Consider the following 57,671-nt stretch of genomic DNA (forward strand, 5'->3'; position numbering starts at 1 on the left):
GCCAGCGCGAGCCGGGCGAGGCCCTCTTCGAGCGCGCGCTGCGCATCGGTCTTGCTCGACTCGGGGTCGCTGACGTTGAAGGGGCTACCGCCGACGACCGCGCCGCGCCAGCGCGCCGCGAAGTCGGCCGGCAGCGGGTCGCTGACGAGGTCCCACCGCTCGAGACCGCTCTCGTCGAGGCGCATCGCCGTGCGGAACGACTCGTACTCGGCGGCGGCCGCGCCCTGCTGCGGGCGGGCGCACAGGTACACGAGCGGGGCCATGCCGACGAGTCTAAAGCTGCGACACGCACACGTGCCTATCGTGCGGCGCGGGAAGTCACCCGGGTCGCCGCTCAGCGCGACGAGTTGGCGGTGCGCCCGCGCACGATGCCGATGAATGCCTCGACGAGCGGCGGCGTCTCGCCCTCGGGCCAGGCGAGCGCGACCGGTGACACGGGCCCGTCTGTGAGTAGGCGCGAGGTGATGTCTTTGCGGTGGTGCAGGCGGGCGAGCGACATCGGCACGATGACGACCCCCACGCCCGCCGCCACGGTCTCGATCGCCTGACCCACGGTGGCGGGCGGAGCGAAGCGCGGCGGCACGGCGCCGGCGACCGCGACGTCGAGCGGCGGATGCTCCGGCACGATCACGACCTCGCCGGCCAGGTCGGCGAGCGTGAGTTCGTCGGCGGAGGTCAGATGCGAGTCGGCGGCGCAGACGACCACCGGCACCTCGTCGTAGAGCGCGATCGCCTGCAGGCCGGTGCGGTCGGTCGGCAGCCGCACGAGGGCAGCGTCGACAGCGCCGTCGGTCAGGGCTGCGCGCTGGTCGCCGAGGTCGAGGGCGACGAGTTCGAGGGGGATGCCTGGCATCCGTTCTTTCCAGACGTCGATCCACTTGCCGGGCGTCGCACCCTCGATCGCGCCGAGTCGGAACGGGCCCGCGGGCAGTGCCGTGCGTGGGGCCGCGGCTGCGGCGGGAGCGGTCTTCTTCGCTCCGCCGGTGCCGGCCGCGGCGTGCTTGCCGCTTTTCGTGCCGGGGTTCTTGCCGCGCGATGCGCCGGCTTTGGATGCCGCGGACTTGGATGCCCCGCCGGATCGGCCTTTCGGTGCGCCGGCTCCCCGCTGCGGCTTCTTGCCGCCGCGGCCGTCACGCGCGCCGGATGCTGCCATGGGGCCAGCGTAGCCGCGATGCCGCGGCGCGAAGGCCTGGCACCGCGCTCCGAGCTGCACAGCTCGCGCACGAGCGCGCGACGCCTGCGCGAGAGTCAGGCCGCGAGGCGCAGGCCGCGCTGGTCGGTCGCGACCTTCTCGCCGTCGGCGATCTGGGTGTCGTCGCCGATCAGCGAACCGCCGGCGACGTGAGCGTGCGCCCCGACCACGGCGCGCACGCCGATCTTGGCCGAGGGGCCGATCGCGGCGCCCGATCCGATGTGGGCGTGCGGTGCGATCTCGGCGTTCGGGCCGATGACGGCGTCGGGTTCGACCCACACACCGCGGCCGATGTGTGCGCCCGCGGCGATCTGGGCGCCCGGTTCGATGTACGCACCCGCTTCGACGAGCGCGCTCGCGTGCACCTTGGCGCCGTTGGCGATGAGGCCCCGTCCGTTGACGTGCTTGCGATAGCGCAACGTGCGGCCCTGATCGTCTTCGATGTCGACGTAGTTCTTGCCCACAGAGATCCTCCTGCAGACTGCAACGGCGGTGCGGCCGGGATCATTCCCGCGCATGCGTGCGAGACCGCAGGGTCGCCGGCACCGGGGCGAAGACGACGGCACGCTGCACCGAGAAGCTGACTGCGAACAGGGTCAGATCGGTGACGATCTTCGCGGGCAGAGTGGCGAAACCCGCGTCGGTCAGGGCCGTCAGCATGCCGAAGCTCGCCGTCAGCAGCAGGGCGGCGAGCGAGAAGTAGCGCGCTGCGGCGGTGCGCAGCGGCACCTCGCGCCCCGCCCCGAAGACGAGGCCGCGGTTGATCGCGAAGTTCATGCCCGAGCTCGCCACCCGCGCGAGCACGATCGACAGCAGCAGCCAGCCGGTCACCGCCTGCAGCACGACGAGCAGCACCGTGTCGACGAGGAAGGCGAGCAGGGCCGACGCCGAGAACCGCAGCAGCGGCGCGTAGATGCGCGCCGAATCGGCGAGGGGGCGGAAATGACTCGAGGAGTTCTCGTCGAGATAGATGGTCGAGATCGGCACCTCGACGAGGTCGATGCCGGCGCCCGGGGCGGCCAGCAGCATCCGGAACTCGTACTCGAAACGGTCGCCCGGCAGCGAACGCAGCCACGGGAGCACTCGGGCGGGGAACCCGCGCAGCCCGGTCTGGGTGTCGCGCACGTCGCGCCCGGTCGCGAGACAGAACACCCGCCGCGTGAACGCGTTGCCGGCGCGGCTGCGCAGCGGCACCGGCCCCGTGAAGCTGCGCACGCCCAGCACGATCGCCGGCGCGGCCGGCGCGGGCGATGCGAAGGAGACAGGGGATGCCACGGCGGTGCCGCTGCCCGCGCGCGATCCCGATCCCGGGCCCGCGCCCGGGCCCGCACTCACGGCCCCCGCGGCGACCAGCGCCGGGGCGGGTCGCGCCGCCTCGAGCGCCTCGGCGACGCGGGCGATGTCGGCGGGCGTGTGCTGCCCGTCGGCGTCGGCGGTCACGACGTCTTCGCCCGCCAGATCGCGCTCAGCGATGCTGAAGCCCGTGCGCAGGGCCGCGCCCTTGCCGCGGTTGTGCGTGTGGTGCACGACCCGCGCGCCCGCCCGGGCGCACTCCGAGAAGACGGCGGCGTAGTCAGGGCCCGAGCCGTCGTCGACGACGAGAACCGGGTACTGCGGCAGGAGCGATGTGACCAGGGCGACGAGCCGGTCGTCGGGTTCGTAGGCGGGGATCAGGACGAGAGACATCGGGATCACTCCGCCGCGATGTAGAGGATGTCGCTCGTGGCGCGCTCGCCGCCGTTCGAGGGCTGGTTGACGACGACGCCGTTGAACCACAGCTCGCTCGAGCCGCCGCCGTCGAGGTTGTAGGCCGTCGTCGCGCCGAGCGAGATCATGATGTCGGCGAGTTCCGGCAGCGTCGCTCCGCGACTGTAGCCGGGGTCCCGGCCGTCGACGACGACGAGCAGAATGTGGCCGTCGGCGGTGACGCCGATCGCGGTGCGGGGCTGCTCGCCTTGGATCGAGTGGTTGCCGACGTACGTGTCGACCTCGACCTGGTCGATGCCCGACACCGCTGCGCCGCTCTCGACGATCGCGGGCCCGAAGCTGAGGGTGTTCCACACCCCGTCGGCGACGAGTTGCGCGGCGGTGGTCTGTGTCTCGTCGTAGACCTTGACTGTGCCGTCGCGGTACATCGCGAGGCCCTCGCGTGCCCCCGAATCGCGGAAGACGACGCCGTTGCGGATCACGATGCCGCTGTCGCGGAACCCGTAGTAGTCGCCGTTCACGGCGAGGATCGCATTGTTCGCCGCCGCCGTCTCGCTGACCAGGGCAGTGATGTTCTCGCCGAACTGGTTGTTCGCGAACGCGCCGCGCAGGCTCGTCGCGTCACTCAGCGTCAGGTCGGCGACGTAGTAGGTGATCGTGTCATCGCCGGTGCCCTGCGTGTAGGTGGTGATCGAGATCGACGTGTCGTCGGAGGTGTAGCTCGTCGCGGTCGTGACAGGTGTGGATGCCGTGGCATCCGTCGCCTCATCGGTCGCCGTGGCGCTCGGGGTCGCGGTCGCCGCCGCGGTGGCGTTCTGCGCGGCCTCGTAGGCCGCGACGTCGGAGACGACGACGTGGGGGACCACGAATCGGTCGAGGGCCCAGGCGGTACCGCCGGTCACGGTGAGAGCCAGCACGACCGACCCGGCGATGATGCTGCGCTTGAGTCGTCTGTTCATGCCCCCCAGTGTTCGCCGTGTTCTCAGGCGGGATCGAAGCACAGGCTATGCGAGGCCTATGCAGTGCGGCGCGGGCGGTGCGCCGCGCGCGGGCGCGGCTTGGGATGATGGATGCCGTGACCGACGCCTCCCCACCCGACCCGACGACCGCGCCGTCGCTGGTCTTCGACGACCGCGCGAACGCGCACTCGGTGGCAGAGGACGTGCTCGGGATTGCGACCGGCACCTTCCTCGCCTCGCTCGGGCTGCACCTGCTACACGCGGCGCACGCCGTCACCGGAGGCACCGCGGGCCTGTCGCTGCTACTCGGCTATGCGACCGGTTGGCCATTCTGGGCGCTGTTCACCCTCATCAACGTGCCGTTCGCCCTGCTCGCGGTGTGGCGGCGCGGGTGGAGCTTCACGATCCGCACGGTGATCTCGATCGTGCTCGTCTCGGTGTGGGCGCCCGTGCACGACGCGCTGTTCCCGATCGGGTGGATCGAACCCTGGTACGGCACGCTCGCCGGCAACCTGCTCGCCGGCGTCGGCGTGCTGATCCTGTTCCGCCACCGCTCGAGCATCGGCGGCATCAACATCATCGGCCTCGAAGTGCAGGACCGCACCGGCTTTCGCGCCGGCTGGACGATGATGATCTTCGACCTCGTGATCATCCTGTGCGCGCTGTGGGTCATTCCGTGGCCGAACGTCGTGATGAGCGCGGCCGGCGCGGTGCTGCTGAACCTCGTGCTCGCCCTCAACCACCGGCCGGGGCGGTACCTCGGGCACTGACCGCGCCGTCAGGTCTGGCACACGGGGCACCAGAACACGATGCGCTCGCTCGTCTCGGTCGCACCGAGTTCGGTGCGGCGGATGAGGGTGCCGCAGCGCCGGCACGGGCGGCGCTCGCGGCGGTAGACCCAGTTCTGCTGGCCGGGTCGCGTGTTCCCCGTGAAGGTGCGCCCGTTGCGGTCGCGGTTCGCGCGGATCATGCGGGCGGCCGTGTCGACGAGGCCCGCGACGACCGGGGCATCCAGCTCGCTCGCCGGCCGCATGGGCAGCAGGCCGCGCACGAACAGCAGCTCGTTGGCGTACTCGTTGCCGAGCCCGGCGAGGTTGCGTTGGTCGAGGATCGCCACGTGCACGGGCCTGGGGTCGGATGCCACGCGCCGCGCTGCCTCGGCGGCGTCCCAATCGGGGCCCAGCAGGTCGGGGCCGAGGTGGCCGACGAGCGAGTCTTCGTCGGCGGTGCGCACGAGATCGACCATCGCGATCTCGAATCCGACGGCGACCGCGTGCTCGGTGCCGACGATCGCGCGCGCCTGGAAGGCGGGGGATCGCCAGCGCTCGCCCGGCGCGAAGACGAGCCAGCGGCCCTCCATCTTGAGGTGCGAGTGCAGCGTGTAGTCACCGATGCGCATCAGCAGGTGCTTGCCGCGCGGCACCACGGCCTGCACCGTCTCGCCGGTGAGGTCGGCGGTCGCGTGCGCCGGTACGCGGATGTCGAAGCGCGTGACCTCGTGGCCTGCGAGCGCCTCGTCGAGGCGGCGCGCGGCGCGGAAGACGGTGTCACCCTCGGGCACGGGTGCCCCGTTCCCCGGCCCGGGCCGTCATCGCGCGCGCCGCAGCGTCAGCCCGCGGCTCGACTCGACGAAGCCCGCCGCGAGCAGCGCGCGCCCGACCGGGGTGCCGTAGACGAACGCGCCCGACACCTGTTCGACGGTGAGGGTGTCGAGCCGGTGGGCGCGCGACGTCTCGACGAGCGAGCGCGCCGCGGCGGCGAGCACCTCTTCGTTCTCGCTGAACGCGAGCGCCGACCGGCCGCCGCGCTCGAGGTAGAGCACGAGCGCGCCGTCGACGAGCGTCACGAGGCCGCCCGCCTTGCGCCCCGGGCGGTGCCCGACGCCGTCGAGGGCCGGCCAGGCCAGCGCGGCGCCGTAAGGGTTGGCCGGATCGGTCGCGGCGAGGGTCAGAGCGCCGAGCGGCGCAGGGTCGGGTAGCGCGGCGAACTCGCGCAGCCGGTCGACCGTGGCCGAGGCCGCGAACTGCGCCGCGCCGAGCTGCTCGATGAAGTAGCCGCGACGGGTGTGACCCGAGTCTTCGAACCCGGCGAGAATCCGGTACGCCTGCGCGAAACCGCCCGGCATCCCCTCGGCCTGCACGCTGCCGCGGGTGACGACCCCGTAGCGGTCGAGCAGCAGGCTGGCGGCGGCCGTGGCCCGCAGCACGTCGTCGCCGCTCGGTGCGGGCAGGATCGACCACCGGCCGCCGATCAAGGGAGGCCGCTGCGGGGCAGCTGTGGCCCCGGCCGGGCGGGTGGGCAGCGGCATCCCTCGGAACATCCGCGCGCGCGGCGTGCGCCGCACGGTGCGGTGCGCCTGCGATCCGCCGCCGAGCAGGGCGCGCACGGGGGCGAAGGTGTCGTTGGTGACGCGGCCCGTCCAGGTGAGGTTCCAGAGGGCGTCGATGACGGACTGCTCGTTCTCGGCGCCCGCCGCCGCGGCGAGCTGCCCCGCGAAGTACGCGCCGCCGTTCGTGAGCTGGTCGAGCACGCGCTGCTCGAGGTCGGTCGGCGGCTCGGGGTCGTCGGGCGGGGTCAGGGTGAGGGCCACGGTGTCGGCCGGGTGCAGGGCGATCCAGCCGTCGCGGCCGGGCAGCGAGCCGTGACCCGACCAGACCACCTCGCCGGTCGCCGTCAGCTCGTCGAGCATGGTCGAGCGGTAGTCCGACACCCGCGCGGGCAGGATCAGCGACTCCCACGCGCTCGCGGGCAGCGGCACTCCGGCCAGCTGCTCGATCGCGGCGAGCACGCCGTCGATGCCCTCGAGCGGCCGCCCGCCCGCCGACCCCGCAACGTGCTGCCACGAAGGGAGGAAGCGGGCGAACGCCTGCGGCGGCACGGGCTCGACGGTGCCGCGGATGGCCGCGAGCGAGCGCAGCCGCAATCGGCGCAGCACCTCGGCGTCGCACCACTCGAGGTCGTCTCCCGCGCTTGCACCGCCCGTTGCGCCCGCGCCGGGGCTGGGGAGGAAGAATCCGCTCGCAAGACGGCCCTGCGACTCGAGCCGTTGCAGCGTCTGGCGGGCGACGGCCGTGCCGAGGCCGAAGCGCGCGGCGACGTCTGCCGTGCGGAACGGTCCGTGGGTGCGCGCGAAGCGCGCGACGAGGTCGGCGAGCGGATCGACGACCGGCTCGAGGAACGCGTTCGGGATGCCGACGGGCAGCGCCGCCCCGAGGGCGTCACGGAGCCTCCCGGCGTCTTCGATCTGCGCCACCCGCTGCGCGCCCGCGATCGCCACGGGGATCGCGCGGCGCGCGGTCACCAGCTCGTCGAGGTACGCGGCCGCGGTGCGTTCGTCGGCCGGCGGGGGGGCGGCGGCCTCGGCATCCGTCTTCTCGCCCTGCCGTTCGCCCTGCTTGTCGGCTTGCAGACGCAGCGCGACCTCGTCGGCGCTGAGCGGTCCGAGCAGGCGAAGCAGGTCGGCGATGCCTTCCACGCCGCGCACGCGCCGGTCGGGGGCGAGGCGCTGCGCCTCGGCTTCGAACTGCGCGATGACGCCCGGGTCGAGCAGTTCGCGCATCTCGACCTTGCCGAGCAGCTCACTGAGCAGAGCCGGGTCGACCGACAGCGCGGCCGCGCGACGCTCGGCGAGCGGCGAGTCGCCCTCGTACATGAACGCGCCGACATATCCGAACAGCAGGTCGCGTGCGAAGGGCGACGGCTGTGACGTGGTCGTCTCGACGAGACGGATGCGGCGGTCGCCGATCGATCGCGCGATGCGCAGCAGCGACGGCAGGTCGTAGACGTCTTGCAGCACCTCGCGCAGCGTCTCGAGGATGATCGGGAACGTCGGGTGGTTCTTCGCCACCTCGAGCAGTTGCGCCGACTTCTGGCGCTGCTGCCACAGGGGCGAGCGCTTGTTCGGATTCAGCCGCGGCAGCAGCAGGGCGCGCGCCGCGCACTCGCGGAAGCGAGAGGCGAACAGGGCAGAGCCCCCGACCTCGTCGGTCACGATCTGCTCGAGCTCGTCGGGCTCGAACACGAACAGCTCGGCACCCGGTGGCTCGCTTTCGGCGTCGGGCACCCGCACGATGATGCCGTCGTCGCTCGCGACCGCCGATCCATCGACGCCGAGTCGCTCACGGATGCGCGCGTTCACGGCAAGGGCCCACGGCCCGTGCACATGCATGCCGTACGGGGAATGCAAGATGATGCGCCAGTCGCCGACCTCGTCGCGTGAGCGCTCGACGGTCAGCGTGCGGTCGGTCGGCAGCGTGCCCGTCGCCTCTTTCTGCTCGGAGAGGTAGGCGAGCAGATTGCCGATCGCGTTGTCGTCGAGCCCCGATTCGCGCAGCCTCGCGGTGGCCTTCTCGGGGGCCGAGCCCGCGACCTCGCGCGAGAACTGGCCGAGCGCCTCGCCCAGTTCGGCGGGCCGGCCGAGCCCGTCGCCGTGCCAGAACGGCAGCTTTCCGGGCTGGCCGAACGCGGGCAGCACGTTGACGCGGTCGTGGGTGATCTCGACGATCCGCCAACTCGTCGTGCCGAGGGTGAACACATCGTTCACGCGCGACTCGTAGACCATCTCTTCGTCGAGCTCGCCCACGCGGGCGTTCCGGGTCTCACCCGCGACGAAGACGCCGAACAGGCCGCGGTCGGGGATGGTGCCGCCGCTCGTCACCGCGACGCGCTGCGCGCCGGGGCGGCCGGTGAGCGTGCCGTGATCGCGATCCCACACGACGCGCGGCCGCAGCTCGGCGAACTCGTCGGACGGGTACTTGCCGGCGAGCAGGTCGAGCGTCGCCTCGTAGGCCGAGCGCGGCAGCGTGCGGAAGGGCGCCGAGCGGCGGACAGTCTCGAACCATTCCTCGACGTCGATCGCGCCCGTCGCGCACGCCGCGATCGTCTGCTGCGCGAGGATGTCGAGCGGATTCGCGGGCACCGCGATCGCCTCGATCTGACCGGCGAGCATCCGCTCGGTGACGACGGCGGTGTGCAGCACATCGCCGCGGTGCTTGGGAAAGAGCGCCGCGCGACTGATCTCGCCGACCTGGTGGCCCGCGCGCCCGACGCGCTGCAGGCCTGATGCCGCGGACGGCGGCGCCTCGACCTGGATGACGAGGTCGACCGCCCCCATGTCGATGCCGAGTTCGAGCGAGCTCGTCGCGACGACGCAGCGCAGCACGCCGCTCTTCAGCTCGTCTTCGACCTGCGCACGCTGCTCTTTCGACACCGACCCGTGGTGCGCCTTCGCGAGCACGGGCTCGGCGCCCGCCGACGCTCCAGCCTGCGCCATCATGGCGGCGGGGACCGCCGGCTCGGGTGTCTCGAGCCCGAGCCGTTCGGCGTAGATCTCGTTGAGGCGCCCGGTGAGGCGCTCGGCGAGGCGTCGCGAGTTGGCGAACACGATCGTGGAGCGGTGCGCGAGCACGCGGTCGACGATCGCCTCTTCGACGTGCGGCCACACCGACCCGGTGACCTCCGACGGCTGCGACGGTGCGGAGAACCAGTCGCCGTCGCCGCTGTCGCCGGCGCCTGCCGTGGCATCCGTCTCGGCCTCATCATCGGCCTCGACGTCGGCACTCGGCGGGGGCGGCGGGTGGAGCATGTCGTCGATCGGCACGACGACGGTGAGATCGAAGGCCTTGGTCGCCCGCGGGGCGACGATCTCGACCGGCGCCGATCCGCCGAGAAAGCGCGCGACCTCGTCGATCGGTCGCACCGTCGCCGAGAGCCCGATGCGCTGCGCGGGCTGCTCGAGCAGCGCGTCGAGCCGTTCGAGGCTCACCGCCAGGTGCGCGCCGCGCTTGGTGGCCGCGACCGCGTGCACCTCGTCGACGATGACGGTGTGCACGCCGCGAAGGGTCTCGGATGCCTGGCTCGTGAGCATCAGGTACAGCGATTCGGGCGTCGTGATGAGGATGTCGGGCGGTTCGGCGATGAGCTTGCGGCGATCGGCCGACGGGGTGTCGCCCGAGCGCACCCCGACCGTCACGTCGGGCACCGCGATGCCGAGTCGCCGCGCCGACTGGCCGATGCCGACGAGCGGTGAGCGCAGGTTCCGCTCGACGTCGACGCCGAGCGCCTTGAGGGGCGAGACGTAGAGGATGCTCGTACGCGCGGCATCCGCCTTGGGCTTCTTCGTGCGCTTCGCGCCCGGCTTCGCGGCGGGGTCCGCGGGCATCGCGTCGTCGACCGGGGGCGCCGGCGGCCGCTCGCGGAACACCCGGTCGATCGCCCACAGGAACGCCGACAGCGTCTTGCCCGAGCCCGTCGGCGCGACGACGAGGGCGTGCCGACCGTGCGAGATCGCCTCCCACGCGCCGGCCTGCGCCGCCGTCGGCTGCGCGAAGGCGCCACGGAACCAGTCCTGGGTCGCAGGACCGAATCGCTCGAGCACGTCGCTCATCGATCCATCTTCGCGCGCCCCTCCGACATCGGCGCGGGTGTTCGCCGACAGCGCCCGCGCCCGCCGGCTCAGCGGGCCCGGGTGGTATGCGCGCCGTCGGCCGCCCACGCCGCCCCCAGTGCGAACAGCGTCGACACCCCGTAGTGGCTCATGGCCGCGGCGATCCGCCGCCGCCCCGTGCGCGGATTGACGCCGATCTGGCGCGATGCCGCGTCGAGCGTGAGCCCCCGACGCATGAGGAGGAGCAGCCCCGTCCACGGTTCGGAGGAGGTCGTCGCCGGCGTCGCCGTGCGCCAGAGCGAGCTGAAATAGGCCGAGAGCATTCCCGCCAGGGCGCCGCTGCGCACGCTCACGACGCTCGTCGGCCGATGCTCGCCCCACTCGTAGGGGATCGCGATCTGGTCGCCGTCGATCCAGAACCAGCTCGGCGGGTCGTCGAGAAACCGGTACTCCATGCCGGCGGCCGTGAAGGCGGTGAGCAGGGCGGCCATGCGGGGGTCGTCGGCGACCGCCGTCGGAAGGATGACGCGTACGGCGTCTTTGGCGCGGAACGCCGCCGAGAACCGGGCGACCCGCTCGTCGGGGCTCGTCAGAAAGCGGTCGATGTCGGGCAGCACGGCATCGAGCGTGCCGACGTCGCGGCGCCCGAACTCGAACCAGACGTCTTCTGACGCACGCGGCCCGTGGCGGGTGACGACCGGCATCGGATCGGCCGTCGTCTGGCCGATCGACCAGTGCCCGATCATGCCGGGGAGCTCCGTCACGACCCGCTCGATCTCGCCGAGCAGGTCGCGTGCGGTCTCGCGCAGTTCCGCCGCGCGCGCGGCAACCGACTCCGCCGCCCAGTCGGCCGGATTCGCGTAGACGAGGTCGTCGCCCTGCCCGCCGAGCCGTCCGCGATCGCGCAGCCGCGCCACCGCGTCGTGGATGCCTGTGACCGGAAGCTGGGCGAGGGTCGCCAGCTCGGCGACCGTCGCGGGGCGGCCGCGGTAGGCGAGGGCCAGGAGAGAAGCGTCATCCATCGCCCCAGAGTGTCCTGTAGCGGACACGTCCGCAAGAGGTTCTTGTCAGCCGTATGGACGGATCAGGACACTGATCTCATGGTGGATTGTCTCCCCGCGCCCGGCGGCGGCCTCGCGATCCCCGTCATCGCGCTGGCGCTGGGCCTGAACGCCGGCTACATCATGCTCGGCCGCATCGCGGAGATCGCCGCGGATGCCCCTTACGAAGAGCTCGTCCGCACGCGGTTCATCGAACCGCTCGGGCTGACGCACACCTACCTCGACGGTGAGGGGTCGGGCCAGGACGCCGTGAACGGCTTCGTGCTCACGTGCGCCGGGGGTGAGGGCGCCGCGTGCGCCGGCAAGAACGGCACCGTCGAGGCGCAGGAACCCTCGCCGCAGTAGCCGGGGGCGTGGGCGGCGGGCAGCATGGTGAGCTCTGCCGCCGACCAGGCGGTCTGGATCCGCGCGCTCGTCGGCGGCAACGTCGTCGATGCCGCGCACCTCGACGAGATGCTGACGATCACGCCGCTGTCGTCGGAGTTCTACTCCGCGGCCTACGACGCATCAGGTGTGCCGCACGTGCAGCTCGGCGAGGGCGCGGGCCTCGCGACCTGGCAGGTGCCCGGCGTCGGCACCTGTCACGGTCACGCGGGCGCGATCCCGGCTCGAACGGGATCGCGGCGTACTGCCCCGACAAGAAGCTCGCGATCGTGATCTTGAACGCCACCGAACCGGCGGGCCTCACGCCCGGCTACCCCGGACTCACGCCGCTCACCTCGGGCACGCTGTGGGCCGCGAGCGCCGGCGACTGACCTCTGCGGCGGGGGTCGGGCGGGGGCTGGGCGGAGGTCGGGGCGGGCCCGCGTACGGTATTCAGTCTGCGCGCGGGCGCGGCGGCGATGCGGCCGCGGGATTGTGCGGCCGCGCTCGCCGGGCCCGCGCGCTGAGACTGAATACGGTACGTCGCGCCGCTCAGCCGGCGCGCTCGCCGCCGAGCTGTACCTCGGCCAGGCGGCCCTCGCGCAGCTCGAGCACGAGGCTTGGGTCGAGGCGCGCGAGGAATGCGTCGTCGTGGCTCACCACGAGCACGCCCCCCCGGTAGGCGGCGAGGGCGCCGACGAGCTGGTCGACGGTGTCGAGGTCGAGGTTGTTCGTCGGCTCGTCGAGCACGAGCAGCTGCGGCGGCGGGTCGGCCATGAGCACGCACGCGAGCGCCAGCCGGAACCGCTCGCCGCCCGACAGCGCCGCGACGGGGCGCAGCACCGTGTCGCCGCGCAACAGGAACCGGGCGAGCCGGTTCCGCAGCTCGACGTCGCCCACGCCCGGCGCCGCGCGCCGCAGGTTCTCGAGCGGCGAGGCCGCGTCGTCGAGCCCGTCGACCCGCTGCGACAGGTAGCCGACGCGATCGGTGTGGGCCTCGATCCGGGGCAACAGCAGGGCGAACCGGTCACCGGGCGCCTCGGCGGGCCCCGAAAGGTCGATTCGCCCTGCTGATGCCACCCTCGAAGCCCCCGAGCCTGCGGCCACCAGCCGCCGCAGCAGCGTGGTCTTGCCCGCGCCGTTCGGGCCCACGAGGGCGACACGCTCGGGCCCCTGCAGCACCCACGCGCGCTCCTCCGAGGCGAGCGTCGCGAGCCGCCGGCCCGCGCCGACGCCGGGATCGGGCAGGTCGATGCGCACGGTGTCGTCGTCGCGCACGCGCCGCTCCGCGAGGTCGAGCGCGGCGCGCGCGTCGGCCTCCTTGCCGGATGCCTCGACGCGCAGCCTCCCCGCCGATTCCTGCGCCGCGCGCCTGCGCGCGTTCGCGACGATGCCCGGCACCCGTTTCTCGACGGCGGCCTTGCGCCCCATCGCGGCGCGCGACGAGATGACCTGCTCCTGGTGGATGCGGTCGCGCTTCTCGCGCCGCACCGCCTGCCGCGCCGCGCTCTCGGCCTGACGGGCCGCAGCCTGCTCGGCATCCATCGCGTCGCGCCACTGCGAGTAGGGGCCGCCGAAGGTCGACAGCGTGCCGCCGTACAGCTCGGCGGTCTCGTCCATCAGCTCGAGCAGCGCGAGGTCGTGGCTGACGACGATGAGGGCGCCGCGCCAGTGTCGCACGAGGTCGTAGACGCGCGCCCGCGCGCTCCGGTCGAGGTTGTTCGTGGGCTCGTCGAGCAGGGCGATCGGCCGCCCGCGCAGGCGCACGCCGACGAGCGCGACGAGTACCGCTTCGCCGCCCGACAGCTCGCCGATGCGGCGGTCGAGGGCGCCGGCGGGAAGGCCCGCCTCGTCGAGTGCGGCGGTCGCGCGCGCCTCGACGTCCCAGTCGTCGCCGATCGTGTCGAAGTGCCGGGCGTCGACGTCGCCGGCGGTGATGGCGCGTACGGCGTCGAGGGAGTCGCCGACGCCGAGCACGTCGGCGACGCGGCGATCGGTCTGCAGGGTGAGGCGCTGCGGCAGCAGGTCGACGTCTCCCGCGACCGCGAGGGTGCCGGATGCCGGGGTGTGCACCCCGGCGATGAGCGAGAGCAGGGTCGATTTGCCCGAGCCGTTGCGCCCGATGAGACCGGTGCGGCTCGCGCCGAACGCTCCCGAGAGCTGCTGCAGGGCAGGGGTGCCGTCGGGCCAGGTGAAGGTGACGCGGTCGAGGGCGACCGATGGGGTGGTGGGATGTGCGGGCATGGTGTCCTCCGGAGTGTCGGGGCGCGAGGCGCGGCGACACCGGGCGGCTCCGAGGCGGCGGGGGCTTCGCAGAGCGAGCGCGCGGCGCGGGAGGCGGAGGGTCGACGGCCGGCGCGGGGGTGGGTGCGCAGGCGCGTCGATGACCCGGAAAAGCGGGTGTCCGTGGGAGTGAACGGAGGGTCGACGGCTCAGCGCGAGATCACAGCGCGGCGTCGAAACCCTTCAACGGTCTTCCTCACACTCGGGACGGGGAACGCGGAACAGCCTAACGGATGCCTCGCACCCGCGACAGACCGCCGCCTCGCGCCCTCTGCGCGCGAGCCGGTCCCCGGCCTCGCGCGCTCAGCGCGCGTCGAGCCGTGTGCCGAGGAACGCGACGACGTCGGCGAGCTCTTCTTCGGACACGCTGTGGGTGAGGCCGGGGTAGACCCGCCCGCTCAGCTCGACGTGGCGGGGCAGCCACTCGATCGTGTGGGCGACCCGGTCGGCGGGGATCACTTCGTCGCGCGCTCCGCGCCCCCAGAACACGGGCGGTCGGCGCTCGGCGAGGGCCGCGTCGGTCGGCAGGTCGCCGTCGGCGACGAAGCCGGCGAGGTTCACGACGAACGAGAAGCGGTCGGGGTGAAGCCGCAACGCCTGCAGGGCGATGACCGAGCCCTGCGAGAACCCGAGTAGGCCCACCGGCGTCTCGGCATCCGTCGCCCGCGACACCCAGTCGGCGAACGCGACGGCTGCCGCGGTCGCAGCGGCCGGGTCGCTCGCGTGCAGACCCTCGATCGGAAACCACGACCAGCCCGGCGCCGGGAAGGGCGGCGAGAGCGGCGCGCGCACCGCGGCGTAGACGAACTCCTGCGGCAGGTGGGGCACGAGCCCGAACAGGTCCCGCTCGTTCGAGCCGTAGCCGTGCAGCAGCACCAGCAGCGGCCTGCCCGCGCGCTCTTCGGGCGGCGCCGACCACAGCACGGCGGCGTCGTCGAGCTGCGGCGCGTCGGCGGCCGGGTCGGCGCCCAGGCCGCCCGCCGTGCCGATGTCGTGGGGTGCATCGCTCATGCCGACATCCTGACAGCAGGGTGCGACGTCGTGCACCGAAGTCCCGCACGGATGTCCCGCACAGGTCGGGCTTCGGGGTATACAGGAGGCATGGCCGTCCGCACCCCCGACCCCGATCCGAACGAGCGCGACGACGACGGGAACCCCCGCGATCCGCTGCGCGGACTCGGCGGCGGAGGCTTCGGCGGTGGGGGCGCGGGCTCTCCGGGGCATCCGCTCGGCGACGGCTCGTTCGGCTCGCCCGCTCCCGGCAACGCCGCGAACCCCGGCTGGCTCACCGAGGTCGAGCTGGCCGAGGCGCGCCGGCGCCTGCCGATCCTCTACGTCGAGGCGATCCCCGTGCGCACCGACGGCATGGGCCAGGTGACGCAGGTGGGCGTGCTGCTGCGGGCGACCCCGCTCGGCGAGATCACCCGCTCGATCGTGTCGGGCCGGGTGCGCTACGGCGAGACCGTGCGCGACGCGCTGTTCCGCCACCTCGAGAACGACCTGGGCCCGATGGCCTTCCCGCTGCTGCCGCCGCAGCCGGTGCCGTTCACGGTCGCCGAGTACTTTCCGCTGCCGGGCATGACCGCGTTCCACGACGACCGTCAGCACGCGGTGTCGCTCGCGTTCGTGGTGCCCGTCACCGGCACGTGCGAGCCGCGCCAAGACGCGCTCGAAGTGACCTGGATGTCTCCCGAAGAGGCGTCGTCCGAATCCCTCGCCTCTGAGATGGAGGGCGGTCGCTCGATCCTCGTGCGCCAGGCGCTCGCGTCGGTCGGCGCGCTGCGCTGATGGGGCGCAGTGACGCGCTGATCGAGTTCGGCATCGCCCTGCCGATCGCGCTGCTCTTCGCGACGGGCATCGCGTGGGTTGTGCAGCGCGTGTTCCGCCGGCGGCTGTCGCTGCCGCTGTCGGTCATGATCCTCGTGTCGATCCTGGGGCTCAGCGCGGGCATGCTGCTGGCGGGCAGCCTGTTTTCGGGTCTGCGGCTGTGGATGCCGACGACGATCGTGCTCGCGTTCGCGTGCAGCGCGGGGCTGTCGTTCCTCGCGGCGGGAATCGCCGCCGTGATCACCGGGGGATCGGGGAACGCCGATGTGCCCGCGATGCTCGCGGCGGGCGAGAGCGACCGGGTCGAGTTCAAAGAGACGGCCCGCTGGAATGTGCGCGAAGTGAAGAAAGACGCGCGCATGGAGCAGGTGGTCGCCAAGACCGTCGCCGCCTTCCTCAACAGTGCGGGCGGCACGCTCGTGATCGGCGTCGACGACGCGGGCACGCCGATCGGGCTCGACCGTGACTACGCGACGCTGCGGACGCCCGACGCCGACCGGTTCGAGCTGTGGCTGCGCGACATGCTGGCCTCGTCGCTCGGCAAGAACGCCGCCGCGCTGCCGCGTGTGCGCTTCGCGCGGGTCGACGGGGCCGAGATCTGCATCGTGCGGTGCCCGCGCGCGGCCGAACCGGTCTTCGTGAGCGCGGGCGGCAGCACCGAACTGTGGGTGCGCGTGGGCAACTCGACACGGGCGTTCGGGGTCGACGAGGCGGTCTCGTACGTGGCCCGCCGGTTCAAGCCGAGCGTGACCGAGATGATTCTGCGGCGTCGCTGACCCACTCGCCTCGCTGGCGGCCGGCCGGCCGCGCGCCGTGGCGGTGTCGGGCCCGGCGCGTAGGCTCGCACGCATGACTTCTCCCGCGCCGATCGCCTATCCGACCGACCTCGACGGGTGGCTCGCGTTCGTCGCCGAACGGCCCGCCGCGGCGGTCGAGCTGGTCGCCGCCGTCGACGAGCGCCTGACGCGCACCGGCGATGACGACATGGATGCCGCGGCGCGCCTCGACCTCTGGAACGACGCCGATCTGGCCCTCCGCCAAGCGACGAGCGAGGTGTACCTGCTGAGCGAGTCCCACCCGGATGCCGCGGTGCGCGCCGTCGCCGAAGAGCGTGTGCAGCAGCTCGAGACCCTGTCGGCGGGCCGTCTGCTCGAACCCGCCCTGTTCGCGGCGTTCGCCGCCGTCGACACCGACGAGGCGCGCGCAGACCTCGACGCGGAGCAGCGGCGCCTGCTCGACGAGGTGCTGCGCGACTTCCGCCGCGGCGGCGTCGATCTGCCCGAGGCCGAACGCGCTCGCGTGCGCGCCCTCACCGAGCGAGAGACCGAGTTGAGCCTCGAGTTCTCGCGCAATCTGCGCGAGAGTCGCCGCGAGATCCGCGTCGCACCCGAGGCGCTCGTGGGGCTTCCGCAAGACTTCCTCGACGAGCACCCCGCCGGCGACGACGGGCTCGTCGTGCTCACGACCGACTACCCCGACTTCATGCCGGTGCGCGAGTACGCCGTCGATCGGGCGACCCGCACGGCGATCGTGGCCGCGTACAACGACCTCGCCTGGCCCGAGAACGACGCCGTGCTCGCCGAGCTCCTCGCGGTGCGCGCCGAGCTCGCGCAGCTTCTCGGTTACGGCTCGTGGGCCGACTACGAGACCGAGACGCGCATGATCGGGCGCGGCGCGGGCACCGGTGGCGGCGGGAGCGCGGGCCCCGGCGGCGGAGCGGCGATCGCCGACTTCTTGGCGCGGCTCGACGAGGCATCCGCCGCCGCAGCCGCCGCGGAATACCCCGTGTTGCTCGAGCGGCTGCGCGAAGACGACCCCGAGGCATCCGAAGTCACCATCGCCGACTTCTTCTACCTGCTCGGGGCTCTCCGTCGCGAGCGGCACGACGTCGACGCGCAGCTCGTGCGCTCGTATTTCCCTTTCGACAGGGTGCTGCCGGGGGTGCTCGCCATCACGGGGCGGCTGTTCGACATCGAATACGTGCCGGTCGATGTGCCCACCTGGCACGCCGATGTGCACTCGTACGACGTCGTGCGCGACGGCGAGTTGCTGGGCCGCATCCACCTCGACCTGCACCCGCGCGAGGGAAAGTACAACCACGCGGCGTGCTTCGGCATCGCGCCCGGGATCACCGGCCGCGTCGTTCCCGAGGCGGCGCTTCTGTGCAACTTCTCGCGCGGGCTCATGACCCACGACGAGGTCACGACGTTCTTCCACGAGTTCGGGCACCTCGTGCACGACATCCTCGGCGGCGCGCAGCGCTTCGCCCGGTTCTCGGGGGTGGCCACCGAATGGGACTTCGTCGAGGCGCCCAGCCAACTGCTCGAGGAGTGGGCGTGGGATGCCGAGGTGCTCGCGACCTTCACCGCGAACGCGGCGGGTGAGCCGATCCCCGCCGAGCTCGTCGAGAAGATGGTCGTCGCCGATCGCTTCGGGCGCGCCCTCGAGGTGCGCCGTCAGCTCGGCCACGCGAACGTGTCGTACCACTTGCACGTCGACCGCCCCGCCGATCTGCAGGCCGCGACCGAGCACTGGTACCGGGTGACCTCGCCCGTGCAGCCGCTCCCCGGGCTGCATTCCTACGCCGGGTTCGGGCACCTGACCGGTTACGGCGCCTGCTACTACACGTACCAGTGGAGCCTCGTGATCGCCCGCGACCTGCTGTCGGGCTTCGGCGGCGACCTGCTGAACGCCGAGGCCGGGGAGCGCTACCGCCGCGAGATCCTCGAGCCCGGCGGCAGCCGCGACGCCGCCGATCTCGTCGAGCGGTTCCTCGGCCGACCCTTCGCGTTCGACGCGTATCGGGAGTGGCTCGCCGGGGCGTGACTTCGGCGTGACCGGGGCCCGCCCATTCACTGCGCGAGGCCGCGGAAAGACGGCGTCGTTCGGGTACGATTCGTGTGTCGGCCTACCCGAGCCGCCATCCCCCACCCCGGCGCCTGCGGCGCCTGCCTCGAAGCGGAGTTCCCGTGTCCGACCTGCCTGAAAACACCGAGAACCCCGCCGCGCGCGCCGCCGGCACGAGCGATTCGTCGGTGTCGCCGTTCGACGAGCTGATGGCCGGCGCGACCGCGGGGTCTGCGGGGTCGGCCCCGGCGCGGGCAGGTCAGAGCGGGCAGGGCGGCCAGGCCGAGTTCACGACGACGTTCCGTGGCTACGACAAGGCCGAGGTCGACGCCGCGATCGCCGAGCTCACCCGCCGGCACAGCGGCAGCTCCGAAGAGCTCGCCCAGCTGAAGGACAAGTACCGTCGCGCCGCCCTCACGGTCAAGACCCACCTCTCGACCATCGAAGAACTCGAGGCGAAGCTGTCGAGCCTCGAGGCCGATCTCGCGGTCGAGCAGGCGCGCGCCACCAACGCCGAAGACAAGGTGCAGACCCTCTCCGACGAGCTCGTCAACGCCGCCGACGAATCGACCAAGGGCCGGGAACGGTTCGAAGAGGTGCTGCGGGTCGCCGAAGACCAGGCATCCGTCATCATCAAGAACGCCAGCGTGCAGGCCGACCGCCTGCTCGAGGCCGCCCGCGACGAGATCGCGGCGCAGCGCGCCGCCGCGCAGGCCGACGCCGACACGCTCCGCTCGCAGGCCGAGACCGACGCCGCGCAGGCGCGGCTGCGCATCGAGACCGAGCTGACCGCCCACAGCGCCCAGCTCGAGCGCGAAGCGGCGCACGCCGCCGAGAAGGTGGCTCAGGCCGATCAAGAGGCCGCCGCGATCCGCACCGAAGCCGAGAAGGGTGCCGCGGCCCTGCGGTCGCTCGTCGCCCGCGAGAGCGAGCAGTCGCGCGCCGAGGCCGACGAGGCCGTGCGCGAGCAGCGCATGCGCGCCCTCGAATTCGAAGAGGCGCTGACCCGCCGGCAAGACGACGCGCAGCAGGAGTTCCTCGTGCTGCACAACCAGGCCGTCGCGCACGCCGAGCGCATCACCGCCGACGCGAACGACCAGGTCACGGCGTCGATCGAGCACGCTCAGCGCATCACGGCGAAGGCCGACGATTTCGACAAGCTCATGCGCGCGCAGTCGCAGCAGCTCGAGGCCGACGCCAAGCTGCGCTCGCGCGAGATCCTCGACCGCGCCAGCACCAAGGCGCAGAAGATCATCGACACGGTCACCCAGCACTCGCAGTCGGTGCTGCGCGACGCCGAAGACCGCACCCGCAGCCTGCGCTGGCAGCAGCAGCAGCTGACGAGCTTCATGGCCGAGGTCAAGGAGCTCATGCGCTCCGAGGGCGCCGGCGACGCGGCATCCGCCGTGCTCGAGGCCGCCGCCGAGCCGCCGCTCGCCGACTCGGGCCTCGACGAGACCACCGAGGCCTGACGCCTCCGGGCGATGCCAGGTTCGGGCGGCGCCCACGTCACCATCCGTCGGAGCCGTGGGGCTGGTGTCGTCTGCTGTGCCCCACTCGGTGACATCCGCACCACCGATCCGACGATCCGTGAGGCGGACGGGAGTCGCTCGCGGGGAGCGTGACGGTGAGTCCGCTAGCTGACGGTAGGTCAGCGAAAGGCCGCTGGTCCGCGCCACCTGCCCCTGACGAGACGAAAAGGACGACGATGACGAGCGCATTGGTGGAGCGATGGGTGACGGGGTGGTGTCTTTCCCGGCAGATGTCGTGGAGTCGGGACGGTGAGAGCTGGCTCGTCGACGTTGCGGCAGAGACTCGTTCTCAGGAGCGCATCGCTACGAACCCGTCGCTTGCGGAAGCCCACCGCCTTGTCGAGGCGACGACCGCCTCCGACGTGTGGCTGACGTTCATCGGCGAGATTCATGCGTCCGTAGGTGCCGCTGTGGGTTCTCTCGACCGCGTGTCCGGGAGTGAATGCATGATGACCGCACGTGTGGAGCCGGGCAGCGTTCCCGCTGGTGTCGTGATCGAGCATGACGGTCCGGTCGCCCATGCGCGAATCGATATCGACGGGGAGCTGGCTGCGCGCGGCCAAGTGGCTGTGCAGGCGGATCACGCGGTGTTCGATCGCATCGAGACCATGCCCGCGTTCCGCCGCCGTGGCCTCGGACGCCAGGTCATGACAGGCCTCGCCGCCTGGACAGCGGACCATCACGCGACGACGGGCGTCCTCACGGCGAGCGTCAGCGGACGCAAGCTCTACGAGACCCTCGGGTGGTCTACGTTCGGCCCCGTCTCCACGTTCCGAGGCCGTGCCGAGTAACGGTTCGAACGAGGCGGGCGCGGCCGCAGACCCCGCGAAGGCCTCAGGTGAGCCGGGCGAGCTCTGCGACGAACGCGTCGACGTCGTCTTCGGTCGTGTCGAACGAGCACATCCAGCGCACCTCGTTCTTCGACGCGTCCCAGTCGTAGAAGCGGAACGCCTTGCGCAGCTCGTCGGCGACGCCCACCGGCAGGGTCGCGAACACGCCGTTCGACTGTGTGGGCTGGCTGAAGGCGACGCCCGCGATCGAGCCGTCGGCGATCCCCGCCTCGACCCCGGCGCGCAGCCGCGCCGCCATCGCGTTCGCGTGCCGGGCGTTCCGCAGATACAGCTCGCCGGCGGGATCGGTCGAGGGCTCGAGCAGGGCAATCAGCTGCGCCGAGATGAACCGCATCTTCGAGGCGAGCTGCATGTTGAGCTTGCGCAGGAACAGCAGGCCGTCGGATGCCTCGGGGTCGAGCACCACGACGGCTTCGCCGCCGAGTGCGCCGTTCTTCGTGCCGCCGAAGCTCAGCACGTCGACGCCGGCGTCGGTCGTGAACGCGCGCAGCGGCAGGTCGAGGGCCGCCGCGGCGTTCGAGATGCGCGCGCCGTCGAGGTGCAGGCGCATGCCGCGCTCGTGCGCGTGGTCGGCGAGAGCCTTGATCTCGCCGGGAGTGTAGAGCGTGCCGAGCTCGGTCGACTGCGTGATCGACACGACGAGCGGCTGGGCGCGGTGCTCGTCGCCCCACCCCCACGCCTCGCGGTCGACGAGTTCGGGCGTCAGCTTTCCGTCGTCGGTCGGGACGTTCAGGATCTTGATGCCGGCCACGCGTTCGGGCGCCCCGCCCTCGTCGACGTTGATGTGCGCGGTCGACGCGGCGATCACGGCGCCCCACCGCGGCAGCATCGACTGCAGCCCCGTGACGTTCGCGCCCGTGCCGTTGAAGACGGGGAAGGCCTCTACGCCCTCGCCGAAGTGGTGGGCGAACACCTCCTGCAGACGGGCGGTGTAGGCGTCTTCGCCGTAGGCGATCTGGTGCCCGTCGTTGGCGGCGGCGATCGCCGCGAGTACCTCGGGGTGCACGCCGGAGTAGTTGTCACTGGCGAAGCCGCGGACGGCGGTGTCATGCAGGGTGGTCACGGGTATCCAGCCTAGTTCGGGCGTCCGGGCTCTGTCCGACGCCAGGGGTGTCCGATGTCGGAGGGCGGCGCTACCGTGTTGGCATGTCCGAGGAGCCGGGGGAGAGCGTGCCGGAGGCGTCGGCGGCGGCCGCGCGCACGGTGCCGCCGAACGGCATGCGCACGTTCCTGCACGTGCTCGTCAACACCGCCGCCGCGAACATCACGACGAGCTACCTGTGGTTCGCGCTGACCTTCTGGGTCTACCTCGAGACCGGATCGGTGCTCGCGACGGGCATCATCGGCGGGGCCTACATGCTCCTGCTGGCGGTCTTCGGCATGGTGTTCGGCACGCTCGTCGACCGGCATCGCAAGCATCGGGTGATGGTCGTCTCGGCGCTCTTCTCGCTCGTCGCGTTCGCCGCCGCGGGCGGTCTGTACCTGTCGCATTCCGAGGCGGAGCTACTCGACCTCGGTGCGCCGTGGTTCTGGCTGTTCAGCGGCATCATCCTCGCCGGCGCCGTCGTCGAGAACCTCCGCAACATCGCGCTGTCGACGACCGTGACCCTGCTCGTCCCGACCGAGCGGCACGCGAACGCCAACGGACTCGTCGGCACCGTGGGCGGCCTCGCGTTCCTCGTCACGAGCGTGCTCTCCGGCTTCTCCGTCGGCCTCCTCGGCATGGGATGGACGCTCGCGATCGCGATCGGATTGACCGTCGTCGCGCTCGCGCACCTGCTCGCGCTGCGCATCCCCGAGAAGGACCCGGAGCGAACGGAGAAGGCGGCGTTCGTCGACGTCCGCGGCGCGGTCGCGGCGATCCGCGCCGTTCCCGGACTGTTCGCCCTCATCATCTTCTCGACGTTCAACAACCTCATCGGCGGCGTGTACATGGCCCTCATGGACCCGTACGGGCTGGAGCTGTTCCCCGTCGAGATCTGGGGCGTCGTCCTCGCCGTGTCGTCGACCGGCTTCATCATCGGCGGCGCCGTCGTCGCCGCGAAGGGACTCGGCCGCAATCCCATCCGCACTCTGCTGCTCGCGGTCGCGCTGATGGGCGTGCTCGGCGCCGTCTTCACACTGCGCGACTGGTGGTGGCTCTACGCCGGCGGCATCTGGCTCTACATGATGCTCATCCCGGTCGTCGAGTCGGCCGAGCAGACGGTCATCCAGAAGGTCGTGCCGTTCGAGAAGCAGGGGCGCGTGTTCGGCGCCGCGACCGCGCTCGAGGTCTCGGCAGCGCCCATCACCTCGTTCCTCATCGCCCCGATCGCGCAGTTCTGGATCATCCCGTACCTCGAGACCGACGCGGGCCGGCAGGCCTGGGGCTGGCTGCTCGGCGACGGCGAGGCGCGCGGCATCGCCCTCGTGTTCGTCTTCGCGGGCATCGCGATGGTTATCGCCGCGATCCTCGCCTCGACGACCCGCGTCTACCGCACGCTGTCGGCGGAGTACGCCGTTGCTCCCGAGACGGTCGCCGGGCCGGAGGGCTCCGACGCAGAGGGGTTGGATGCCTCGGATGCGCCGGGCAGCGCCGAGCCGCCCGCACGCCCACCCGGTCCCGCGTCCGCGGCGCAGGCGCGCGGGGGCGTGTCGAGTCAGGAGTGATCCGGATCAGTCCCCGAGCGGGATCACGGTGTCGTTGATCTCGTCCGCCGCCGCATCCCACAGACGCACGACCCGCGCCGCGAGATCGTCTTCGAGGCCGGCGAGCGCCCGCACGCGGAACACGACCGCCGCCGCCCGCAGCGGGTCCCCGGCCTCGCGCGCCGCCTTCGCGAAACCCTGCGCCATCGCGCGCACCCACGTCTCCTCCGCCGCCTTCACGGCGGCGTAGTTCGCGCCGCCGGCCAGCGGGCGCGCCACGGCCGTCGACGACACGATCGAGACCCGCGCCGCGGGAGAGGCGACGAGGTCGTCCCAGAAAGCCCGCGTGACGTGGCGGAGCGCGGTCAGCCCCGCCTCGAGCGCGCGATAGTCCGCGTCGGTCTGTCCGGTCAGACCGCCCCCGCCGCGCCACCCGCCGACGAGGTGCACGATCCCGTCGAGGCGCACGCCCTCGGCATCCACCTGTTCTGCGAACGCCTCCACGGAGGCGGCGTCGGCGAGGTCCAGAGCGGCGGTGCGCGCGCCGAGCGCCCCCAGCGGCGCGAGTCGGGCCTCGTCGCGGCCGGCCGCGATCACCGTCGCGCCGGCCGCGATGAGCGCGCCCGTGGCGGCGTGGCCGCTGGCGCTCGTGGCCCCCGCCACGAGCACCGTGCGGCCCCGCACGCCGGCCTGCGCCTCAGGCATCCCGCCCCGTGATCCCCGCCGTGGAGGCGATGACGCCCTGCATCTTCTTGTCGAGCGCCTCGAAGAACATCGACAGCGGGAACTCGTCGTCGAGCACGGCGTCGGTGTAGCCCTTCGGCGCTCCCGCGAGAACGTCGTCGGGCAGGCCGCGCGCCCACTGAGAGGCGGGGTGCGGCGTCACGACCGAACGCACGAGGTCGTATGCTGCGAGCCAGTGCGCCACCTTCGGGCGGTCGATCGATTCCCAGTAGAGGCGGTCGATGGCATCCGACAGCGCGATGACGGCGGCGGGCACCTCGTTCCAGTCGAACGCGAGCTGCGTGTCGGTCCAGTGCAGCACGCCGTGCTGATGCAGCCACGCGAACAGCAGCTGCCCGCCGAGACCGTCGTAGTTGCGCACGCGCGAGCCGGTGATCGCGAAGCGGAAGATCCGGTCGAAGATCACGGCCTGCTGCACGAGCCGGGCGCGATCGGCGATCTCACCCTCGCCCTCGCCGAGCGCGACGCACGCGCGGAACGCCGTCAGGTCGCAGCGCAGCTCTTCGAGCGAATACAGGAAGAACGGCATCCGCTGCTTGATCATGAACGGGTCGAACGGCAGGTCGCCGCGCATGTGCGAGCGGTCGTGGATGAGGTCCCACATGACGAACGTCTCCTCGGCGAGGTGCTGGTCGGCGAGGAGGCGCGCCGTGCCCTCGGGTACGTCGAGCTTCGTGACCTCGGCCGCCGCGCCGACGACGCGGCGGAAGCGCGCGGCCTCGCGGTCCTGGAAGATCGCGCCCCAGGTGAACGCGGGGATCTCGCGGATCGCGACGGTCTCGGGGAAGAGCACCGCCGAGTTCGTGTCGTAGCCCGGCGTGAAGTCGATCAGCCGCAGGCTCACGAACAGGCCGTTCGTGTAGGTCTGCTCGATGTCGGCGATCAGCTCGGGCCAGATGACCTCGCAGAGCACCGCCTCGACGAACCGATTGCGCGAGCCGTTCTGCGTGTACATCGGGAAGACCACGAGGTGCGCCAGCCCGTCGACCCGGTGCTGCTGCGGCTGGAACGCGACGAGCGAGTCGAGGAAGTCGGGCACGCCGAAGCCGCCGTCCGCCCAGCGGTCGACATCGACGACGGATGCCGCGAGGTAGGCCTCGTCGTGCGGGAAGAGCGGTGCGAGCGCGCCAATCGCCGCGGTGATCGTCGCCGCGAGCGCGCGTGCGCGCTCGTGGTCGCCTCCGTCGGGGATCGATCCGTCCTGCGCCTGCAGGTCGTGCAGCGACGTGGCGGCCGTCTTCAGCGCGAGCCACGCGGGCTGCTGGTCGAGGGATCGGCCGTCCTCGACGACCTCGGGTTCTCCGATGATGGACGTCGCGGACGAAGTGGCGAGCGACATGTGAACCTCCGATCGACGATGTGCAGGAATATTTCCTGCGAGAGCGTAAGAATGCCGTTAGTATTTCATGTATGGAAGACGCTGTCGACACCAGAATCGTCGCCGAGCTGTCCCGCGACGGTCGGGCGACGCTCGCCGACCTGTCCGCCGCGGTCGGCCTGTCGGTGTCGGCGGTGCAGGCACGCCTGAAGCGTCTCGAGGCCCGCGGCGTGATCACCGGCTACCGCGCCACGGTCGACGCCGAGGCGGTCGGTCGTCCGCTCGCCGCCTTCATCGAGATCACGCCGCTCGACCCCGCCCAGCCCGACAATGCGCCGGAGCTCCTCGAGCACCTCGGCGCCATCGAGGCCTGCCACTCCATCGCCGGCGACGCCGCCTACATGCTGTTCGCGCGCGTCGCCTCGCCGCGCGCCCTCGAAGACCTCGTGCGCGACATCCGCCACGCGGCGGGCGTGCGCACCCGCACCACCGTCGTGCTGCAGACCTTCTACGAGCACCGGCCGCTCGTGCCCGCCGCGGGCGCCTGATCCGCGGAGCCGCCCGCCACGACCGCCGGCAGCCCCAGCGCCAGCCTCAGCCCGCGCGCCCGCGCCCGCCGCACGCGGTCCGCGCGACGGCGGATACATCCCGCGGCGGATGCCGCGCCGCGCCCGCTCGCGTAGCGTCGAAGCGTGTTCCGCCCGCTCATCCGCACGCAGCAGCGCGTCGACATCGTCGTCGCCGCCCTGTTCGGGCTGTTCGCGCTCGCCGCGACGCTGATCCTGTGGACATCCTCGGGCGTGAGGTGGGGCGTCGTCGACGAGCGGGTGGCGGCCGTCGTGGCGGTGCTGCTGACGGCGGTCTCTGCGGTCGCGCTGGCGCTGCGACGCCGCTCGCCGGCCCTCGCCCTCGCGATCTCGTGGGGCGCGGCGCTCGTGCAGATGGCCACCGGGCTGCCGCCGCTGCCGGCGAACCTCGCGATCTTCGCCGTGCTCTACACCACCGCCGCCTACGGCACCCGACGGGTGTTCTGGGCGGGCTTCGCCTCGGCGCTCGGCGGCGCCGCCGCGATGACGCTGTACCTCATCGTCCCGGGCTTCGTGCAGGTCGCCGGCGACCGCGAACCCTCCTCGGTCGCGACGCTCGTCTTCGCCTTCGTGATGACCTTCGTCGCGTCGGCACTCGCGCTGCTGCTCGCCTGGACCATCGGGGCGCTCGTCCGCACCGGCATCCGTGCCCGCGAGAACTGGCACGCGCAGCAGCTCGCCGAGGCCGAGGCCGCCGCCGAGGCGCAGCGCACGCGCATCGCCCGCGACATGCACGACGTCGTGGCCCATTCGCTCGCGGTCGTCATCGCGCAGGCCGACGGCGCGCGCTACGCGGCGGCCGCCGATCCCGACGCCGCCGCGAGCGCGCTCGGGACCATCTCGCAGACCGCGCGCGCTGCGCTGGCCGATGTGCGCATGCTCCTCACGCAGCTCCGCCACACGCAGGCCGACGGGCCGCAGCCGAGCCTCGCCGACCTCGAACAGCTCTACGCGCAGGTGCGTGCGGCGGGCGTCGACCTCGCCGTCGAGGTCGACCCGATGCCGCGTGGCGAGACCGCGGCATCCCTGCAGCTGGCGGTCTACCGCATCCTGCAGGAGGCGCTCACCAACGCCCTCCGCCACGGCGCCGTGGGCGACCGGGGAGCCCGCGGCGGCCGTGTCGACGTGCGGTTCTCGTGGCACGATGAGCGGGTGGAGGTCGTCGTGACCAACCCGATCGGTGCGGCGGCCGCGCCCGACGGCGCCGCGCGCGGGCACGGGCTCATCGGCATGCGCGAGCGCGCGCAGCTCGTAGGCGGCACCCTCGAAGCCGGCCCCGACGGTGCGGGCCGCTTCGTCGTGCGCGCCGCGCTTCCCCGGGAGGGCGGCGCATGACCGAACCGATCCGCGTCGTGCTCGTCGACGACCAGGCGCTCTTCCGCGCCGGCATCCGCATGGTGATCGATTCGCAGCCCGACCTCGAAGTCGTCGGCGAGGCGGGCGACGGGGCCGAAGGCGTGCGCGTCGTGCGCGCCGCGCGGCCGGACGTGGTGCTGATGGACATCCGGATGCCCGTGATCGACGGCCTCGCCGCGACCGCCGAGCTGCTCGCCGACGGGGCGCCGGGCGCCGCGCCGCCCCGCATCGTCATGCTGACGACGTTCGACCTCGACGAGGCGGCCGCCCGCGCCATCCAGCAGGGGGCGAGCGGGTTCCTGCTGAAAGACGCCGACCCCGAGTTCCTCCTCGCCGCGATCCGCACCGTGCACGCCGGGTCGGCCGTCATCGCCGCATCGGCCACGCGCGACCTGTTCGCCCACTTTGCCGACCCCGCGACCGCGGAGGTGCCGCCCTCCTACGCCGAGCTGACCGAGCGCGAGCGCGAGATCTTCGCGCTCGCCGCCCGCGGACTCTCCAACGCCGAGATCGCCCAGCGCGAATTCCTCTCCGAGGCGACGGTGAAGACGCACATCAGCCGCATCCTCGCCAAGCTCGGTCTGCGCGACCGCGTGCAGCTGGTCGTCTTCGCCTTCGAGCACGGCCTCGCCTGACCCCGCGCCCGCCCCGCCTCGCCCCCGCCGCCCGCGAAGTGGTTTCTCAGGGCGTGGCGAGATCATCCTCGAGATGTACGGGAGTGCGACCCGCAGACCGACGCGCGCGATGCCGCCGTGTTCGTAGCGTCGAAGGCATGGAGATCACGACCACTCAGCTCGGGCTCGCGGCCCGCGTGCAGAACCTCAGCAAGACCTACGGCGCGGGTGAGACCTCGGTCGCGGCCCTCGACGACGTCACCGTGGGCATCCGTCGCGGCGAGTTCACCGCCATCATGGGGCCCTCCGGCTCGGGCAAGTCGACGCTCATGCACATCATGGCGGGGTTGGATGCCCCGACATCCGGACGTGCCTGGATCGGCGACAGCGAGATCACGGGCCTGTCCGACCTCGAACTGACGCTGCTGCGCCGCCGGCGGGTCGGCTTCGTCTTCCAGGCGTTCAACCTCGTCCCGACCCTCGACGCGATCGGCAACATCCTGCTGCCGTTCGACCTCGACGGGCGTCGCCCGACCGCGCTCGAGCGCGCACGGATCGACGGTCTCGTCGACACGCTCGGGCTCGGCGGCCGGCTGAACCACCGCCCGCACCAGCTGTCCGGCGGTCAGCAGCAGCGCGTCGCGATCGCCCGGGCCCTCGCGACCGCGCCCGACCTCGTCTTCGCCGACGAGCCGACCGGCAACCTCGACTCGCGCGCCGGGCGCGAGGTGCTGACGCTCCTCGCCGCGGCCAGCCGCGAGCACGGTCAGTCGATCGCGATGGTCACCCACGACGCCGTCGCCGCCTCGCACGCCGACCGGGTGCTCTTCCTCGGCGACGGCCGCGTCGTCGCCGACAAGCCGCGCCAGAGCGCCGAGCAGATCGCGGCGTTCATGCTCGCGGCCGAGGTGTCGGCGTGAGCGCCCCCGTGACGCGGCGGGCGCCCGCCGCGCCGCGAACCTCAGCATCCCCCGACGTGGGATCCCGCAGCGCGGCGCCCCGCGGGGCCGGCTCGGGGGCGTGGCTGCGCGAGCGCGGCATGGGCGCCACGGTGCTCGTCGCGGCGATCTCGACGGCGTTCGGCGTGCTGCTCGTGAGCGCGACGGGCTACATCGGCGCCTGGCTCGCGGCCGACCCGACGCTCGGCGGCAGCGACACCGTGACGGCGATCATCGGGGTGCTGAGCGTCCTGCTCGTCGGCGTCGCGGTCTACGTCGCGTCGATCGTGACGGCGAACACGTTCGCGACGATCATCGCCGGACGCACCCGCACCATCGCGCTCCTGCGCCTCATCGGCGCGACCGCGCGCTCGCAGCGTCGCACGGTCGCCGGGCAGGGCTTCGCCGTCGGCGTCATCGGCGCCGTGATCGGGCTCGTCAGCGGGACCGCCGCCGCCGCGGTGCTGCTGCGGTGGGCGGATGCTTCGCTCGGCATCACCTCGGACTACGCCGTGCTGCAGCCGACTCTCGTCATCCCCGCGGTCGTCGTCGCGCTGACGACCTGGGCCGGCGCCTGGTCGGGCTCGCGGCGGGTGCTCGCGGTGACGCCGCTGCAGGCGATCTCCGGGTCGACGCCCCGCTCGCACGACGATCTCGCCGGTGCGCGCGGACGCCGCGTCGGCGCGATCCTGCTCCTCCTCTTCGGCGCGGCGCTGCTCGCGCTCGGCGTGGCGGTCGGACTCGTCAGCCCGCTCGGGGTCGTCGTCGCGTTCTTCGGCGGAGTGCTGTCGTTCACCGGGCTCGCGCTCGCCGCCGTCCTGATCATGCCGCCGCTGCTGCGCCTCACCGGGCGCCTGTTCGGCCGGTCGGCGGCCGCGCGTCTCGCGGCGGAGAACGCGCTGCGCTACCCCGAGCGGTCGAGTCGCATGGCGATCGGCGTCGTGATGGGCGTCAGCCTCGTCGTGATGTTCGCCGTGGCGAACGAGTCGGTGAAGGCCGTGCTCTCCGCCTCGGCCGGCGGCGAGCCGCCCGCGGAGATGAACCAGTTCATGGACACCTTCGCGGCCATCATGATGGGCCTCGTCGCCGTCTCGGCGGTCATCGCGGCCGTCGGTCTCGTGAACCTCCTGACGATCGGCGTCGTGCAGCGTCGGCGCGAGCTGGGCCTCCTGCGCGCGCTCGGGCTGACCTCGCGGCAGGTGCGGCGGGTGGTGCTGCTCGAAGCCGTGCACGTGACCATCACGTCGCTCGCGCTCGGCCTCGTCCTCGGCATCCTCTACGGCTGGATCGCGGCGCAGTCGCTCCTCGGCGCGGTGCGCGTGCCGCCCGCGTGGGAGGCGCCGACGCTGGTCGCGCCGGCGGTGCCCTGGCTGCCGGTGCTCGTCGTCGTGGGCGCCACCGCGGTGCTCACCGTCGTCGCGGCCGTGGTGCCCACGCGTTTGGCGACCCGGGTCACCGCCGTCGAGGCGCTGGCCGAATAGATCCCGGCGGCATCGCTTCGCGGCTTCGGGTGCTGCGCGATGCGCCGTGTGCGGGATGCCGCGGGCAGACTTCGACCGCGGCATCCCTGTTTTGTGCGGCAGACGTCTTCCGCGGCAGACGTCTTCCGCGGCGGACGTCTTCTGCGGCGGACGTCGTCTGCGGCGGACGGACGTCCCGGCCGTACCCCGTTACCGAGCGTCCTCGGCGGCGTCGTCAGCCGCGCCGCCGGCGAGCTCGGGGTCGTGCGCCCACGTGCGCGCGAGGCTCTGCAGCCGCGCTCCGCGCCACTGCCATGTCGCCCACAGCACGGGCCACAGGGCCGGCGCCGCTCGGCCGCCGATCACGAGGCGCTCACGCCAGAGCGTGCGGGTGCCGTCGCCCGGCGCGGGACTGACCGCCATCTGGTGGTCCCACACGTCGAGGGCGGCGAGCGGGCCGGTGAGCGGGATGCCGCTGTCGCGGAAGATCCGCACGGTGCCGCGGGCGTCGCGCACGGTGCGCTCGCTCACGTGGATCAGCTGATCGCCGAGGGGGAGGCCGCCGCGCGAGACGTCGCCGCCCACCGCGCCGAGCGTCATCCGCACCGGCACGTCGGCGCCCGGCTCGAGGCGCGTGGGCATGCCCGCCGCGTCCATCGGGGCGAGATCGAGCAGTGGTCCGTAGAGATCGGCGATCGCGCGCGGCGAGTGGAGCGCCCGCCAGGCGGCGTCGGCGTCGCAGTCGAGGATGAGCTTCAGCATGATCCGCATGCGCCCAGTCTCGCACCGCGCCCTCGGAAGTCGACGGCGAGGGAACCCGGCGACGGCGCCTAGCCTGGAAGGGTGAGCTCCCCCTTCGATCAGTCGCGGTATCAGGTGCGCCTCGAATGGGGTGACGACGGGCTCGCGCGGCTCGCGACATCCGACGTCGTCGTCGTGGTCGACGTGCTCCGGTTCTCGTCGACCGTGACGACGCGCGTCGCGGCCGGGGGCGCCGTGCCGTTGGATGCCGCGGCGCACGCCGTCTCGCTGAACGGCACGGCGATCTCCCGCGCGGCCGCCGCGCTCGATCCGGCACCGATCGTGCTGCTCGGATGCCTGCGGAACGCGTCGGCGGTCGCGGAGGCCATCGCCGACGAGCAGCGCCGCCGCGGCGCGCGCACGAGCATCGCGCTGATCGCCGGCGGCGAGCTCGTCCCCGCCGAGGCGGGTGCCGCCACCTCCCGCACCGCTCGCCGGTTCGCGGTCGAAGACCTGCTCGGCGCCGGCGCGATCGTCGACGCCCTCGGCGTGCGCGGCATCGACCACACCTCCCCCGAGGCTGCGGCCGCCGGCGAGGCGTTCCGGGGGCTCCGCGCCGCGACGCGGCACCTCCTCGCCGCGAGCGGATCGGGGCAGGAGCTCGCCGAGCGCGGCGCCCACGACGAGGTGCGCGCCGCGGCCGAGCTGGATGCCTCGACCTCCGTGCCCGTGCTGCGCGAAGGCGTCTTCGTCGCGCTCTGACCGGCGCCCGCCGGCCAAGACCCCGACCGGCCCCAGACCGCTTCAGCCCCGCGCCCTCATCGCCGGGGCGCGTCCCGCGGGGTCATCGCGGCCAGGCGCGTGGCGGGCGTGATCTCGCGTCGCGTCCAGGTGAACAGGTAGCTCGTGTCGAAGGTCGGCGAGCAGAGGGCGCACGAGGTCGCCCGCGTCGCGCGGCGGTGCCGGTAGGCGACGTGCCCGTTGGGGCACACGCCCACCCACGGGGCGAGCTCGGTCGCCGTCTCGCCGTGGTGGGTCGTGCCGCCCGTGTAGCCGAGCGAGCGCGCGACCCGCTTCCACGCCGCGCCGTGCCCGGCGCGGGCGCCCGCGAGGGCGTGCGCGACCTCGTGCAAGAGGGTCTGCCGGTTGGTCTCGTCGTCGTAGCGGGCGCTCAGGTACCGCGACACGGTGATGCGCCGCCGGGTGTAGTCGCAGGCACCCGCCCGACGCTTGGCGTTGTCGAACGCGAACGACCACGTGGCATCCAGGTGCGCAGCGATCAGGCTCTCGGCCTCGCGGCGCACGGCCTGCAGGTCAGACATCTCGGTGCTTCACGGTCATGTCCGAAAAGCTAGAACAGACGTACGACACTCAGCTGGCGACCGGTGCACCTGCACGGCGTCGCTCGGCGGCCTCGATCGCGACGAGGGTCGACTCGAGCTCGTCCTCGGGAGCCCCCGCCTCCTGCCGCAGGAACAGCGCCCGCTTGAAATCGGCCCGCGCATTGACGAAGTCGTCGGTGTCGTAGAACACCTTTCCGCGGTGCTGGTAGGCGAACGCCGCGAGCGCCGCCCAGCCCTGCCCCTCGGCTTCTTCGGCGCACGTGGTCAGCTCCTGGATCGCGGCCGCGTAGGCGCCCCGGCACTGCAACACGGTCGCGTGCAGCACCCGTGAGCGCAGCAGGTCCTTCCGCGGGCCGCCCATCCGGGCGACGCGCACCGACTGCTCCGAGACGCGCAGCGCGTCGTCGAGTTCGCCCGTGACCTTCAGCAGCCACACGCGCTCGAGCAGTGCCGGCAGCGACCGCTGGTCGCCGAGATCAGCGAGGCGCTCACGGCACTGCGGCACGTCGACGATCTCGCGCAGGGTCTGCGGGTCGTATCCCTGGATGTAGCTCACCGGCATCCCCCTTCGCGCACGTGCGGTTCGCCCTCCCAGTCTCACCCGCCTTCTCGCCGAGCGGCCGAGCCGCCTCGGCGCGCCGCCCAGAACGAGCGGTTCAGCGTTCGAACAGCGATGCCGCCGGCTTCGGCGACGCGGTGGCGTCGGCGTCGGTCACCACCGCGGCGCCCCGCACGAACGCGTCGATCTCGTCGCCCTGGGCGACCTTGGCCGGATGCGGCCCCGCGGCCATGAGGCGGGGGAGCCACTCGACCGGGAGCGGGTCGGCGGATGCCGCGATCACCAGATTCCCGAAGCGCCGGCCCTTCAGGGTCTGCACCTCGGCGAGCACGATCACCTCGCCGAGCACCGCCCGCACGGTCGCGACCTGGCGCCGGGCGAAGGCGAGACCCGCGCCGTCGGCGACGTTGACGAGCAGCACGCCGCCGGGGGCGAGGAGGCCCGCCAGCACCCGGTAGTACTCGAGCGTCGTCAGGTGGGCCGGGGTCTGCGCGCCGGCGAACACGTCGGAGACGACGAGGTCGGCCGCGCCCTGCAGTCCGGCGGGGAGCTTCGCGGCGACCTCGCGCGCGTCGCCGATCCGCACCCGCACCTGCGCGCCGCGCGGCAGCGGCAGCTCGGCGCGGACGAGATCGATCAGCGGCTGCTCGAGCTCGATCACCTGCTGGCGCGAGCCGGGCCGGGTGTGCGCGAGGTAGCGGGGGAGGGTGAGGGCGCCGCCGCCGAGGTGGATCGCGGTGAGCGGCTGCCCGGGCATCCGCAGCCGGTCGATCACGGCGGCCATGCGCGCGACGTACTCGAAGTGCAGGTGCGTCGGATCGTCGAGATCGACGTGCGACTGGGGCGTGCCGGCGACCTCGAGCTCGAAGCCGCCCGCGAACCGGCTCGGCACGACGCGGGCGATGCTGCCGTCGCCGAGGCGCGCCTGGGCGGGCTGTTCGACGTGGGCGCGGGCCATGCGCTCCACGCTAGCGCCTCCGCGAATGTGCGCTTTCGCGCGGTTATACCGTAGCCGTCGAAACTCGTCAAGGATTCTGCTTGCCATGGCGCGTCGCGCGGGCTATAGTGGGTCTTTGCGCTCCCTTCCCTCATGCCCTCATATGGTGGTCGGCGTGCGCCTGCAGATACCCCGCCGTTCGTAAGACCCGGCGGCGCGTGGCGGGCGTGGGAACGGAGCACTCCACCTGACGACAAGGAAACCGGCCCCTACCCGGGCTCACGGAGGTAATCCCCTTGGCTGCTGCGCGCAACGCAACCAATTCCACCACCACCCCCAAGAACGGCCGCGGCGCATCGCGTCTGTCGTTCGCGAAGATCACCGACACGCTCGAGGTCCCCGACCTTCTGGCGCTGCAGACGGAGTCCTTCGACTGGCTCGTCGCGAACGACGCCTGGAAGGCTCGCGTCGCCGAGGCGAAGGCTCAAGGCCGCACCGACGTGCCCGAGACGAGCGGCCTCGAGGAGATCTTCGAGGAGATCTCGCCGATCGAAGACCTCGGCGAGACGATGCAGCTCAGCTTCACGAACCCGTACCTCGAGCCCGAGAAGTACTCGATCGAGGAGTGCAAGGAGCGCGGCAAGACCTACGCCGCCCCGCTGTACGTCGAGGCCGAGTTCATGAACCACCTCACCGGCGAGATCAAGACCCAGACGGTCTTCATGGGCGACTTCCCCCTGCAGACCGGCAAGGGCACGTTCATCATCAACGGCACCGAGCGTGTCGTCGTCTCCCAGCTCGTCCGCAGCCCCGGCGTCTACTTCGACAAGACGCCCGACAAGACCAGCGACAAGGACATCGTCTCGGCGCGGGTCATCCCGAGCCGCGGTGCGTGGCTCGAGTTCGAGATCGACAAGCGCGACCAGGTGGGCGTGCGCATCGACCGCAAGCGCAAGCAGTCGGTCACGGTGTTCCTGAAGGCCCTCGGCCTGTCCAGCGAAGACATCCTGAACGAGTTCGCCGGCTACGACTCCATCGAGGACACGCTGTCGAAGGACACGATCCTCACGAAGGAAGACGCCCTCCGCGACCTCTACCGCAAGCTCCGTCCGGGCGAGCAGGTCGCCGCCGAGGCCGCCCGCGCGCTGCTCGACAACTTCTACTTCAACCCGAAGCGCTACGACCTCGCCAAGGTCGGCCGGTACAAGATCAACCAGAAGCTGGGCCTCGACAAGCCGCTCAGCGACTCGGTGCTCACGGTCGACGACATCGTCGCGACGATCAAGTACCTCGTGGCCCTGCACCGCGGGGATGCCTCGATCCCGGGCATCCGCGGCGGCCAGGCCGCCGAGATCCGTCTCGACACCGACGACATCGACAACTTCGGCAACCGCCGCATCCGCGCCGTCGGCGAACTCATCCAGAACCAGGTCCGCACGGGTCTGTCGCGCATGGAGCGCGTCGTCCGCGAGCGCATGACCACGCAGGACATCGAGGCGATCACGCCGCAGACCCTGATCAACGTGCGCCCCGTCGTGGCCGCGATCAAGGAGTTCTTCGGCACGTCGCAGCTGTCGCAGTTCATGGATCAGAACAACCCGCTCGCGGGTCTGACCCACAAGCGTCGCCTCTCGGCCCTCGGCCCCGGCGGTCTGTCGCGTGAGCGCGCGGGCGTCGAGGTCCGTGACGTGCACCCGTCGCACTACGGCCGCATGTGTCCCATCGAGACGCCGGAAGGCCCGAACATCGGCCTCATCGGCTCGCTCGCCTCGTTCGCGCGCATCAACGCGTTCGGCTTCATCGAGACGCCGTACCGCCGCGTCGAGGACGGCAAGGTCACCGACAAGATCGACTACCTCACGGCATCCGACGAGGTCGACTACATCGTCGCCCAGGCCGGTGCCGAGCTGAAGGCGGACGGCTCGTTCGCGACCGAGCGCGTGCTGGCCCGTCGCGGCCAGGGCGGCGAGGTCGACCTGTTCCACGCCGACGAGATCGGCTACATGGACGTCTCGCCGCGCCAGATGGTGTCGGTGGGCACCTCGCTCATCCCGTTCCTCGAGCACGACGACGCGAACCGCGCCCTCATGGGTGCCAACATGCAGCGTCAGGCTGTGCCGCTGCTGCGCAGCGACTCGCCGTTCGTCGGCACGGGTATGGAGGGCTACGCCGCCATCGACGCCGGTGACGTCGTCACCGCCGACAAGGCCGGTGTCGTCATGGAGGTCTCGGCCGACGTCGTGACCGTGCAGCTCGACGAGGGCGGCACGAAGGACTACTTCCTGCGCAAGTTCGACCGCTCGAACCAGGGCAACTCCTACAACCAGCGCGTCATCGTCTCGGCGGGCGACCGGGTCGAGGTCGGCGAGGTCATCGCCGACGGCCCCGCCACCGAGAACGGCGAGCTCGCGATCGGCAAGAACCTGCTCGTCGCATTCATGACGTGGGAGGGTCACAACTTCGAGGACGCGATCATCCTCAGCCAGGACCTCGTCAAGAACGACACGCTCTCCTCGATCCACATCGAGGAATACGAGGTGGATGCTCGGGACACGAAGCTCGGCAAGGAGGAGATCACCCGCGACCTCCCCAACGTCGCGCCCGACCTGCTGAAGGACCTCGACGAGCGCGGCATCGTCCGCATCGGTGCCGAGGTGCGTCCCGGCGACATCCTCGTCGGCAAGGTCACGCCCAAGGGCGAGACCGAGCTGAGCGCCGAGGAGCGCCTGCTGCGCGCCATCTTCAACGAGAAGAGCCGCGAAGTCCGTGACACCTCGCTGAAGGTGCCCCACGGCGAGCAGGGCACGATCATCGCCGTCAAGGAGTTCAACGCCGAGGACGGCGACGACGAGCTCGGCTCGGGCGTCAACCGCCGGGTCGTGGTCTACATCGCCCAGAAGCGCAAGATCACCGAGGGAGACAAGCTCGCCGGCCGCCACGGCAACAAGGGCGTCATCGCGAAGATCCTCCCCGTCGAGGACATGCCCTTCCTTGCCGACGGCACCCCCGTCGACATCGTGCTGAACCCGCTCGGCATCCCCGGCCGCATGAACTTCGGCCAGGTGCTCGAGACCCACCTCGGGTGGATCTCGAAGCAGGGCTGGAAGGTCGACGGCAACCCCGAGTGGGCCGCGCACCTGCCCGAGGCCGTCCGTGAGGCAGCCCCCGGCACCAAGGTCGCCACCCCGGTGTTCGACGGTGCGTACGAGGCCGAGATCGCGGGTCTGCTCGACTCGACGCTGCCCAACCGCGACGGCGAGCGACTGATCGACTCGTCGGGCAAGACGCAGCTGTTCGACGGCCGCTCCGGCGAGCCGTTCCCGGCGCCCATCTCGGTCGGCTACATGTACATCCTGAAGCTGCACCACCTGGTCGACGACAAGATCCACGCCCGTTCGACCGGCCCGTACTCGATGATCACCCAGCAGCCGCTCGGTGGTAAGGCGCAGTTCGGCGGCCAGCGCTTCGGCGAGATGGAGGTGTGGGCCCTCGAGGCCTACGGCGCCGCGTACGCGCTGCAGGAGCTCCTCACGATCAAGTCCGACGACATCGTCGGACGCGTCAAGGTCTACGAGGCGATCGTCAAGGGTGAGAACATCCAGGAGCCCGGCATCCCCGAGTCCTTCAAGGTGCTCATGAAGGAGATGCAGTCGCTCTGCCTGAACGTCGAGGTGCTCTCGGCCGACGGCACGGCGGTCAACCTCCGTGACACCGACGACGAGGCCTACCGCGCGGCGGAGGAGCTCGGCATCAACATCTCCAGCCGGTTCGAGTCTTCGTCGATCGACGAGATCTGACCTCGCACCCCGGCATCCGACAACAGAATTCCGACACAGGAGAACCAGTGCTCGAGTCCACCACTTTCGATCAGCTTCGCATTGGCCTTGCCACCGCCGACGACATCCGTCGTTGGTCGTACGGCGAGGTCAAGAAGCCGGAGACCATCAACTACCGCACCCTGAAGCCCGAGAAGGACGGTCTGTTCGGCGAGCAGATCTTCGGCCCCTCTCGCGACTGGGAGTGCGCGTGCGGCAAGTACAAGCGCGTGCGCTTCAAGGGCATCGTCTGCGAGCGCTGCGGCGTCGAGGTCACGAAGTCGTCCGTGCGCCGTGAGCGCATGGGCCACATCGAGCTCGCCGCCCCCGTCACGCACATCTGGTACTTCAAGGGCGTGCCTTCGCGCCTCGGGTACCTGCTCGACATGGCGCCGAAGGACCTCGAGAAGGTCATCTACTTCGCCGCCTACATGGTGATCTCGGTCGACGAAGAGGCCCGTCACCGCGACCTGCCGACGCATGAGGCCAACCTGCGCCTCGAGATCAAGAATCTCGCCGACCGTCGTGACTCGCGTGTCGCGGCTCGCCTGGCGAAGCTGGAGGAGGAGCTCGCCGTTCTCGAGAACGAGGGCGCCAAGGCCGACCAGAAGAAGAAGGTCAAGGACGCCGCCGAGAAGGAGATGGCGTCGATCCGCAAGAACGCGGACGACCAGGTCGCCAAGCTCGAGCGCATGTGGGACGAGTTCCGGAACCTCTCCGTCGGCCAGCTCAAGCAGGAGGACGACGTCTTCCAGGAGCTGCAGGACCGCTTCGGTCAGTACTTCGAGGCCTACATGGGCGCGGAGTCGATCCAGCGTCGCCTGCAGGCGTTCGACCTGGCCGCCGAGGCGGAGTCCCTGCACCTGCAGATCTCCGAGGGCAAGGGCCAGCGCAAGATCCGTGCGATCAAGCGCCTGAAGGTCGTCAACTCGTTCCTGCAGACGGGCATGTCCCCGGCATCCATGGTGCTCGACGTCGTCCCGGTGATCCCGCCGGAGCTGCGCCCGATGGTCCAGCTCGACGGTGGCCGCTTCGCCACCAGCGACCTGAACGACCTGTACCGCCGCGTCATCAACCGCAACAACCGTCTCCGCCGGCTGATCGACCTCGGTGCCCCCGAGATCATCGTCAACAACGAGAAGCGGATGCTGCAGGAGGCCGTCGATGCGCTGTTCGACAACGGCCGTCGTGGTCGTCCCGTCACCGGCACCGGCAACCGCGCCCTGAAGTCCCTCAGCGACATGCTGAAGGGCAAGCAGGGCCGGTTCCGCCAGAACCTGCTCGGCAAGCGCGTGGACTACTCGGGCCGTTCGGTCATCATCGTCGGTCCGCAGCTGAAGCTGCACCAGTGCGGTCTGCCGAAGCAGATGGCGCTCGAGCTCTTCAAGCCGTTCGTCATCAAGCGCCTGATCGACCTCGGTCACTCGCAGAACATCAAGGCCGCCAAGCGTGCCGTCGAGCGCACCCGTCCCGAGGTCTGGGACGTGCTCGAGGAGATCATCCGCGAGCGCCCCGTGCTGCTCAACCGTGCACCGACGCTGCACCGCCTGGGCATCCAGGCCTTCGAGCCGCAGCTCGTCGAGGGCAAGGCGATCCAGCTGCACCCGCTCGTCTGCGCGGCGTTCAACGCCGACTTCGACGGTGACCAGATGGCCGTGCACCTGCCCCTGTCGGTCGAGGCCCAGGCCGAGGCGCGCATCCTCATGCTCGCGTCGAACAACATCCTGAAGCCGTCCGACGGCCGCCCGGTGACCCTGCCCTCGCAGGACATGATCATCGGTCTGCACCACCTGACCACGGTCAAGGAGGGCGCTGCCGGTGAGGGTCGTGTGTTCGGCTCGGTCGGCGAGGCGATCCTCGCGAAGGACGAGGGCACCCTCGACCTGCAGGCGAAGGCGCGCATCCGGATCCCCGGACTGACGTTCCTCGAGGGCGAAGCGCCCGAGGGCTACGAGCGTCACGGCCTGGTGGATGCCTCGCTCGGTCAGGCGATCTTCAACGACACGCTTCCCAAGGGCTACCCGTTCGTGCGCGAGCAGGCCGACAAGGGCAAGCTGTCGCAGATCGTCAACAAGCTCGCCGAGGAGTATCCGAAGGTGGAGGTCGCGGCCTCGCTCGACCGCATCAAGGACGCCGGTTTCTACTGGGCCACGCGCTCGGGTGTGACCGTCGCGCTCTCGGACGTGCTCACGCCCCCGAACAAGGCCGAGATCATCGCCAAGTACGAGAAGCTGGCGCAGAAGGTCCAGGCCCAGTTCGAGAAGGGTCTCGTGACCGACGCCGAGCGTCGTCAGGAGCAGATCAAGATCTGGACCGAGGCGACCGACGAGGTGCAGGCCGCGATGAAGGCGAACTTCCCCGCGGACAACACCATCAACCGCATGGTGTCCTCGGGCGCCCGTGGTAACTGGCTGCAGATCCGCAACATCGCGGGCATCCGAGGCCTCGTCAACAACACCAAGGGCGAGATCATGCCCCGTCCGATCATCTCCTCGTACCGCGAGGGGCTGTCGGTGGCGGAGTACTTCACCGCGACGCACGGTGCCCGTAAGGGCCTCGCCGACACGGCCCTCCGGACCGCCGACTCGGGCTACCTGACCCGTCGCCTGGTCGACGTCTCGCAGGACGTCATCATCCGTGAGGACGACTGCGGCACGACGAAGGGCCTCGAGTTCACGATCGCCGCTCCGGATGCCTCCGGCACCCTGGTGCGCGACGCGAACGTCGAGAACTCGGTGTTCGCCCGCACGCTGGCTGCGGACGTCGTCGCCCCCTCGGGCGAGGTCGTCGCCTCGGCCGGCGACGACGTGGGCGACGTGCTGATCGACAAGCTGGTGGATGCCGGTGTCGAGACCATCAAGGTCCGCTCGGTTCTCACCTGCGACTCGGCGGTCGGCGTCTGCGCGAAGTGCTACGGCCGTTCGCTCGCGACCGGCAAGCTCGTCGACATCGGCGAGGCGGTCGGCATCATCGCCGCCCAGTCGATCGGTGAGCCCGGCACGCAGCTGACGATGCGCACCTTCCACACGGGTGGTTCGGCCTCGGCCGACGACATCACCCAGGGTCTGCCGCGCGTGCAGGAGCTGTTCGAGGCGCGCACCCCGAAGGGCGCCTCGCCGATCGCGGAGGCCGACGGCCGCATCACGATCGACGAGACCGACAAGGCCAAGAAGGTCATCCTGACGCCCGACTCGGGCGACGAGCCGCACGTCTACCCGGTGCTCAAGCGCGCCACGCTGCTGGTCGAGGACGGCCAGCACGTGACGGTCGGCCAGCCGATCCTGGTCGGCACGCTCGACCCCAAGGAGGTCATGCGTGTGCAGGGTGCCCGCGAGGTGCAGAAGTACCTCGTCGGCGGCGTGCAGGGCGTGTACCGCTCGCAGGGTGTGCCGATCCACGACAAGCACATCGAGGTCATCGTCCGTCAGATGCTGCGGAAGGTCACCGTGGTCGATCACGGCGACACGACGCTGCTGCCGGGTGAGCTCGTCGACTTCAAGCGCTACCAGCAGATCAACCGCGAGGCCGTGGCCGAGGGCAAGCGCCCCGCGTCGGGTCGCCCCGAGCTGATGGGTATCACGAAGGCGTCGCTCGCGACCGAGTCGTGGCTGTCCGCGGCATCCTTCCAGGAGACGACGCGTGTCCTGACGCAGGCGGCCATGGAGGGCAAGAGCGACCCGCTCGTCGGCCTCAAGGAGAACGTCATCATCGGAAAGCTGATCCCCGCCGGAACCGGGCTTGCGAAGTACCGCAACGTCACGGTCGAGGCGACCGAGGAGGCCAAGAGCGAGCGGTACCCCAACCGCATCTTCGCCTCGGACGGCGCGTACTCGGGCGACGACCTGAGCTACGTCGACTTCGACAGCTTCACCACCGACGACTTCACGCCGGGCACCTACAACTGAGCCTGGTCTGATCGCACCGAAGGGCCCCGGGACATCCCGGGGTCCTTCGGCGTCTGCGGGTGGGGTTCCGGGCGGGTCTCCCTCGATCTGGGCGGCTCGCGGGCGCGTGCGGGGAGGGGCGCACGGCGGCGGGTTAGCGTGAGGGCATGGCTCGTGTCGGAGGCAGGAATGCCGCGTTCGCGTGGGTGGTCGGCGTCGGCTGCCTCGCGATCCTCGGCGTGCTCGCCGCGCTGGCCCTGCCGCTGATCCCGGCCTCCATGACCTGGTTCGGCACCACCGTGGACACCGCGCAGGGCACCTCGCAGACCGCCCCGACGTCGGCGCCCGTCGCCGCGGGCGAGGAGGGCGCGCTGCCCACGGAGTGCCCCGCGCTCTACGACGAGGCGCTGTGGGCGACGATGCGCTTCACCCGCGGCGCCGTGCTGACGCCGTCGAAGGACGCCCCCGTCACCACCGCGACCGCCCTCGTCTCCGCGCTCTCGCCCGACGTGCAGCTCACCTGCTTCTGGCACGCCGACGCGGGCACCGTCTCGACGACGCTCGCGACGGTGCCGCCCGACGCCGGCGCGATCGCGGCGGCGGCGCTGCCGGGCTCGGGATTCACGTGCGAGAGCGTGGACGAGCGCACCCGCTGCACCCGCACCGACGGCGACCTCACCGAGACGATCGAGGCCGGGGGCGGACTGTGGCTGTCGACGAGCGAGTCGGCGTGGCATCCGGCCGGCTACGTCAGCCGCACCGGCGACCGCATCTGGGGCTGAGCGCGCGTCGGCAGGATCAGGGCGTGGTGGCCGCGGGCCAGAGCGCGTCGATGACCGAGTCGGTGTACCCCGCCGGCGCGAGGTTCGAGAACTGCGTGTCGACGATCACGCCGTCGCGGTAGAACAGGGTGCGGCCCTGCTGCAGGGGGAGGGTGCCGCTCTCCCACGTCGACTCGCAGCGGATGCCGCCACGCGGCTCGTAGCACGTGTAGCCCTCGTTGCCGAGCTCGTACAGCGCGTCGCGCGCCTCGCGGTCGGGCGAGTAGCCGGTGACCGTGACGAGCCACGTCGCCGCGGCACCCGGCTCGCCCCAGACGCACACGCGGGAGCTGTCGGAACGGATGCCCCCGCCCATGCCCTCGGCGTTCAGCGGCACCCCGTCGAGCTGAGCGAGCACGTCGGCGTCGAGCAGGTCGCGGCACCCCTGCGGGAGGTCGGCGGGAAGCGCCGTCGTCGAGGTCGACGGTCCCATCGGGAACGGCGCGAGCGAGGGGCCCGGGGTCGGGGTGGCCGCCGCGGATGCCGAGGCATCCGATGATGCCGTCGGCTCCGACTGACTCGGGTCGGGGGTGCCGGCGCAGCCGGTCACCAGGGCCGCGGCCAGCGCCACGACACCGACGGCGAGGCAGGCCCGCGCCGTCGGACGGGCGTGCGGGCGGAGGCGGTGCGGCATGCCTCCACGATAGACAGCGGGGCCGGGTTCGCCCGGCGTGACACGGTGGCGCGGTGACACGGTGGCGCGGTGGCGCGGGCATCCCTTCCTCGCAGACACGGCGCGGTGCCTCCCGGTCGCGGCGGGACCTGCGCGTTACGCTCACTGTGCGGCGGCACGTGCCCCGCGTGAGGAGCACACGCCATGAGCGACCACAAGTACGGCGAGCCGGTCGAAGACAGCACCGCGCACGGCGAGGCGACGTCGGCCGACGAGGCCGTCGCGCGCGCCCACGAGGGCCTGGCCGACGCCGAGGCCGCCTCGCGCGAGGCCGCGCAGGGCGACGTGACTCCGGGCGAGGCCGCCGCGCACGAGCGCGTCGTCGACGACGGTGCCGGATACGGCGCCGCGCACGACGCCACCGTCGCCCACGACTCCGCCGCGCACGACACCACGGCTGCGCACGACGCCACGGCTGCGCACCCGGTCGAGCCGGCGACGACCGCCGCGCCCGCCGCGGGCAGCCTGTACGCCGACGACCCGGTCGACGAGACGTACACGCCCGGCGCGTACTCCTCGGGCGACTACTCCTCCGCCGCCGCCACCGAGGTCGTCACTCCCGCCGCATCGCAGGACGCCGCCACCGAGGTCGTCGCCCCCGCCGTCGTCGCGCCCGTCGTGACGCCGGTCGTCGAGACCTCGACCCCGCAGCCGATCTTCGTGCAGGCGCCCGAGGCGCCGCGTCCGCGCGGCAACCGTGCCGCGGCGGGGCTCATCGGTCTGCTCGCCGCGGTCGTCTTCGGCATCCTCTACCTCGCAGCTGCGCTGGGCCTGCGCGCCCTCGACGGCGACGTGACCGGCGCCAACGTCGGCACCGAGGCGCTCGCCGCACTCGGCTCCTGGTGGTTCTGGGTGCCCGTCGTGGTGTTCTACCTCGCGTTCTGGCTGCTCGGCGCGATCATCAACCGCGGCAGCTGGGCGCACTGGGTCATCTTCGGTCTCTTCGTCGGGCTCGCCTCCTACGGCGGACATCTCCTCGGTCAGCTCTTCCAGGCGCCGTTCTGGCAGCTGACCGCCAGTCAGGGCGAGGAGGTCGTGCGCGGCCAGCTGCTCGCGCCGCTCGCGATCGTCGCGTTCGTGCTCGGGCGTGAGCTCACGATCTGGTTCGGCGGCTGGGTCGCCGCGCGCGGCAAGCGCGTGAGCGAGCTGAACCGCGAGGCGCAGCGCGAATACGAGCGCACGCTCGAGGCCGGCCCACGCCTCCACCAGGGCTGAGCGCGACACGGGCGAGCACGAGCATCCGAGGCGCACCATCCGAGCGATCCTGACTCCGGGCACCGGCGGAAGATCGTGACTGACGCTCGTCCGGGCGTGACCCCGCTGGTCGCGCTGGCGTTCGGCACGATCGGGTTCTTCGCGCTGCTGATCGCCGGGTTCGGCATGCTGAGCCTGCTCACCGGCGCCGAGGTCGTCGCGGTGCCGGGGCTCGGCCCGCTCCCGGGGGCCTTCGCGGTGGCGTTCGCCGTGATCGCCTTCGTCCTCGCCACATGGGCCGTCGTGCGGCGCCCCGAACCGGGCTACGGCGGCGTCGTCCTCGTGGTCGTCGCGACCTTCCTCGCCTACCTCCTCGGCCTGCTCGTCGGAGCGATGTTCGGCGGCATCGACCTCGCGCGCGCGCTCGCCGCCGCGGGCGCCTTCGCGACCTCGTGGTTCGCGGTGGTCCTGGCATCCACCGCCCTCATCGCCGGCTGGACCGCCGTCGCGCTCGTGCGCACCCGCGCCGGGCGGCCGCGCTGGCCCTGGGAAGACCGCTCCGACTGAGGTCGGCCGCGCCCCGACTGAGGTCGGCCGCGCGCTCGTCGGCGGCGCCCGCCGCCGAATCTCGCGAAATCCCGGCGGATCGGCGCCGCACGGGCGACAATGGAGCCGTGGAGCGGTCGCTCGAGACCCAGGTCAGCCAGGCGGTGGATGCCTGGCTGCGCTGGCTGCCCCGATGGGAGCCGGCCACCCACCGCGGGCGGGTGGCCCCCTGCCGCCGCTGCATCGGGTCGCCCGTGCTGTCCGCCGCCGGCCTCGGCGCCGACGTCCCGCACGGGGTGCAGCACGGGCTGTCGACCCGCGTGAAGACGATCATCGACCACGCGGTCGCCGAGTACACGTCGCGGAACCTGCCGATGCTGCAGGCCGAGCTCGACCAGCAGGCCGCGCGCAACCGCGCCCGCAGCTACCGTCCGAGCGAGGGGCTCGACCCCGAGTTCGAGGGGCTGCCGCTCGACCCCGACCCGGTGCCGGGTGCGCCGTTCCTGTTCACGATCGGCGGCCTCGCCGCCGAGGTCGACGCCGACATCCCCGAGCTTCCGCCGCTCACCGACGAGGCGAAGGCGGCGCTGCGGCAGGAGGTGGGGCTCGCCGACGACTACGCCAACCTGATCGGCCGCGAGGTGTGCGCCGTGCTGCTGCACCATCGCCTGCGCATCCAGGCGGCCGTCGGCCAGTACGTCGAGCCGCAGATCGCGGCGATGCTCGAAGAGCTGACGCGTTCGCTCGACGCGCCGTTCGACCCGAACGGCGACCCGGGTCTGACCGAGCGGTAGCCGCGACCCGCCTCCGCCTCGCGGGGCGAGGCGGCGACCGCCGTTTTGTTAGCATTACCGGGTCTTCGAAGAGGCCGGAGGCGAGAACATCAGAGGGCTGGGGGTGCTATGACGCGCAGGCTGCCCTCCGCGCCGCCGCTGCTGCCCGGCCTCGACTACGTGCGCCCGCTCGGTTCGGGCGGATTCGCCGATGTGTTCCTCTATCAGCAGGACATGCCGCGCCGTCAGGTGGCGGTCAAGGTGCTGCCCGCCGACGAGCGCGACCCCGACCTGCTGCGCATGTTCAACGCCGAGGCGGACGTCCTCGCCCACCTCTCCGCGCACCCCGCGATCGTCACGGTCTACCAGGCCGGCATCTCGGCCGACGGCCGTCCCTACATCGTGATGGAGTACTGCCCGGGCTCGCTCGCCCAGCGCTACCGCATCGAGCGCATGCCGGTCGACGAGGTCATGGCGATCGCCGTGCGCCTCGCCGGCGCGCTCGAGTCGGCGCACCGGGCGGGGCTCATCCATCGCGACATCAAGCCCAGCAACATCCTCGTGACGACCTTCGGGTCGGCGGTGCTGGCCGACTTCGGCATCTCGTCGACCCTCGTGCGCTCGGAGGGTGCCGAGGTGCTCGCGATGTCGATCCCGTGGAGCGCGCCCGAGGTGGTCGCCGAGCAGACCGGCGGCACCGTCGCGAGCGAGGTGTGGAGCCTCGGCGCCACGGTGTACTCGCTCCTCGCGGGGCACAGCCCGTTCGAGCGTCGCGAGCGCGGACAGAACACGCGCGACCTGATGCGGCGGCGGATCGCCCGGGCGACCTTCGTGCCGATCGCGCGCGACGACGTGCCCGACGCGCTGCAGCAGGTGCTCGCGACCGCGATGGCCCGCGAGCCCGAGCGCCGCTACCGCACGGCGGAGGAGTTCGGTGAGGCGGTGCGCGAGGTGCAGCGCGCCGAGCAGCTCGCCCCGACGCCGCTCGAGGTGCCCGCGACGGAATGGATGCCCGCCGCTGCGAGCGTCGACTTCGCCGACACGACCGCGCGCGGGCCGGTGCGCAGCCGCGTCGCGCACGAGGGCCGCCGCCGAACCGGCGAGCCGGCGGATGCCACGCGCCTGCGCCGCGACGAGGATTCGAGCATCAGCGGCCCGCCCCCGGCGCCGCGACGGGTATGGCCGTGGGTGGTCGCGGGGGTCGTGACCGTCGTGGTGGTGGCCGCGGTGGTCGCCCTGCTCTGGGCGGGACTGCGCTGATGCGACGGCGCGTCGCGCCGACCGTTACGGCGCTGATCGCGGCGGGCGCCGTCGTCGCCGTGATCGCGGGAATCAGCGTGGTGTGGCCCGGTCTCGACGCGCAGCAGACGCCGCCGCGCGACACGACGGCGTGGGTGCTGCAGGCCGACGGGCTGCGCTACGCGCGCGTCAACACCGCGATCGACGAGCTCGACACCGTCCGCACGGTCAGCAATCCGAGCCGCATCGTGGCGACGCCGACCGGCTCGTACATGTTCACCGACAGCGACGCGAAGCTCGTGCGCATCGACGACGCGGTGCCGGTCGATCTCGACGCCGAGGGCCTCCGCAGCGTGCAGGCGTCGCCCCCGGGCACGCAGGAGGTCGACACGGCGGGAGACTACGTCGCGTATCGCACCGACGCGGGCGCCGTGTTCGCGGGGCGACTGTCGACGGGCTCGCTCGTTCAGGTCGATCCGACCGGCGATGCGTCGACGGGGTCGTCGGATGCCTCGGCCCCGACGGCCACCTCCGACGCGATCGCGGTCGACGCTCGCGGCGAGCTCTTCAGCTACTCCGCCGAGGCGGGCACGGTCATCCGCGTCGACATCGCGTCGAACTCCGTGCAGCGCACCGACCGGGTCGAGGCCGACGCGGCCTCGCCCGTGCTCACCGCGGCCGGCGACGAGTGGGTGCTCGTCGAACCCGCGACGGGCAGGTACTGGTCGCGCGCACAGTCGGCGACGGCGGGGACGAACGGCACGGTGTCGGTCTCGCGCACCGATCCCGACGGCGACGCCGTGTACCTCGCCGACGAGACCGGTCTCGTGCGTGTGCCGACCGCGAACACGCCCGCCGAGCGGGTGTTCGGCGACCGCACCACGGCTCGCGGCGCGCCCGCGCGACCCGTCGTGCGCGCGGGCGTCGTGCACGCCGCCTGGCTGCCCGAGGGGCAGGGTCCGGGCACCCTGTGGGATTCCGCCTCCGGCGACGTGACCCTCGACTACGCCGGCGCGACCCTCCCCACCCAGCGCCGTCCGGTCTTCGTCGACGCGGGCGACGGGCTCGTGCTCAACGACGCCCGCTCCGGCTGGGTGTGGCGCGTTCCCGACGGTGCGCTCGTGCCGTCGAGCCAGGACTGGGATCTCGACGCGCCGGTCCAGACCGCGCCGCAGACCACCGAGCAGGAGCCGCCCGCCGTCATCGACCCGCGGCCTCCGGTCGCCGTCGCCGACAGCTTCGGCGTGCGCGCGGGCGCCCTCGTGACCCTGCCGGTGCTGCTCAACGACCACGACCCGAACGAGGACGTGCTCACGATCGACCCGGCATCCGTCGAGGGTCTCGATCCCGCCTTCGGAACCCTCACCCTCACCGATGACCGGCAGCGCCTCGCCGTCCGCGTCGAGGCGGATGCCTCGGGGTCGGCGAGCTTCCGCTACGCCGTGAGCGACGGCACCACCCCCGACGGCCTCCTGTCGGAGCCCGCGACCGTGACGCTCCGCGTCGCCGGCGAGGACGAGAACTCCGCGCCGCAGTGGTGCGGAGTCGAAGGATGCCAGCAGGAGTGGCCGCAGCCCGAGGTCGCGCCCGGCGGCAACGTGAGCGTGCCGGTGCTCGGCGACTGGGTCGACCCCGAGGGTGACCCGGTGATCCTGCTGTCGGCCACCGAGGACACCGCCCTCGGGCAGGTCGCGGCGACGCCCGAGGGCACCGTCGTCTACCAGCACTCCGACTCCGGAGCCGGGGGCGAGGAGCTCGCCGCGATCACGCTCACCGTCGGCGATGCGCGCGGGGCGACGACGACGAAGACGCTCTCCGTGCGGGCGCGCGGCGACGCGCAGCCGCGCGTGCAGTCGTTCGCCGTCGTCGACACGGCGGGCTCGCGGGTGAGCGTCGACGTCGCCCCGCACGTGACCGGCACGGCCGGGTCGGTGACCCTCTCGTCGGCGCGCGTGCTCGACGACGCCGCCGCGACGGCTACGGTGGTCGGCGGCACGACGCAGTTCGACTTCGCCGCCACGGCGGCGGGCACCTACCGCGTGGCGGTCACGGTCTCGGCCGACGGGCGCGAGGCCACCGGGACGGCGCGCATCACCCTGCTCGCCGCCGACGCGCCGGCGCAGCTGGCGACCGCGCCGGTCGTCGCGTTCGTCCGTCCCCAGGCGGACGCGACCGTCGACGTGCTCGCCGCGGTGTCGAACCCCACCGGCCGGGTGCTGCTTCTGAGCGACGTCGTCGTGCACGCCGCGAGCGGGTCGTCGCTCACCGGCGACGCCGTCGGCCAGAGCCAGCTCCGCGTCTCCGGGTCGACGGCCGGTGGCGATCCGGGGCTCCTCGGCACCGTCGCGTACACGGTGAGCGACGGCACCGCCGACGCGGGGGCATCCGTCATCGGCGAGGCGACGGTGTATCTCCTGCCGGCGGCGAGCGAGGCCGCGCCGATCACCGTCGACGACGCCGTGGTCGTGCGGGCCGGCTCGCAGATCGACATCCCCGTGCTCGCCAACGACGTCGCCGCCGCGGGCGGACTGCCGCGCCTCGACCCCGAATCGGTCGAGTCCTCGACGCCCGACGCCCTCGCCTTCGCCTCCGGCGACGTGCTGCGCTACCTCGCCCCCGAGACGGCGGGCCAGTACACGGTCTCGTACCGTGCGTTCACCACCGGATCGCCCACCCTCGGCGACGTCGCGACCGTGCGTGTGCAGGTCACCGCGCCCGACGCCAACCGCGACCCGCTGCCGCGCCGCCTGTCGGGCCGCGTCGGGAGCGGGCTGTCCACGACGATCCCGTTCGACGGGTTCGGCATGGATCCCGACGGCGACGTCGTCCGGCTCGAGAGCATCGTCGGACAGCCCGCGCACGGGTCGGCGGCGATCTCGGCCGACGGCACCTCGATCGTGTACACGAGCATCGCCGGGGTGAGCGGGCAGGATGCCTTCACCTATCGCGTCGTCGACGCGTTCGGCGCGACCGGCGAGGGCACCGTGCGCGTGGGTGTGCTGAGCGGAGAGGCGAATCCGAGCCCGGTCACTTACACCGACTACGTGCACGTGCAGGCGGGCGGGGGCAACGTCATCCGCGTCCATCCGCTCGCGAACGACATCGACCCGACGCAGGGCTCGCTGACCCTCGCCGCCGTGCGTCCCGACGCGCCCGAGCTCGCCCTCGACGGCACGCCGACCGACGAGTACGCCCGGCTGAAGAGCCGCATCCAGAGCGTCACCGACGACACGGTGACGATCGCCGCGGGCACCGATCCCGGGACGATGGCCTTCTTCTACGACGTCGAATCGTCGTCGGGGAACACCGCTCGCGGGCTCATCGTCGTCAAGGTCGTCGCCCAGCGCGTGCCCGACTTCCCCGTCGTCGCCGACACCGTGCTGACCGCCGCCGACCGCGACGACCTCGCCGACGGCGTCGATGTGCTGCGCGGCAAGGTGCTGTGGTCGGGCGGTGACGCGAGCGATCTCGTCGTCGGGCTGTGGGGATCGCCGGAGGGCGTGAGCGTCTCGGGCAGCCGGGTGCGCGCCGAGCCGAGCGACGCCGCGCGGCTCATCCCGTTCTCGGTGACCGGAGAGAGCGCAGCGGGCCCCGTCACGACCTACGCGTTCCTCCGGGTGCCCGCGGCGAGCGAGGGCGCGCTGTCGCTGCGCGCGGGCGTCCCCCCGATCGTCGCGGCAGAGAACGGGCAGGCCGAGGCCGACATCGCGGCGATGGTCGCCGTGCCGCGCGGCCGCACGCTCGAGATCGGCGCCGCCGACGTGCGCGCCTCCGGGGCGAGGCCCGCGGCGGTCTGCGTCGCGACGACCGGCACCGGCGTCCGGTACACCGCCGGAGGCGGCGCCCCGTGGACCGACGCCTGTCTCGTGCCGGTGCGGCTCGTGGGCGGCAGCGCGTGGACCGTGCTCGCGATCCCGGTCGCGATCACCCCGCTCGACCCGCAGCCGACGCTCGCGCCCGCCTCGCTCGAGATCGCGCCCGGCGACACCCACGTGTACGACCTCACCGCCATGACCACGTGGCGCGGCCCCGCCGAGGCGATCCAGTACCGGGTGACGGGCTCCCCGGCATCCTTCGTCCTCAGCCTCGACGGGTCGCAGCTCACCGTCCGCGCGGCCGACTCCGCCGCACCGGGCGCGGTGGAGGGCGTGATGGTCGAGGTCACCAGCCACGCCGGCGTCACTCCGGCGCGCATCACGCTGCGGGTCGGCGCGGCCCCCTCGACGCTGCCCCAGGGCGGCCAGACCACCCGTACCTGCAGCCAGGCGTCGGGCGCGTCGTGCACCGTCGACGTCGTCGGCGCGCCGGGCGAGGTCAACCCGCTGCCCGGCACGCCGCTCCAGGTCGTCGCCGTCACGCCGACGAGCTCCTGCACGGGAGTGTCGTTCGCCGTCGCCGGACCCTCGAGCATCACCGCCAGCTGGACGGCCGACGCTCCCGGGGCGACCTGTACGGCGCGCTTCACCGTGCGCGACGCGCAGGGCCGGCAGAGCGCGGCCGCGCGCGACGGAGGGGTCACGATCGACCTGCAGGGTTTCCCGCGCGCACCCGCCTCGGTCTCCCAGTCGGCCTATGCCGACGGCAGCCTCACGCTGCGCGTCGACCCCGGTCCCGCGCAGACCTCGTACCCCGCCGTCACCGGGTTCGAGGTGCGCTACGGCGGTGAGCGCGTCACCACCTGCACGCCGCAGGGGGTCTGCCCCGCGCTCGCCGCGCCGAACGGCGAGCAGCGCCGCTACGAGGTCGTCTCGGTGAACGCCGTCGGTCCGTCGCAGACCGCGGTCGCCACGACCGCGTGGGCCTACGACCCGCCCGCGACACCCACCTCGGCGAGCGCCGTGCCCGCCGTCGCCGGCGCCGACGGCGGGGTCACGACCCTGACCTTCGCGGGGGTGGATGCCGCCGCGACGAGCGCCCTGCAGATCTCGAGCCCGGTCGGGGAGAGCATCACGGTGCCGGTCGCGGCGAACCAGACGACCGTCACCGTGCCCGTCTTCCGCGTCGGGGCGAACACGACGACCCCGGTCACCGTGTCGCCGGTCTCGCGGTTCGACGCCCCGCCGGGGCTCGGCGGCCCGGCGATCGGCTCCGTCGTCGTGCAGGCGCACGGCGTCGGCGCGCCCACGAACCCCGTCCTCACCCTCACCCCCGTCAACGTCGGCGGCGGACGGGTCGACATCACCGCCACGGCGACCGCCGGCCCCGGCGGCGACGGCGCGGCGACCCGGTTCGGCATCGTCGCGGCGGGGGAGACCTGCCGCGCGACCGCGGGCGGCGACCGCGCCGTCTTCCGCGGGCTCCCCGACGGCCGTGTCTACACGTTCACGCTGTGCGTCGAGGCGTGGTTCGGCGGCACACTCTTCGGCCGGGCGACCGTCGACGCCGACGTGCGCGCCGTGCAGAGCACCGCGGCGCCGCGCGGCTACACCTTCGTCGTCGGGCCCACGGCGCACGTCGACGGTGCTCGCGCGAACTGGACGATCGACGAGAACCCCACCTCGCCCGAAGCGCTGCCGAACGAGAACGTCGCGGTGTTCTCGGGCCTGCCGAGCAGCGTGTTCGACACCGACCCCGGCATCCGCGTGCGGTACGAGCACGTGTCGGGCTGGTGGCAGTCGGAGTGGGGCGCGGTCACTCCCGCCCCGGGCAGCGCGCCCACCCAGGTGCAGGCCACCTGGTCGCTCGGCGCCTGCACCGGCGGCACCCGCCTCACGGCCGACGGGCGCTCGACCGGCGACCGGGCGCGGTTCACGTTCGACACCGTCGACATCGCGTACTACGACGCCGCCGGGGCGCGCCTCGACCCGGGCGATGACCCCTGGCAGGTTCCCGCCACCGCGAGCCGCGTCGAAGGCATCCGTGTCATCGTCGACTGGGCGCGCACCGGATGGAACCTCGACGCCGCCACCGCGCCCCTCTCCGCCCGCTGCACTCCCGTTCCCCCCACCGACGGAGCCCCCACCCCATGACGATCACCACCGAACAGGCCACCTGGTTCGCGCAGACCTTCGCCGCCATCGCCGACAACGTTGAGCGGGCGGTGCTCGGCAAGCGCCACGTCGTCGAGCTCGTGCTCACCGCGATGCTCAGCGAGGGCCACGTGCTGCTCGAAGACGTGCCCGGCACGGGCAAGACCTCGCTCGCGCGCGCGGTCGCGCAGTCGGTGCAGGGCACGAGCACACGCATCCAGTTCACCCCCGACCTCCTGCCGGGCGACATCACCGGCATCACGGTCTACGACCAGAAGACCGGCGAGTTCGCCTTCCACGCCGGCCCGATCTTCGCGAACATCGTGCTCGCCGACGAGATCAACCGGGCGAGCCCGAAGACCCAGTCGGCGCTGCTCGAGGTGATGGAGGAGGGGCACGTCACGATCGACGGCGTCACCCGTTCGGTGGGAAAGCCGTTCCTCGTGATCGCGACGCAGAACCCCGTCGAGCAGGCCGGCACGTACCGCCTGCCCGAGGCGCAGCTCGACCGCTTCCTGCTGCGCACCTCGCTCGGCTACCCCGACCACGCCGCCACCGTGCGGATCCTCGGCCAGGCGGCCACGCCGATCGACGAGCTCGCCCCGATCATCACGCCGGGTGCCCTCACCGGCATGGCCGAGCTCGCCGCCGACGTCTACGTCGACGCGCTCGTGCTCGACTACATCGCGCGCCTCGTCGACGCGACGCGGTCCGCCGACGAGGTGCGCCTGGGCGTCAGCATCCGCGGCGCTCTCGCCCTCACGCGCGCGACCCGCGCGCGCGCCGCCGCGCAGGGGCGCACGTTCGTCACCCCCGACGACGTCAAGCGGCTCGCCGTCGCCGTGCTCGCGCACCGGCTGATCCTGCACCCCGAAGCCGAGTTCGACGGCGTCACCGCCGAGGCCGTCATCGGTCAGGTGCTGCTCGACGTCGCCCCACCCACCCGCAAAGACGCGCCATGACCCTCGGCGACACCCGCCTCACCCGCACCTCGGCGAACACCCTCACGGGGGAGCGCACCGAGGTGACCTCGGGGCGCGGACGGGCGCTCGTCGGAGCGGCGGTCCGCGCTTCGCGGGCCTGGACGGCGACCCGTGCCGCCCTGATCACCGCGTTCCGGTGGTGCGGCCGCACGATCCGGCCGGCGGGCGCCCTGGCTCTCGCCGCGGCGACGGTCGGGCTCGTGCTGGGGCTCGCGTTCGGCTGGGTCGAGGCGATCGTCGCCGGCGTCGCCGCGATCGTGCTCCTCGCGCTCAGCGTGCCCTTCCTCTTCCAGTCGCGCACCTACGACGTCCACCTCGCGCTCGGTCACGAGCGGATCGTCGCCGGTCACGGCGTGCGCGCCACCGTGACGGTGCGAAACGCCGGCCGTCGAGCGGCGCTCCCCGGCCGCATCGACGTGCCCGTCGGGGCCGGCCTCGTCGAGTTCGGGGTGCCGCTGCTGCGCGCCGGGGCGGTCTCCGAACAGGTGCTCGACCTGCCGCCGCAGCCCCGCGGCATCGTGCGCATCGGGCCGGCGACCACGGTGCGCTCCGACCCCGTCGGGCTGCTGCGGCGCGAGCATGCCTTCGACGACGCCCACGAGCTGTACGTGCATCCGCGCACGGTGCCGGTGCCCTCCTCGAGCGCGGGCCTCATCCGCGATCTCGACGGCAGCCCGACGACGCGCCTCGTCGACGCCGATATGTCCTTCCACGCGATCCGGGAGTACGCGCCGGGCGACTCGCGCCGCCAGGTGCACTGGAAGTCGACCGCCAAGACCGGGCGCCTCATGGTGCGCCAGTACGAGGAGTCGCGCCGCTCCCGCATGGCGGTCGTGCTCGGCCTCGCCGCCGCGGAATACGGCTCCGACGGCGAGTTCGAGCTCGCCGTCAGCGCCGCCTCCTCTCTCGCCGTCCGTGCCGTGCACGACGCGCGCGACCTCGACATCGTCGTCGGTGCCGAGATCCCGCGCGTCGTCCGCGGTCGCCTGCGCGCGATCCGGCACATCCCGACGGGGAGCCCCCGCTCCCTCCTCGACGGCTTCAGCGGCGTCGACCGGCTCGCGAACACGATGGCGTTCGCCGACGTGTGCCGGCTCGCCGCCGAGGCGAACGAGCGTCTGTCCATCGCGGTGCTCGTCACGGGGTCGCACGTGGGCCTCGCGGCGCTCCGGAAGGCGGCGTTGGCCTTTCCGGCGGATGCCTCGGTGGTGGCCGTCGTCTGCGACGAGCGCGCCCATCCGCGCACCCAGGTAGTCGGCGCCCTGACCGTCGTGACGGTCGGCACGCTCGACGACCTGGCGGGTCTGCTACTGCGGGGGGCGTCGTCGTGAGGCGGATCGTCGCGGGATCGCTGTACGCGGCCGCCGTCGTCGTGCTCGCCGCGATGGCGGCGTGGCCCATCTACCGGTCGTCGGCGTTCCTGGTGCTCGTCGTCGTGGCATCCGCTCTCGGCGCCGGTGTCGCCGCGCTCGTTACCTTCGTGCCGGCGCTCCGCCGCGGCGGCGGATGGGCGTGCGCGGGGCTGCTCGCGGCGACGCTGCTCGTCGTGGGCGTGCCGCTCGCGGTGCCCGGGCGCATGACCGACCCGGCCGCGTTCGTGCAGGGCCTCGGCGAGCTGGGGGCGGGTCTCGTCGTGGGGTGGAAGGACCTCCTCACCGTCGAGCTGCCCGTCGGCTCCTACCGCAATCTGCTGGTGCCGGCGCTCGTCGTCTTCCTCATCGGCACGGCCGTGCTGCTGCTGCTCGCCTGGCGTTCCGACGCGGTCGCCTCGCTGGCGGTGCCGGTCGGCATCGCGATGACCGGGTTCGGGCTGCTCTTCGGCCGCACCGAGGTGAGCACGCCTGTGGTGCTCGGCCCGCTGACCCTGTCCGCCCCCGTCGAGACCGCTGTGGGGCTCGGCTCGCTCACCGCGGGCGTGCTGTGGCTGTCGTGGCGGGCCCACGACGCGCGAGTGGAGGCGCTCCGCACGGCGGCGCGCTCGAGCGGCGTGCGCGTGCGCCGGGCGCGCGCGGGCTCGGGGGCCGACCTGCGCCGCTCGGGGATCGGCGTCGGCATGGTCGCCGCTGCCGCGGTCATTGCGCTCGCCGTGCCGACGGCCGCGGCGTCCCTCCCGCGCGACGTGCTGCGCGAGAGCACCGGGCCGCGGCTCGAGATCTCGCGCGCGGTGAGCCCGCTCGCCGCCTACCGCGCGATGTTCACCGACGCCGCGCACGATCAGCTGCTGTTCAGTGCGACGGGGCAGGACGTGCCCGAGCGCATCCGACTGGCCGTGCTCGACAGCTACGACGGCGCCGTCTTCCGCACGGGTGCGGGGCGAGACGCGTCGAGCTTCGTGCGCGTCGCCTCCGCGCGGCCGGCCGGAGCGGGGGAGCGCGTCGACGCCGACATCGTGGTCGGGGCGCTGGACGGCATCTGGATGCCGTCGGCCGGCGCGCTCACCGCGGTGCGCTTCGAGGGCACGCGTGCCGCCGCGCTCGCCGACGGGTTCTACGTCGACGACGAGCTCGGCGCCGCGGTGCAGACCACCGGATGGCAGGCGGGCGACGCCTACCGGCTCGAGGCCACCGTCGCACCCACCGAGGCGCTCGCCGCCGCGACGGCACCCGGCGGCACGGGCGGCGCCGGGGGCGACGGCGGCATCGACGACACGGTCGCCGCGCCGGCGAGCCTCCGCACCTGGATGCAGGCGCACGTGGGCGGCACGGGCGGGGCCGCCCTCGCGGGCCTCGTCGCGCTGCTGCGCGAGCGCGGCTACCTCAGCCACGCGCTGACCGACGCGCAGACGGCGTGGATGGCGGATGCCGGCGTCGACACCTTCGTGCCGAGCGCGGCGGGGCATTCGCTCGCGCGCATCGATCAGCTGTTCACGGCGCTGCTCGATCGGGAGAAGGATCCGCGGGCCGAGACATCCGGCAACTTCGTCGCGGCGCCCGGCGACGACGAGCAGTTCTCCGTCGCGGTGGCGCTGATGGCGCGCGAACTGGGCTTTCCGGCGCGGATCGTGGTCGGGACGCGCACGGCGTCGACGGATGCCGGGGTCTCGGTGTGCCGCGACGGATCGTGCCGCGGCGCCGACCTGTCGGCGTGGGTCGAGGTGCGCAGCGATCGCGGCGAGTGGATCCCGGTCGACGCGACCCCGCAGCACGTGCAGCCGCCGAGCCGTGAGGTGACGGCGCAGCCCGACCCGACGATCGGCACCGAGGTGCGCCCCGACAGCGTCGATGAGGCGCCCCCACCCAAGCCCGCGCAGGAAGACGCGGCCGCGACGACCGAGCGCCCCGCCGAGGTCGACCTCAGCTGGCTGTGGACGACGCTCCGGGTGGCCGGCGTCGTCCTCGCCGTCGCCGCGGTGCTCGTCGGACCCTTCCTGCTCGTGATCCTGGCCAAGTCGCTGCGTCGCCGCTCGCGCCGCGGCGCGGATGACCCGCGCGAGCGGATCGCCGGCGGGTGGGATGAGTACCTCGATGCCGCCGCCGACGCCGGGCGGCGCGCCCCGGCGGCCGCGACCCGCGTCGAGATCGCGCAGGCGTGGGATGCCCCGG

44 protein-coding genes (2 of these 44 only partly in view) are annotated in these 57,671 nt (G+C 72.5%); 26 read left to right on the plus strand and 18 right to left on the minus strand.

Features of this window, described 5'->3' with window-relative positions:
- From LOK55_RS03020 to LOK55_RS03040, 5 genes are all read right to left on the minus strand, one after another.
- Positions 1–263 carry the 5' end (the start) of a GMP synthase gene (locus LOK55_RS03020; protein ID WP_229934178.1) on the minus strand. It extends 463 nt beyond the left edge of the window, so only the first 263 of its 726 coding nucleotides appear in the window; it begins with the start codon at positions 261–263; its stop codon lies beyond the left edge, outside the window.
- 71 nt (positions 264–334) lie between these two features.
- On the minus strand, positions 335–1,153 hold the full coding sequence (locus LOK55_RS03025; RefSeq protein WP_229934179.1) for a substrate-binding domain-containing protein: 819 nt from the start codon (positions 1,151–1,153) through the stop codon (positions 335–337).
- A 95-nt stretch (positions 1,154–1,248) separates the two neighbouring features.
- The gene (locus tag LOK55_RS03030; RefSeq protein WP_196383280.1) at positions 1,249–1,656 is read right to left on the minus strand and encodes a transferase; all 408 of its coding nucleotides are present in this window, start codon (positions 1,654–1,656) and stop codon (positions 1,249–1,251) included.
- A 40-nt stretch (positions 1,657–1,696) separates the two neighbouring features.
- A complete protein-coding gene (locus tag LOK55_RS03035) occupies positions 1,697–2,878 on the minus strand; it encodes a glycosyltransferase (protein ID WP_229934180.1) in 1,182 nt (393 codons plus the stop codon).
- Between the two features lie 5 nt (positions 2,879–2,883).
- The gene (locus LOK55_RS03040) at positions 2,884–3,858 is read right to left on the minus strand and encodes a phosphodiester glycosidase family protein (protein ID WP_229934181.1); all 975 of its coding nucleotides are present in this window, start codon (positions 3,856–3,858) and stop codon (positions 2,884–2,886) included.
- A 107-nt stretch (positions 3,859–3,965) separates the two neighbouring features.
- On the opposite strand from LOK55_RS03040, the gene LOK55_RS03045 reads away from it, so the two are divergent.
- Positions 3,966–4,628, plus strand: a complete 663-nt coding sequence (locus tag LOK55_RS03045; protein WP_229934237.1) for a YitT family protein — start codon at positions 3,966–3,968, stop codon at positions 4,626–4,628.
- An 8-nt stretch (positions 4,629–4,636) separates the two neighbouring features.
- Here LOK55_RS03045 and LOK55_RS03050 read toward each other — a convergent pair whose 3' ends face one another.
- The 3 genes from LOK55_RS03050 to LOK55_RS03060 all read right to left on the minus strand — a co-directional run bounded on the left by LOK55_RS03050 (position 4,637) and on the right by LOK55_RS03060 (position 11,265).
- Entirely contained in the window at positions 4,637–5,419 is a 783-nt protein-coding gene (locus tag LOK55_RS03050; RefSeq protein WP_229934182.1) for a DNA-formamidopyrimidine glycosylase family protein, read from the minus strand.
- 27 nt (positions 5,420–5,446) lie between these two features.
- On the minus strand, positions 5,447–10,243 hold the full coding sequence (locus LOK55_RS03055) for an ATP-dependent helicase (RefSeq protein ID WP_229934183.1): 4,797 nt from the start codon (positions 10,241–10,243) through the stop codon (positions 5,447–5,449).
- Between the two features lie 68 nt (positions 10,244–10,311).
- On the minus strand, positions 10,312–11,265 hold the full coding sequence (locus tag LOK55_RS03060) for a hypothetical protein (protein ID WP_196383275.1): 954 nt from the start codon (positions 11,263–11,265) through the stop codon (positions 10,312–10,314).
- A gap of 78 nt (positions 11,266–11,343) precedes the next feature.
- Between LOK55_RS03060 and LOK55_RS03065 the strand changes: the two genes are divergently transcribed.
- Positions 11,344–11,649, plus strand: a complete 306-nt coding sequence (locus LOK55_RS03065) for a beta-lactamase family protein (RefSeq protein ID WP_229934184.1) — start codon at positions 11,344–11,346, stop codon at positions 11,647–11,649.
- A gap of 24 nt (positions 11,650–11,673) precedes the next feature.
- Positions 11,674–11,961 carry a hypothetical protein gene (locus LOK55_RS03070; RefSeq protein WP_229934185.1) on the plus strand — a complete coding sequence of 96 codons (288 nt, stop codon included), beginning with the start codon at positions 11,674–11,676 and terminating at the stop codon, positions 11,959–11,961.
- A 258-nt stretch (positions 11,962–12,219) separates the two neighbouring features.
- Here LOK55_RS03070 and LOK55_RS03075 read toward each other — a convergent pair whose 3' ends face one another.
- Together LOK55_RS03075 and LOK55_RS03080 are read right to left on the minus strand one after the other, a co-directional pair.
- Positions 12,220–13,911 carry an ABC-F family ATP-binding cassette domain-containing protein gene (locus LOK55_RS03075; protein WP_229934186.1) on the minus strand — a complete coding sequence of 564 codons (1,692 nt, stop codon included), beginning with the start codon at positions 13,909–13,911 and terminating at the stop codon, positions 12,220–12,222.
- Between the two features lie 342 nt (positions 13,912–14,253).
- Entirely contained in the window at positions 14,254–14,961 is a 708-nt protein-coding gene (locus LOK55_RS03080) for an alpha/beta hydrolase (RefSeq protein WP_229934187.1), read from the minus strand.
- A 90-nt stretch (positions 14,962–15,051) separates the two neighbouring features.
- Here LOK55_RS03080 and LOK55_RS03085 point away from each other — a divergent pair, with 90 nt between their 5' ends.
- From LOK55_RS03085 to LOK55_RS03105, 5 genes are all read left to right on the plus strand, one after another.
- Positions 15,052–15,738 (plus strand): NUDIX hydrolase family protein, encoded by a 687-nt coding sequence (locus LOK55_RS03085; protein ID WP_196383270.1) that lies wholly within the window; start codon positions 15,052–15,054, stop codon positions 15,736–15,738.
- Positions 15,738–16,553 carry a helix-turn-helix domain-containing protein gene (locus LOK55_RS03090; RefSeq protein ID WP_229934188.1) on the plus strand — a complete coding sequence of 272 codons (816 nt, stop codon included), beginning with the start codon at positions 15,738–15,740 and terminating at the stop codon, positions 16,551–16,553. The genes LOK55_RS03085 and LOK55_RS03090 overlap by 1 nt, the downstream gene beginning before the upstream one ends.
- 73 nt (positions 16,554–16,626) lie before the next feature.
- Positions 16,627–18,603, plus strand: coding sequence for a M3 family metallopeptidase (locus LOK55_RS03095; RefSeq protein WP_229934189.1), 1,977 nt, complete (start codon positions 16,627–16,629; stop codon positions 18,601–18,603).
- Positions 18,604–18,746: 143 nt separating this feature from the next.
- Complete coding sequence (locus LOK55_RS03100; protein ID WP_229934190.1) at positions 18,747–20,096, plus strand: DivIVA domain-containing protein; 1,350 nt, start codon at positions 18,747–18,749, stop codon at positions 20,094–20,096.
- 236 nt (positions 20,097–20,332) lie between these two features.
- Complete coding sequence (locus tag LOK55_RS03105; protein ID WP_229934191.1) at positions 20,333–20,947, plus strand: GNAT family N-acetyltransferase; 615 nt, start codon at positions 20,333–20,335, stop codon at positions 20,945–20,947.
- Positions 20,948–20,990: 43 nt separating this feature from the next.
- On the opposite strand, the gene LOK55_RS03110 is transcribed toward LOK55_RS03105, so the two are convergent.
- Positions 20,991–22,070 (minus strand): low specificity L-threonine aldolase, encoded by a 1,080-nt coding sequence (locus LOK55_RS03110; protein WP_229934192.1) that lies wholly within the window; start codon positions 22,068–22,070, stop codon positions 20,991–20,993.
- An 83-nt stretch (positions 22,071–22,153) separates the two neighbouring features.
- Between LOK55_RS03110 and LOK55_RS03115 the strand changes: the two genes are divergently transcribed.
- A complete protein-coding gene (locus LOK55_RS03115; RefSeq protein ID WP_374107607.1) occupies positions 22,154–23,656 on the plus strand; it encodes an MFS transporter in 1,503 nt (500 codons plus the stop codon).
- Between the two features lie 6 nt (positions 23,657–23,662).
- Here LOK55_RS03115 and LOK55_RS03120 read toward each other — a convergent pair whose 3' ends face one another.
- Both LOK55_RS03120 and LOK55_RS03125 read right to left on the minus strand, forming a co-directional pair.
- Complete coding sequence (locus LOK55_RS03120) at positions 23,663–24,340, minus strand: SDR family NAD(P)-dependent oxidoreductase (RefSeq protein ID WP_229934193.1); 678 nt, start codon at positions 24,338–24,340, stop codon at positions 23,663–23,665.
- On the minus strand, positions 24,333–25,718 hold the full coding sequence (locus LOK55_RS03125) for a DUF6421 family protein (RefSeq protein WP_229934194.1): 1,386 nt from the start codon (positions 25,716–25,718) through the stop codon (positions 24,333–24,335). The genes LOK55_RS03120 and LOK55_RS03125 overlap by 8 nt, the downstream gene beginning before the upstream one ends.
- Positions 25,719–25,789: 71 nt before the next feature.
- Between LOK55_RS03125 and LOK55_RS03130 the strand changes: the two genes are divergently transcribed.
- The 5 genes from LOK55_RS03130 (at position 25,790) to LOK55_RS03150 (ending at position 30,673) form a co-directional block, all read left to right on the plus strand.
- Positions 25,790–26,245 carry an Lrp/AsnC family transcriptional regulator gene (locus LOK55_RS03130; RefSeq protein ID WP_268252210.1) on the plus strand — a complete coding sequence of 152 codons (456 nt, stop codon included), beginning with the start codon at positions 25,790–25,792 and terminating at the stop codon, positions 26,243–26,245.
- Between the two features lie 144 nt (positions 26,246–26,389).
- On the plus strand, positions 26,390–27,619 hold the full coding sequence (locus LOK55_RS03135; RefSeq protein WP_229934195.1) for a sensor histidine kinase: 1,230 nt from the start codon (positions 26,390–26,392) through the stop codon (positions 27,617–27,619).
- Positions 27,616–28,275, plus strand: a complete 660-nt coding sequence (locus LOK55_RS03140) for a response regulator transcription factor (protein ID WP_229934196.1) — start codon at positions 27,616–27,618, stop codon at positions 28,273–28,275. The genes LOK55_RS03135 and LOK55_RS03140 overlap by 4 nt, the downstream gene beginning before the upstream one ends.
- 137 nt (positions 28,276–28,412) lie before the next feature.
- Entirely contained in the window at positions 28,413–29,174 is a 762-nt protein-coding gene (locus LOK55_RS03145; RefSeq protein WP_196324630.1) for an ABC transporter ATP-binding protein, read from the plus strand.
- Positions 29,175–29,182: 8 nt separating this feature from the next.
- Positions 29,183–30,673 carry an FtsX-like permease family protein gene (locus tag LOK55_RS03150; RefSeq protein ID WP_374107611.1) on the plus strand — a complete coding sequence of 497 codons (1,491 nt, stop codon included), beginning with the start codon at positions 29,183–29,185 and terminating at the stop codon, positions 30,671–30,673.
- A gap of 189 nt (positions 30,674–30,862) precedes the next feature.
- On the opposite strand, the gene LOK55_RS03155 is transcribed toward LOK55_RS03150, so the two are convergent.
- The gene (locus LOK55_RS03155; protein WP_229934197.1) at positions 30,863–31,423 is read right to left on the minus strand and encodes a hypothetical protein; all 561 of its coding nucleotides are present in this window, start codon (positions 31,421–31,423) and stop codon (positions 30,863–30,865) included.
- Positions 31,424–31,495: 72 nt separating this feature from the next.
- Here LOK55_RS03155 and LOK55_RS03160 point away from each other — a divergent pair, with 72 nt between their 5' ends.
- Positions 31,496–32,155: a 2-phosphosulfolactate phosphatase gene (locus tag LOK55_RS03160; protein ID WP_229934198.1), complete on the plus strand. Its 660-nt coding sequence runs from the start codon at positions 31,496–31,498 to the stop codon at positions 32,153–32,155.
- Positions 32,156–32,211: 56 nt separating this feature from the next.
- Here the strand turns inward: LOK55_RS03160 and LOK55_RS03165 are convergent, their stop codons facing one another.
- The 3 genes from LOK55_RS03165 to LOK55_RS03175 all read right to left on the minus strand — a co-directional run bounded on the left by LOK55_RS03165 (position 32,212) and on the right by LOK55_RS03175 (position 34,253).
- Positions 32,212–32,715 carry a SprT-like domain-containing protein gene (locus LOK55_RS03165; RefSeq protein ID WP_196324627.1) on the minus strand — a complete coding sequence of 168 codons (504 nt, stop codon included), beginning with the start codon at positions 32,713–32,715 and terminating at the stop codon, positions 32,212–32,214.
- Between the two features lie 49 nt (positions 32,716–32,764).
- Complete coding sequence (locus tag LOK55_RS03170) at positions 32,765–33,292, minus strand: hypothetical protein (protein ID WP_196324626.1); 528 nt, start codon at positions 33,290–33,292, stop codon at positions 32,765–32,767.
- Positions 33,293–33,392: 100 nt separating this feature from the next.
- A complete protein-coding gene (locus LOK55_RS03175) occupies positions 33,393–34,253 on the minus strand; it encodes a spermidine synthase (protein ID WP_229934199.1) in 861 nt (286 codons plus the stop codon).
- A 275-nt stretch (positions 34,254–34,528) separates the two neighbouring features.
- Here LOK55_RS03175 and LOK55_RS03180 point away from each other — a divergent pair, with 275 nt between their 5' ends.
- From LOK55_RS03180 to LOK55_RS03190, 3 genes are all read left to right on the plus strand, one after another.
- Positions 34,529–38,029, plus strand: a complete 3,501-nt coding sequence (locus LOK55_RS03180) for a DNA-directed RNA polymerase subunit beta (protein ID WP_229934200.1) — start codon at positions 34,529–34,531, stop codon at positions 38,027–38,029.
- 47 nt (positions 38,030–38,076) lie between these two features.
- Entirely contained in the window at positions 38,077–41,952 is a 3,876-nt protein-coding gene (rpoC, locus tag LOK55_RS03185) for a DNA-directed RNA polymerase subunit beta' (protein ID WP_229934201.1), read from the plus strand.
- A 146-nt stretch (positions 41,953–42,098) separates the two neighbouring features.
- Positions 42,099–42,713, plus strand: a complete 615-nt coding sequence (locus tag LOK55_RS03190) for a hypothetical protein (RefSeq protein ID WP_196324622.1) — start codon at positions 42,099–42,101, stop codon at positions 42,711–42,713.
- A 16-nt stretch (positions 42,714–42,729) separates the two neighbouring features.
- Here the strand turns inward: LOK55_RS03190 and LOK55_RS03195 are convergent, their stop codons facing one another.
- Positions 42,730–43,386, minus strand: coding sequence for a hypothetical protein (locus LOK55_RS03195; protein ID WP_229934202.1), 657 nt, complete (start codon positions 43,384–43,386; stop codon positions 42,730–42,732).
- Positions 43,387–43,569: 183 nt separating this feature from the next.
- On the opposite strand from LOK55_RS03195, the gene LOK55_RS03200 reads away from it, so the two are divergent.
- From LOK55_RS03200 to LOK55_RS03235, 8 genes are all read left to right on the plus strand, one after another.
- Entirely contained in the window at positions 43,570–44,640 is a 1,071-nt protein-coding gene (locus LOK55_RS03200; protein WP_229934203.1) for an ABC transporter, read from the plus strand.
- Positions 44,641–44,715: 75 nt separating this feature from the next.
- Entirely contained in the window at positions 44,716–45,186 is a 471-nt protein-coding gene (locus LOK55_RS03205; protein ID WP_229934204.1) for a DUF6121 family protein, read from the plus strand.
- Positions 45,187–45,293: 107 nt separating this feature from the next.
- On the plus strand, positions 45,294–45,959 hold the full coding sequence (locus LOK55_RS03210; RefSeq protein ID WP_229934205.1) for a spermidine/putrescine ABC transporter substrate-binding protein: 666 nt from the start codon (positions 45,294–45,296) through the stop codon (positions 45,957–45,959).
- A 108-nt stretch (positions 45,960–46,067) separates the two neighbouring features.
- Positions 46,068–47,198 carry a serine/threonine-protein kinase gene (locus tag LOK55_RS03215; protein ID WP_229934206.1) on the plus strand — a complete coding sequence of 377 codons (1,131 nt, stop codon included), beginning with the start codon at positions 46,068–46,070 and terminating at the stop codon, positions 47,196–47,198.
- A complete protein-coding gene (locus LOK55_RS03220; RefSeq protein WP_229934207.1) occupies positions 47,198–53,146 on the plus strand; it encodes an Ig-like domain-containing protein in 5,949 nt (1,982 codons plus the stop codon). Before LOK55_RS03215 ends, LOK55_RS03220 begins: the two co-directional genes overlap by 1 nt.
- Entirely contained in the window at positions 53,143–54,108 is a 966-nt protein-coding gene (locus LOK55_RS03225) for a MoxR family ATPase (protein WP_141380756.1), read from the plus strand. Before LOK55_RS03220 ends, LOK55_RS03225 begins: the two co-directional genes overlap by 4 nt.
- Entirely contained in the window at positions 54,105–55,460 is a 1,356-nt protein-coding gene (locus LOK55_RS03230) for a DUF58 domain-containing protein (RefSeq protein ID WP_141380755.1), read from the plus strand. Before LOK55_RS03225 ends, LOK55_RS03230 begins: the two co-directional genes overlap by 4 nt.
- A protein-coding gene (locus tag LOK55_RS03235) for a transglutaminase-like domain-containing protein (RefSeq protein ID WP_229934208.1) crosses the window boundary here: on the plus strand, positions 55,457–57,671 show its 5' portion. It continues 266 nt past the right edge of the window; 2,215 of the gene's 2,481 nt are visible here — the first part of the coding sequence; it begins with the start codon at positions 55,457–55,459; its stop codon lies off the right edge, out of view. The genes LOK55_RS03230 and LOK55_RS03235 overlap by 4 nt, the downstream gene beginning before the upstream one ends.

The organism is Microbacterium sp. F2E (genome assembly GCF_020905435.1).
In the GTDB taxonomy this organism is placed as follows: Bacteria; Actinomycetota; Actinomycetes; order Actinomycetales; family Microbacteriaceae; genus Microbacterium; species Microbacterium lacticum.

Bases quoted from the DNA above. Each gene is read 5' to 3' on its own strand.
- LOK55_RS03025 (WP_229934179.1), bottom strand. From the start codon at position 1,153: ATGGCAGCATCCGGCGCGCGTGACGGCCGCGGCGGCAAGAAGCCGCAG.
- LOK55_RS03035 (WP_229934180.1), bottom strand. From the start codon at position 2,878: ATGTCTCTCGTCCTGATCCCCGCCTACGAACCCGACGACCGGCTCGTC.
- LOK55_RS03040 (WP_229934181.1), bottom strand. From the start codon at position 3,858: ATGAACAGACGACTCAAGCGCAGCATCATCGCCGGGTCGGTCGTGCTG.
- LOK55_RS03045 (WP_229934237.1), top strand. From the start codon at position 3,966: ATGGATGCCGTGACCGACGCCTCCCCACCCGACCCGACGACCGCGCCG.
- LOK55_RS03055 (WP_229934183.1), bottom strand. From the start codon at position 10,243: ATGAGCGACGTGCTCGAGCGATTCGGTCCTGCGACCCAGGACTGGTTC.
- LOK55_RS03060 (WP_196383275.1), bottom strand. From the start codon at position 11,265: ATGGATGACGCTTCTCTCCTGGCCCTCGCCTACCGCGGCCGCCCCGCG.
- LOK55_RS03065 (WP_229934184.1), top strand. From the start codon at position 11,344: ATGGTGGATTGTCTCCCCGCGCCCGGCGGCGGCCTCGCGATCCCCGTC.
- LOK55_RS03070 (WP_229934185.1), top strand. From the start codon at position 11,674: ATGGTGAGCTCTGCCGCCGACCAGGCGGTCTGGATCCGCGCGCTCGTC.
- LOK55_RS03075 (WP_229934186.1), bottom strand. From the start codon at position 13,911: ATGCCCGCACATCCCACCACCCCATCGGTCGCCCTCGACCGCGTCACC.
- LOK55_RS03080 (WP_229934187.1), bottom strand. From the start codon at position 14,961: ATGAGCGATGCACCCCACGACATCGGCACGGCGGGCGGCCTGGGCGCC.
- LOK55_RS03085 (WP_196383270.1), top strand. From the start codon at position 15,052: ATGGCCGTCCGCACCCCCGACCCCGATCCGAACGAGCGCGACGACGAC.
- LOK55_RS03090 (WP_229934188.1), top strand. From the start codon at position 15,738: ATGGGGCGCAGTGACGCGCTGATCGAGTTCGGCATCGCCCTGCCGATC.
- LOK55_RS03095 (WP_229934189.1), top strand. From the start codon at position 16,627: ATGACTTCTCCCGCGCCGATCGCCTATCCGACCGACCTCGACGGGTGG.
- LOK55_RS03105 (WP_229934191.1), top strand. From the start codon at position 20,333: ATGACGAGCGCATTGGTGGAGCGATGGGTGACGGGGTGGTGTCTTTCC.
- LOK55_RS03115 (WP_374107607.1), top strand. From the start codon at position 22,154: ATGTCCGAGGAGCCGGGGGAGAGCGTGCCGGAGGCGTCGGCGGCGGCC.
- LOK55_RS03120 (WP_229934193.1), bottom strand. From the start codon at position 24,340: ATGCCTGAGGCGCAGGCCGGCGTGCGGGGCCGCACGGTGCTCGTGGCG.
- LOK55_RS03125 (WP_229934194.1), bottom strand. From the start codon at position 25,718: ATGTCGCTCGCCACTTCGTCCGCGACGTCCATCATCGGAGAACCCGAG.
- LOK55_RS03130 (WP_268252210.1), top strand. From the start codon at position 25,790: ATGGAAGACGCTGTCGACACCAGAATCGTCGCCGAGCTGTCCCGCGAC.
- LOK55_RS03140 (WP_229934196.1), top strand. From the start codon at position 27,616: ATGACCGAACCGATCCGCGTCGTGCTCGTCGACGACCAGGCGCTCTTC.
- LOK55_RS03145 (WP_196324630.1), top strand. From the start codon at position 28,413: ATGGAGATCACGACCACTCAGCTCGGGCTCGCGGCCCGCGTGCAGAAC.
- LOK55_RS03155 (WP_229934197.1), bottom strand. From the start codon at position 31,423: ATGCGGATCATGCTGAAGCTCATCCTCGACTGCGACGCCGACGCCGCC.
- LOK55_RS03165 (WP_196324627.1), bottom strand. From the start codon at position 32,715: ATGTCTGACCTGCAGGCCGTGCGCCGCGAGGCCGAGAGCCTGATCGCT.
- LOK55_RS03175 (WP_229934199.1), bottom strand. From the start codon at position 34,253: ATGGCCCGCGCCCACGTCGAACAGCCCGCCCAGGCGCGCCTCGGCGAC.
- LOK55_RS03190 (WP_196324622.1), top strand. From the start codon at position 42,099: ATGGCTCGTGTCGGAGGCAGGAATGCCGCGTTCGCGTGGGTGGTCGGC.
- LOK55_RS03195 (WP_229934202.1), bottom strand. From the start codon at position 43,386: ATGCCGCACCGCCTCCGCCCGCACGCCCGTCCGACGGCGCGGGCCTGC.
- LOK55_RS03200 (WP_229934203.1), top strand. From the start codon at position 43,570: ATGAGCGACCACAAGTACGGCGAGCCGGTCGAAGACAGCACCGCGCAC.
- LOK55_RS03215 (WP_229934206.1), top strand. From the start codon at position 46,068: ATGACGCGCAGGCTGCCCTCCGCGCCGCCGCTGCTGCCCGGCCTCGAC.
- LOK55_RS03220 (WP_229934207.1), top strand. From the start codon at position 47,198: ATGCGACGGCGCGTCGCGCCGACCGTTACGGCGCTGATCGCGGCGGGC.
- LOK55_RS03225 (WP_141380756.1), top strand. From the start codon at position 53,143: ATGACGATCACCACCGAACAGGCCACCTGGTTCGCGCAGACCTTCGCC.
- LOK55_RS03230 (WP_141380755.1), top strand. From the start codon at position 54,105: ATGACCCTCGGCGACACCCGCCTCACCCGCACCTCGGCGAACACCCTC.